General features: G+C 69.7%; 58 protein-coding genes (2 of these 58 cut by a window edge). 20 read left to right on the top strand and 38 right to left on the bottom strand.

The genetic code is table 11. The annotated features are described in order from the left end of the window. From rapZ to JX005_RS07695, 5 genes are all read right to left on the bottom strand, one after another. Window positions 1-161, bottom strand: the beginning of a protein-coding gene (gene rapZ, locus JX005_RS07715; protein WP_214466852.1) for an RNase adapter RapZ. It extends 718 nt beyond the left edge of the window; the window shows 161 of its 879 coding nt (coding positions 1-161); the start codon lies at window positions 159-161; the stop codon falls past the left edge of the window. A gap of 25 nt (window positions 162-186) precedes the next feature. Continuing rightward, window positions 187-2,094 carry an excinuclease ABC subunit UvrC gene (gene uvrC, locus JX005_RS07710; RefSeq protein WP_214466851.1) on the bottom strand — a complete coding sequence of 636 codons (1,908 nt, stop codon included), beginning with the start codon at window positions 2,092-2,094 and terminating at the stop codon, window positions 187-189. A 4-nt stretch (window positions 2,095-2,098) separates the two neighbouring features. Further along, window positions 2,099-4,999: an excinuclease ABC subunit UvrA gene (gene uvrA / locus JX005_RS07705; RefSeq protein ID WP_214466850.1), complete on the bottom strand. Its 2,901-nt coding sequence runs from the start codon at window positions 4,997-4,999 to the stop codon at window positions 2,099-2,101. Window positions 5,000-5,129: 130 nt separating this feature from the next. Further along, entirely contained in the window at window positions 5,130-7,127 is a 1,998-nt protein-coding gene (locus tag JX005_RS07700) for a bifunctional metallophosphatase/5'-nucleotidase (protein ID WP_214466849.1), read from the bottom strand. A 131-nt stretch (window positions 7,128-7,258) separates the two neighbouring features. After that, window positions 7,259-7,726 carry a MarR family winged helix-turn-helix transcriptional regulator gene (locus JX005_RS07695; protein WP_214466848.1) on the bottom strand — a complete coding sequence of 156 codons (468 nt, stop codon included), beginning with the start codon at window positions 7,724-7,726 and terminating at the stop codon, window positions 7,259-7,261. A 39-nt stretch (window positions 7,727-7,765) separates the two neighbouring features. Between JX005_RS07695 and JX005_RS07690 the strand changes: the two genes are divergently transcribed. Beyond that, a complete protein-coding gene (locus JX005_RS07690) occupies window positions 7,766-8,017 on the top strand; it encodes a hypothetical protein (RefSeq protein ID WP_214466847.1) in 252 nt (83 codons plus the stop codon). 21 nt (window positions 8,018-8,038) lie between these two features. Here the strand turns inward: JX005_RS07690 and uvrB are convergent, their stop codons facing one another. The 3 genes from uvrB to coaE all read right to left on the bottom strand — a co-directional run bounded on the left by uvrB (window position 8,039) and on the right by coaE (window position 11,460). Continuing rightward, entirely contained in the window at window positions 8,039-10,120 is a 2,082-nt protein-coding gene (gene uvrB, locus JX005_RS07685) for an excinuclease ABC subunit UvrB (RefSeq protein WP_214466846.1), read from the bottom strand. Window positions 10,121-10,181: 61 nt separating this feature from the next. Further along, window positions 10,182-10,829, bottom strand: coding sequence for a hypothetical protein (locus tag JX005_RS07680; protein WP_214466845.1), 648 nt, complete (start codon window positions 10,827-10,829; stop codon window positions 10,182-10,184). A 10-nt stretch (window positions 10,830-10,839) separates the two neighbouring features. Beyond that, entirely contained in the window at window positions 10,840-11,460 is a 621-nt protein-coding gene (gene coaE, locus JX005_RS07675) for a dephospho-CoA kinase (protein ID WP_214466844.1), read from the bottom strand. A gap of 305 nt (window positions 11,461-11,765) precedes the next feature. On the opposite strand from coaE, the gene JX005_RS07670 reads away from it, so the two are divergent. Continuing rightward, window positions 11,766-12,611, top strand: a complete 846-nt coding sequence (locus JX005_RS07670) for a response regulator transcription factor (RefSeq protein WP_214466843.1) — start codon at window positions 11,766-11,768, stop codon at window positions 12,609-12,611. Window positions 12,612-12,627: 16 nt separating this feature from the next. On the opposite strand, the gene JX005_RS07665 is transcribed toward JX005_RS07670, so the two are convergent. From JX005_RS07665 to JX005_RS07625, 9 genes are all read right to left on the bottom strand, one after another. Continuing rightward, window positions 12,628-13,794 (bottom strand): hypothetical protein, encoded by a 1,167-nt coding sequence (locus tag JX005_RS07665; RefSeq protein ID WP_214466842.1) that lies wholly within the window; start codon window positions 13,792-13,794, stop codon window positions 12,628-12,630. Continuing rightward, window positions 13,791-15,482: a sensor histidine kinase gene (locus tag JX005_RS07660; protein ID WP_214466841.1), complete on the bottom strand. Its 1,692-nt coding sequence runs from the start codon at window positions 15,480-15,482 to the stop codon at window positions 13,791-13,793. The genes JX005_RS07665 and JX005_RS07660 overlap by 4 nt, the downstream gene beginning before the upstream one ends. Window positions 15,483-15,587: 105 nt before the next feature. After that, window positions 15,588-16,121: a GIY-YIG nuclease family protein gene (locus JX005_RS07655; protein ID WP_214467158.1), complete on the bottom strand. Its 534-nt coding sequence runs from the start codon at window positions 16,119-16,121 to the stop codon at window positions 15,588-15,590. A gap of 143 nt (window positions 16,122-16,264) precedes the next feature. Further along, window positions 16,265-17,713: a 30S ribosomal protein S1 gene (rpsA, locus tag JX005_RS07650; RefSeq protein WP_214466840.1), complete on the bottom strand. Its 1,449-nt coding sequence runs from the start codon at window positions 17,711-17,713 to the stop codon at window positions 16,265-16,267. 250 nt (window positions 17,714-17,963) lie between these two features. Beyond that, window positions 17,964-18,737 carry a PH domain-containing protein gene (locus JX005_RS07645; RefSeq protein WP_214466839.1) on the bottom strand — a complete coding sequence of 258 codons (774 nt, stop codon included), beginning with the start codon at window positions 18,735-18,737 and terminating at the stop codon, window positions 17,964-17,966. Next, window positions 18,734-18,901, bottom strand: coding sequence for a hypothetical protein (locus JX005_RS07640; protein WP_214466838.1), 168 nt, complete (start codon window positions 18,899-18,901; stop codon window positions 18,734-18,736). Before JX005_RS07640 ends, JX005_RS07645 begins: the two co-directional genes overlap by 4 nt. 130 nt (window positions 18,902-19,031) lie before the next feature. Next, window positions 19,032-19,673, bottom strand: a complete 642-nt coding sequence (locus tag JX005_RS07635) for a TetR/AcrR family transcriptional regulator (protein ID WP_214466837.1) — start codon at window positions 19,671-19,673, stop codon at window positions 19,032-19,034. Then, window positions 19,670-20,410 carry a glucose 1-dehydrogenase gene (locus tag JX005_RS07630; RefSeq protein WP_214466836.1) on the bottom strand — a complete coding sequence of 247 codons (741 nt, stop codon included), beginning with the start codon at window positions 20,408-20,410 and terminating at the stop codon, window positions 19,670-19,672. Before JX005_RS07630 ends, JX005_RS07635 begins: the two co-directional genes overlap by 4 nt. Window positions 20,411-20,528: 118 nt before the next feature. Beyond that, the gene (locus tag JX005_RS07625; RefSeq protein WP_214466835.1) at window positions 20,529-21,578 is read right to left on the bottom strand and encodes a zinc-dependent alcohol dehydrogenase family protein; all 1,050 of its coding nucleotides are present in this window, start codon (window positions 21,576-21,578) and stop codon (window positions 20,529-20,531) included. A gap of 36 nt (window positions 21,579-21,614) precedes the next feature. Here JX005_RS07625 and JX005_RS07620 point away from each other — a divergent pair, with 36 nt between their 5' ends. Next, window positions 21,615-21,824, top strand: a complete 210-nt coding sequence (locus JX005_RS07620; RefSeq protein WP_214466834.1) for a DUF1653 domain-containing protein — start codon at window positions 21,615-21,617, stop codon at window positions 21,822-21,824. Between the two features lie 48 nt (window positions 21,825-21,872). After that, window positions 21,873-22,166 carry a DUF503 domain-containing protein gene (locus JX005_RS07615; protein WP_214466833.1) on the top strand — a complete coding sequence of 98 codons (294 nt, stop codon included), beginning with the start codon at window positions 21,873-21,875 and terminating at the stop codon, window positions 22,164-22,166. Window positions 22,167-22,170: 4 nt separating this feature from the next. On the opposite strand, the gene JX005_RS07610 is transcribed toward JX005_RS07615, so the two are convergent. After that, on the bottom strand, window positions 22,171-22,815 hold the full coding sequence (locus JX005_RS07610; RefSeq protein ID WP_214466832.1) for an SDR family oxidoreductase: 645 nt from the start codon (window positions 22,813-22,815) through the stop codon (window positions 22,171-22,173). Between the two features lie 31 nt (window positions 22,816-22,846). Further along, window positions 22,847-24,313 (bottom strand): APC family permease, encoded by a 1,467-nt coding sequence (locus tag JX005_RS07605; RefSeq protein ID WP_214466831.1) that lies wholly within the window; start codon window positions 24,311-24,313, stop codon window positions 22,847-22,849. Window positions 24,314-24,410: 97 nt separating this feature from the next. Between JX005_RS07605 and JX005_RS07600 the strand changes: the two genes are divergently transcribed. Continuing rightward, window positions 24,411-25,436, top strand: coding sequence for a serine hydrolase domain-containing protein (locus JX005_RS07600; protein WP_214466830.1), 1,026 nt, complete (start codon window positions 24,411-24,413; stop codon window positions 25,434-25,436). Between the two features lie 11 nt (window positions 25,437-25,447). Here the strand turns inward: JX005_RS07600 and JX005_RS07595 are convergent, their stop codons facing one another. Next, complete coding sequence (locus JX005_RS07595; RefSeq protein WP_214466829.1) at window positions 25,448-26,542, bottom strand: NAD(P)-binding domain-containing protein; 1,095 nt, start codon at window positions 26,540-26,542, stop codon at window positions 25,448-25,450. Window positions 26,543-26,666: 124 nt separating this feature from the next. On the opposite strand from JX005_RS07595, the gene JX005_RS07590 reads away from it, so the two are divergent. Beyond that, a complete protein-coding gene (locus JX005_RS07590; RefSeq protein ID WP_214466828.1) occupies window positions 26,667-28,277 on the top strand; it encodes a sodium-dependent transporter in 1,611 nt (536 codons plus the stop codon). Then, the gene (locus JX005_RS16260; RefSeq protein WP_214466827.1) at window positions 28,274-28,441 is read left to right on the top strand and encodes a methionine/alanine import family NSS transporter small subunit; all 168 of its coding nucleotides are present in this window, start codon (window positions 28,274-28,276) and stop codon (window positions 28,439-28,441) included. The genes JX005_RS07590 and JX005_RS16260 overlap by 4 nt, the downstream gene beginning before the upstream one ends. Window positions 28,442-28,447: 6 nt before the next feature. Here JX005_RS16260 and JX005_RS07580 read toward each other — a convergent pair whose 3' ends face one another. Genes JX005_RS07580 through JX005_RS07570 form a run of 3 tightly spaced genes read right to left on the bottom strand, consistent with a single transcriptional unit; the run spans window position 28,448 to window position 30,106 of the window. Beyond that, entirely contained in the window at window positions 28,448-29,224 is a 777-nt protein-coding gene (locus JX005_RS07580) for an isocitrate lyase/PEP mutase family protein (RefSeq protein ID WP_214466826.1), read from the bottom strand. Window positions 29,225-29,277: 53 nt separating this feature from the next. Next, a complete protein-coding gene (locus JX005_RS07575) occupies window positions 29,278-29,712 on the bottom strand; it encodes a YchJ family protein (RefSeq protein ID WP_214466825.1) in 435 nt (144 codons plus the stop codon). A 1-nt stretch (window position 29,713) separates the two neighbouring features. Then, on the bottom strand, window positions 29,714-30,106 hold the full coding sequence (locus JX005_RS07570; RefSeq protein WP_214466824.1) for a TraR/DksA family transcriptional regulator: 393 nt from the start codon (window positions 30,104-30,106) through the stop codon (window positions 29,714-29,716). Between the two features lie 345 nt (window positions 30,107-30,451). On the opposite strand from JX005_RS07570, the gene JX005_RS07565 reads away from it, so the two are divergent. The 6 genes from JX005_RS07565 (at window position 30,452) to JX005_RS07540 (ending at window position 35,100) form a co-directional block, all read left to right on the top strand. Beyond that, on the top strand, window positions 30,452-30,997 hold the full coding sequence (locus JX005_RS07565; protein WP_214466823.1) for a hypothetical protein: 546 nt from the start codon (window positions 30,452-30,454) through the stop codon (window positions 30,995-30,997). Beyond that, window positions 30,985-31,773, top strand: a complete 789-nt coding sequence (locus tag JX005_RS07560; protein WP_214466822.1) for a hypothetical protein — start codon at window positions 30,985-30,987, stop codon at window positions 31,771-31,773. The genes JX005_RS07565 and JX005_RS07560 overlap by 13 nt, the downstream gene beginning before the upstream one ends. Window positions 31,774-31,819: 46 nt before the next feature. Then, window positions 31,820-32,752, top strand: coding sequence for a 5'-3' exonuclease (locus JX005_RS07555; protein WP_214466821.1), 933 nt, complete (start codon window positions 31,820-31,822; stop codon window positions 32,750-32,752). Between the two features lie 86 nt (window positions 32,753-32,838). After that, window positions 32,839-34,005 carry a sensor histidine kinase gene (locus JX005_RS07550; RefSeq protein ID WP_214466820.1) on the top strand — a complete coding sequence of 389 codons (1,167 nt, stop codon included), beginning with the start codon at window positions 32,839-32,841 and terminating at the stop codon, window positions 34,003-34,005. After that, window positions 34,002-34,664, top strand: a complete 663-nt coding sequence (locus JX005_RS07545; protein WP_214466819.1) for a response regulator — start codon at window positions 34,002-34,004, stop codon at window positions 34,662-34,664. The genes JX005_RS07550 and JX005_RS07545 overlap by 4 nt, the downstream gene beginning before the upstream one ends. 139 nt (window positions 34,665-34,803) lie before the next feature. Further along, window positions 34,804-35,100: an SHOCT domain-containing protein gene (locus tag JX005_RS07540; RefSeq protein ID WP_214466818.1), complete on the top strand. Its 297-nt coding sequence runs from the start codon at window positions 34,804-34,806 to the stop codon at window positions 35,098-35,100. An 8-nt stretch (window positions 35,101-35,108) separates the two neighbouring features. On the opposite strand, the gene JX005_RS07535 is transcribed toward JX005_RS07540, so the two are convergent. The 4 genes from JX005_RS07535 to trpD all read right to left on the bottom strand — a co-directional run bounded on the left by JX005_RS07535 (window position 35,109) and on the right by trpD (window position 38,309). After that, window positions 35,109-35,615: a ClbS/DfsB family four-helix bundle protein gene (locus JX005_RS07535; protein ID WP_214466817.1), complete on the bottom strand. Its 507-nt coding sequence runs from the start codon at window positions 35,613-35,615 to the stop codon at window positions 35,109-35,111. A gap of 31 nt (window positions 35,616-35,646) precedes the next feature. Beyond that, window positions 35,647-36,642 (bottom strand): PHP domain-containing protein, encoded by a 996-nt coding sequence (locus tag JX005_RS07530; protein WP_214467157.1) that lies wholly within the window; start codon window positions 36,640-36,642, stop codon window positions 35,647-35,649. 25 nt (window positions 36,643-36,667) lie between these two features. Beyond that, window positions 36,668-37,162 carry an aromatic ring-opening dioxygenase LigA gene (locus tag JX005_RS07525; RefSeq protein WP_214466816.1) on the bottom strand — a complete coding sequence of 165 codons (495 nt, stop codon included), beginning with the start codon at window positions 37,160-37,162 and terminating at the stop codon, window positions 36,668-36,670. 85 nt (window positions 37,163-37,247) lie between these two features. After that, on the bottom strand, window positions 37,248-38,309 hold the full coding sequence (trpD, locus tag JX005_RS07520; protein WP_214466815.1) for an anthranilate phosphoribosyltransferase: 1,062 nt from the start codon (window positions 38,307-38,309) through the stop codon (window positions 37,248-37,250). Between the two features lie 186 nt (window positions 38,310-38,495). Between trpD and ctaE the strand changes: the two genes are divergently transcribed. From ctaE to JX005_RS07495, 5 genes are all read left to right on the top strand, one after another. Continuing rightward, entirely contained in the window at window positions 38,496-39,137 is a 642-nt protein-coding gene (ctaE, locus tag JX005_RS07515) for an aa3-type cytochrome oxidase subunit III (RefSeq protein WP_214466814.1), read from the top strand. Window positions 39,138-39,157: 20 nt separating this feature from the next. Continuing rightward, the gene (gene qcrC / locus JX005_RS07510; protein WP_214466813.1) at window positions 39,158-39,958 is read left to right on the top strand and encodes a cytochrome bc1 complex diheme cytochrome c subunit; all 801 of its coding nucleotides are present in this window, start codon (window positions 39,158-39,160) and stop codon (window positions 39,956-39,958) included. A gap of 34 nt (window positions 39,959-39,992) precedes the next feature. After that, a complete protein-coding gene (qcrA, locus tag JX005_RS07505; protein ID WP_214466812.1) occupies window positions 39,993-41,072 on the top strand; it encodes a cytochrome bc1 complex Rieske iron-sulfur subunit in 1,080 nt (359 codons plus the stop codon). Then, a complete protein-coding gene (gene qcrB, locus JX005_RS07500) occupies window positions 41,069-42,907 on the top strand; it encodes a cytochrome bc1 complex cytochrome b subunit (protein WP_214466811.1) in 1,839 nt (612 codons plus the stop codon). The genes qcrA and qcrB overlap by 4 nt, the downstream gene beginning before the upstream one ends. A gap of 138 nt (window positions 42,908-43,045) precedes the next feature. Then, window positions 43,046-43,465 carry a rhodanese-like domain-containing protein gene (locus tag JX005_RS07495; protein WP_214466810.1) on the top strand — a complete coding sequence of 140 codons (420 nt, stop codon included), beginning with the start codon at window positions 43,046-43,048 and terminating at the stop codon, window positions 43,463-43,465. Between the two features lie 19 nt (window positions 43,466-43,484). Here JX005_RS07495 and JX005_RS07490 read toward each other — a convergent pair whose 3' ends face one another. From JX005_RS07490 to JX005_RS07465, 6 genes are all read right to left on the bottom strand, one after another. Continuing rightward, window positions 43,485-44,279 (bottom strand): PP2C family protein-serine/threonine phosphatase, encoded by a 795-nt coding sequence (locus JX005_RS07490; RefSeq protein WP_307858529.1) that lies wholly within the window; start codon window positions 44,277-44,279, stop codon window positions 43,485-43,487. A 23-nt stretch (window positions 44,280-44,302) separates the two neighbouring features. Continuing rightward, complete coding sequence (locus JX005_RS07485) at window positions 44,303-44,737, bottom strand: cytochrome c oxidase subunit 4 (RefSeq protein ID WP_214466808.1); 435 nt, start codon at window positions 44,735-44,737, stop codon at window positions 44,303-44,305. After that, a complete protein-coding gene (ctaD, locus tag JX005_RS07480) occupies window positions 44,738-46,501 on the bottom strand; it encodes an aa3-type cytochrome oxidase subunit I (protein ID WP_214466807.1) in 1,764 nt (587 codons plus the stop codon). It lies immediately after the preceding gene. Window positions 46,502-46,503: 2 nt separating this feature from the next. Continuing rightward, on the bottom strand, window positions 46,504-47,388 hold the full coding sequence (gene ctaC / locus JX005_RS07475) for an aa3-type cytochrome oxidase subunit II (RefSeq protein ID WP_214466806.1): 885 nt from the start codon (window positions 47,386-47,388) through the stop codon (window positions 46,504-46,506). A 161-nt stretch (window positions 47,389-47,549) separates the two neighbouring features. Continuing rightward, complete coding sequence (erpA, locus tag JX005_RS07470; protein WP_214466805.1) at window positions 47,550-47,915, bottom strand: iron-sulfur cluster insertion protein ErpA; 366 nt, start codon at window positions 47,913-47,915, stop codon at window positions 47,550-47,552. 102 nt (window positions 47,916-48,017) lie between these two features. Beyond that, on the bottom strand, window positions 48,018-49,418 hold the full coding sequence (locus JX005_RS07465; RefSeq protein WP_214466804.1) for a dipeptidase: 1,401 nt from the start codon (window positions 49,416-49,418) through the stop codon (window positions 48,018-48,020). Between the two features lie 46 nt (window positions 49,419-49,464). Between JX005_RS07465 and JX005_RS07460 the strand changes: the two genes are divergently transcribed. Next, the gene (locus JX005_RS07460) at window positions 49,465-50,052 is read left to right on the top strand and encodes a DUF3043 domain-containing protein (protein ID WP_214466803.1); all 588 of its coding nucleotides are present in this window, start codon (window positions 49,465-49,467) and stop codon (window positions 50,050-50,052) included. A gap of 46 nt (window positions 50,053-50,098) precedes the next feature. Here the strand turns inward: JX005_RS07460 and JX005_RS07455 are convergent, their stop codons facing one another. Next, on the bottom strand, window positions 50,099-51,124 hold the full coding sequence (locus JX005_RS07455; protein ID WP_214466802.1) for a quinone-dependent dihydroorotate dehydrogenase: 1,026 nt from the start codon (window positions 51,122-51,124) through the stop codon (window positions 50,099-50,101). A gap of 166 nt (window positions 51,125-51,290) precedes the next feature. Between JX005_RS07455 and JX005_RS07450 the strand changes: the two genes are divergently transcribed. Beyond that, window positions 51,291-52,286, top strand: a complete 996-nt coding sequence (locus tag JX005_RS07450) for an IS481 family transposase (protein ID WP_214466801.1) — start codon at window positions 51,291-51,293, stop codon at window positions 52,284-52,286. Here JX005_RS07450 and nrdR read toward each other — a convergent pair. From nrdR to dnaE, 4 genes are all read right to left on the bottom strand, one after another. Beyond that, entirely contained in the window at window positions 52,283-52,759 is a 477-nt protein-coding gene (gene nrdR / locus JX005_RS07445; protein ID WP_214466800.1) for a transcriptional regulator NrdR, read from the bottom strand. The genes JX005_RS07450 and nrdR overlap by 4 nt on opposite strands. 21 nt (window positions 52,760-52,780) lie before the next feature. After that, window positions 52,781-54,091, bottom strand: a complete 1,311-nt coding sequence (gene hisD, locus JX005_RS07440; protein ID WP_214466799.1) for a histidinol dehydrogenase — start codon at window positions 54,089-54,091, stop codon at window positions 52,781-52,783. A gap of 76 nt (window positions 54,092-54,167) precedes the next feature. Further along, window positions 54,168-55,181, bottom strand: coding sequence for a hypothetical protein (locus JX005_RS16080; protein ID WP_307858528.1), 1,014 nt, complete (start codon window positions 55,179-55,181; stop codon window positions 54,168-54,170). Window positions 55,182-55,266: 85 nt separating this feature from the next. Continuing rightward, on the bottom strand, window positions 55,267-55,903 hold the 3' portion of the coding sequence (gene dnaE, locus JX005_RS07430) for a DNA polymerase III subunit alpha (protein WP_214466798.1). It continues 2,882 nt past the right edge of the window; the window shows 637 of its 3,519 coding nt (coding positions 2,883-3,519); its start codon lies off the right edge, out of view; it ends in the stop codon at window positions 55,267-55,269.

The raw sequence follows: 55,903 nt of genomic DNA, 5'->3' as shown, positions 1-55,903 counted from the left end.
AGCTCGGTGAGGTCGAGCAGGGGCTTGAGCATCTGCGGCGGCAGGTTGTCGACGACGTACCAGCCGAGGTCCTCGAGCGCGTTCGCGGCGGTCGACCGACCGGCTCCGGACATGCCGGTGACGATCAGCACCTCTCCGGCCTGGCGCGCTGCCTCCGTCATGACCACCCCCGTCGTCCTGACCACCCTACCGAGCGGAGAGGTGCGCATGGATCGACGCGGCCAGCTTCGGACCGACGCCGGGCAGCGCCTCGATCTGATCCGGTGTCGCCTCCTTGAGCGCGGCGACCGAGCCGAAGTGACGCAGCAGAGCCTTGATGCGCGCATCACCCAGGCCGGGCACCTCCGAGAGCACGCTCTGGATGTCGCGACGGCGCCGCCGGCGCTGATGACCGATGGCGAAGCGGTGCGCCTCGTCGCGCAGGCGCTGCAGCAGGTAGAGCGACTCGGACGTGCGAGGCAGGATCACCGGGTACTCCTCCCCCGGCAGCCAGACCTCCTCGAGCCGCTTCGCGATGCCGCAGAGGGCGATCTCCTCATGGCCGGCGTCGCGCAGCGCACGGGCGGCCGCCTCGACCTGCGGCTTGCCACCGTCGACGACGAGCAGCTGCGGCCGGTACGCGAAGCGCGCGCGGCGCCGCTCGGTGACGACCTCGCCGTCGGCGGTCGCGTCGGCGGGCGGCGGCACGTCGTCGTCGGGACGGTCGAGGTAGGCCAGCCGGCGTCGGAGCACCTGGTAGAGCGAGTCGGTGTCGTCGGTGGTCTCGGGCACGCCGAACGAGCGGTACTGGTCTTTGCGCGGCAGGCCGTCCTCGAAGACGACCATCGAGGCCACGACGTTCGTGCCGCCGAGATGCGAGACGTCGAAGCACTCGATGCGCAGCGGCGCCTCCGCCAGGTCGAGCGCCTCCTGGAGGTCGGTGAGCGCCTGCGTGCGGGCGACGTAGTCGCTCGTGCGGCGCGTCTTGTGCAGCATCAGCGCCTGCTGGGCGTTGAGGGTGGCCGTCTTCATGAGCTCGGCCTTGCGCCCGCGCTGCGCGACTTGGATCGTGACCGACTTGCCGCGGCGCTCGCGCAGCCACTCCTCGAGGTCGTCCGCGTCGTCGGGCATCGCGGGAACGAGCACCTGTCGCGGGATGTCCGCGCCCGCGGCGTTGCCGTAGGTGCGCTGCAGCACCTGGTCGACCAGATCGCCGCCGGTGATGTCGAGCTCCTTCTCGATCGTCGTCGCCCGGACCCCGCGCACGCGGCCGCCGCGGATCACGAAGTGCTGCACGGTCGCAGCCAGCTCGTCCTCCGCGATGCCGAACAGGTCGGCGTCCGTGTCGGGCGCCAGGACGAGCGCGCTCTTGTTGAGCACCGCATCGATCGCCTGGAGCCGGTCGCGGTACAGGGCTGCGGCCTCGTAGTCCATGGCCGCCGACGCCTCCTTCATGCGAGCGGTGAGCTCCTTGCGGAAGCGCTGGTCGCCGCCGGCCATGAACGCGACGAAGTCCTCGACGATCGCGCGGTGCTCCTCAATCGTGACCTTCATCGAGCAGGGTCCGCCGCACCGGCCGATCTGCCCGGGGAAGCACGGCCGTCCGGAGGCCATGGCCTTCTTGTACGAGGAGTCGCTGCACGTGCGGATCGGGAAGACCTTGATCATCAGGTCGATCGTGTCGTGGACGGCCCACACCTTCGGGTACGGACCGAAGTACTTCGCCCCCGGGATCCGGCGGTTGCGCGTGACGATCACGCGCGGCGCCTCGTCACCGAGGGTGATCGCCATGAACGGATACGACTTGTCGTCGCGGTATCGCACGTTGAAGGGCGGATCGAACTCCTTGATCCACATGTACTCCAGCTGCAGCGAGTCGACGTCGCTCGAGACGACCGTCCACTCGACGGACGCGGCCGTCGTCACCATGCGGCGCGTGCGCTCGTGCAGCGTGTGCAGCGGTGCGAAGTAGTTCGAGAGCCGCGCACGCAGGTTCTTGGCCTTGCCGACGTACAGCACACGCCCGTCGGCATCGCGGAAGCGGTAGACGCCCGGGTTCGTCGGGATCTCGCCCGGCTTCGGCTTGTAGGCGACCGTGGGTGCGGTGCGTGCCATCGGGTCAGCCGGCCTTGCGGACCGCCTGCGCCCCGCCCAGCACCTCGGCGAGGAACGCACCGGTGTGGCTGCCCTCGACGCGGGCGACCTGCTCGGGGGTGCCCGTGGCGACGACCTCGCCGCCGCCGGAGCCGCCCTCGGGCCCGAGATCGATGATCCAGTCGGCGCTCTTGATGACGTCGAGGTTGTGCTCGATCACGATGACGCTGTTGCCCTTGTCGACGAGTCCGCCGAGGACCTCGAGCAGTCGTCGCACGTCTTCGAAGTGGAGACCGGTGGTGGGCTCGTCGAGAACGTAGATCGAGCGCCCGTTGGAGCGCCGCTGCAGCTCGGTCGCGAGCTTGACGCGCTGCGCCTCGCCGCCCGACAGCGTGGTCGCGGACTGGCCGAGGCGAACGTACCCGAGGCCGACGTCGACCAGCGTGCGCAGGTACCGGTGGATCGCCTGGATCGGCTCGAAGAACTCGGCGGCATCGGAGATCGGCATCTCGAGCACCTCGGCGATGTTCTTGCCCTTGTAGTGCACGGCGAGCGTGTCGCGGTTGTACCGCTTGCCGTGGCACACCTCGCAGTCGACGTACACGTCGGGCAGGAAGTTCATCTCGATCTTGATCGTGCCGTCGCCGGAGCACGCCTCGCACCGGCCGCCCTTGACGTTGAAGCTGAACCTGCCGGGCTGGTAGCCGCGCGCCTTCGCCTCGGGCGTCTCGCTGAACAGCGTGCGGATCCGGTCGAAGACGCCGGTGTACGTGGCGGGGTTCGAGCGCGGTGTGCGGCCGATCGGCCCCTGGTCGACGTGCACGACCTTGTCGAGATCGTCGGTGCCGATCACGCGGGTGTGCTTGCCCGCGACGCGGCGCGCACCGTTCAGCCGGGTGGCGAGGACTTCGTAGAGGATGTCGTTCACCAGCGACGACTTGCCCGAGCCGCTCACGCCCGTCACCGCGGTGAGCACCCCCAGCGGGAAGTCGACGGTGACGTTCTTCAGGTTGTTCTCGCGCGCGCCGACGACCGTCACCTTCCGGTTCTTGTCGATCTTGCGTCGCTTCTTCGGCGTCGGGATCTCACGGCGGCCCGCGAGGTAGTCGCCGGTGATGGAGTCGCTCTCCTTGAGCAGCTGCTCGAGGGGTCCGGAGTGCACGACGTCACCGCCGTCGACGCCGGCGCGGGGGCCGATGTCGACGATCCAGTCGGCGGCGTGGATCGTCTCCTCGTCGTGCTCGACGACGATCAGCGTGTTGCCGAGGTCGCGGAGCGTGATGAGCGTCTCGATGAGGCGGCGGTTGTCGCGCTGGTGGAGGCCGATCGACGGCTCATCGAGCACGTAGAGCACGCCCGTGAGCCCAGAGCCGATCTGCGTGGCGAGCCGGATGCGCTGCGCCTCGCCGCCCGACAGCGACCCGGCGGAGCGGCTGAGGTTCAGGTAGGTGAGCCCGACCTGGATGAGGAAGTCGAGCCGCACACGGATCTCGCGCAGCACCTGCGCGCCGATCTTGGCCTCACGGTCGGTCAGCTGAAGGCCGGCGAAGAAGGCCTGCGCGTCGGCGAGGCTCAGGCGCGAGGCATCCGCGATCGAATGTCCGTGCACGAGGACCGCGAGCACCTCGGGCTTGAGACGCGCGCCGTCGCATACGGGACACGGGACCTCGCGCAGGAACTCGGCCCATCGCTGACGCTGGGTGTCGGTCTCGGCCTGCAGGTACTGCCGCTCGATGTAGGGAACGACGCCCTCGAAGCCCGAGGAGTAGCGCATCTCACGGCCGTAGCGGTTCTTCCACTTCACCGTCACCTTGTAGTTCTCGCCGCGCAGGACCGCCTCGCGGACCTCGGCACGCAGCATCCGCCACGGGGTGTCGAGCGAGAAGTCCAGATCGTTCGCGAGGCCCTCGAGCAGGCGCTCGTAGTACTGGAAGAGCCCCTTGCCCTGCGTGGTCCACGGGATCAGGACGCCCTCGCGGATCGAGAGGTCTTCGTCGCCGACCATGAGATCGACGTCGACCGACATGCGGGTGCCGAGCCCCGAGCAGGTCGGGCAGGCGCCGAAGGGAGCGTTGAACGAGAACGTGCGGGGCTCGATCTCAGTGAGCTGCAGCGGGTGCCCGTTCGGGCACGCCAGCTTCTCGGAGAACGACTGCCAGGCGTCGTCGCCCTCGGCGTCGACGAAGTTGACCTGCATCACGCCGCCGGCCAGACCCAGCGCCGTCTCGACGGAGTCGGTGACGCGGCTCAGGATGTCGGGGCTGGCCACGAGGCGGTCGACGACCACCGCGATGTCGTGCTTGTAGCTCTTCTTCAGGGTGGGCGGCTCGGCGAGCTGAATGAGCTCGCCGTCGACGACCGCACGGGCGTAGCCCTTGGCCGACAGCTCTTTGAAGAGGTCGACGAACTCGCCCTTCTTCTGGGTGACGACGGGCGCGACGATCTGATACCGGGTGCGCTCGGGCAGCTCCATGAGCTGGTCGGCGACCTGCTGCACCGTCTGGCGCTGGATGACCTCGCCGCACTCGGGGCAGTGCGGCACGCCGATGCGCGCCCACAGCAGACGCATGTAGTCGTGGATCTCGGTGATGGTGCCCACGGTCGAGCGGGGGTTGCGGTTGGTCGACTTCTGGTCGATCGACACCGCGGGGCTGAGGCCTTCGATGAAGTCGACGTCGGGACGATCGACCTGGCCGAGGAATTGGCGCGCGTAGGCGCTCAGCGACTCGACGTAGCGGCGCTGGCCCTCGGCGAAGATGGTGTCGAAAGCGAGGCTGGACTTGCCGGAGCCCGAGAGCCCCGTGAACACGACGAGCGAGTCACGCGGGATGTCGAGGTCGACGTTCTTGAGATTGTGGACGCGGGCACCGCGGACGCTGAGCTTTCCGCTGGTGTTTCCGGGCACGGCGACGGGGACGATGGGCACCAGACAAGTTTAGGCGGGGCCTCCGACATCGGACTCGGAGTCCCCGCCTTCACTGGCTTCTTCCAGACGAGCACCTGCCGATGCCGCGGGGTGCGAGCCCCCGCGGCATCCGCACGTCATGCGAAGAAGGTCAGAGCGCGCCCCCGAGCGTGAACGTGCTCACCGTTCCGGTCGGTGTCGTGATGACGAACTCCGACTCCGAGGTGGCGCCCGCCGGAAGGGTGAACGTCACCGTCGCCCGCCCGATCTCGTCGAACGTCGAAGGGTCGGGGAAGGTCGCGTCCACCGGAGCGCTCGCGAGCTGGACTCCGTCGAACGAGACGGCGACGGTTCCCGCCTTCGGCTCGGTCGTGCTGAAGTCGAGCGACGAGAGGTTGACGGTGACCTGGTCGCCGACGATGCTCACGAGGTCCACGCCCACTGCGCGCTGGGCGTAGTCGGGCTCCACGCTTCCGAACACGGTGAAGTAGTCGACCATCGCCTCGAGGTCGATCTTGCCGCTGTCGGCCTTGCCCGTGCCCTCGCGGAAGGTGAAGAAGCTGTCGCCGCCGCCTGCGAGGAAGGAGTTGGCCCCGACGGAGTATGTCGCCGCAGGGTCGAGCGGCACACCGTCGAGGTAGATGTCGAGGATGTGCGAGCCCTGCGGCGCGGTCGGGTCGTACGTGTAGGTGAGCGCCTCGTTCACGCCGAGCTTCAGGAACGGACGGCTTGCACCGGCCGGCTGCCACTGCTCCTCGAGGACTCCCTTGATCTGCGCCCCGGTCATGTTGAGCGTCACGAGGGTGTTCGCGAACGACTGCACGTTCGCCGTCTCGCGGTACGTCGTGTCGCCGGCGTTGATGTCGGCTCGGAGACCTCCGGGGTTCATGAAGGTGATGTCGACGCTGCGGGTGCCGTCCTCGTTCAGCGCCCAGAGCTGCACGTCGGCCACGAAGTTGCCGAGCGTCGACTCGCCGCCACGGTTCTCGACCGGGGCGGGTGCGCCGTTCACGGTGCCGGGTCGCTGCGCGCGGTTGAGTGCGGCGGAGGTGTCGCCGATGATCACGTTTCCGAGTTCATTGGCGACTTCGGTCGCCTCGGCCACGATGGGGACGATCGCCGGGTCGGGCTCGGTGAGCCACGCCGTCACCGTGCCGGCGGCGTTGACCTCGGTCGCCATCGTGTACAGCGTGTTCTCCATGGAGGTGATCGACTTCGACCTGCGGTCGTAGGTGATCTCCATGTTCGAGAATCGCTCCCCGTACTGGCCGCTCGAGATCACGGGCCGGCCGTCGATCACGTGGTTGTACGCGAGGTGGGTGTGGCCGGAGACGATCGCGTCGATGTTGTCGTTCGCGTTCAGCACGATGTCGCCGAACCGTGTCGTCGGATCGGTCGCGGACTCGACGGACGAGGTGGCGGCGCCCTCGTGCACCAGCATGATGACGATGTCGGCCTCGCCGTTGTTCGACCGGCCGTCGCTGAGCTGATCCGCGACGCGGTTCGCCGCGTCGACGGGGCTTCCGACGGTGATGTCCTCGATGCCGGTCGGGCTCACGAGCGACGGCAGCTCATCGGTGACCGCACCGACGAAGCCGACGCGGATGCCCTGGAACTTGGCGATCCAGTACTCCGGCAGAGCGGGGTCGCCCGACACCCTGTCGTAGACGTTCGCGCCGAGGTACTCCCAGTCGGCGAGGGGCATCACCCGGTCGGTCAGGTCGTCGAAGCCCTTGTCGAACTCGTGGTTGCCCACCGAGCTCACATCGAGGCCGGCGGCGTTCAGCGCCTCGATGGTCGGGACGTCCTCCTGGATGAAGGACGTGAAGGTCGATGCGCCGATCATGTCGCCTGCGGCGGCGAAGACGGTGTTCGGGTTCTCCGCCCGGAGCTGATTGACCGCCGTCGACAGCCGCGCGATCCCGGCGGCGGTGCCGGACTGCTCGATGCGGCCGTGGAAGTCGTTCACGGTGACGAGGTTGATCTCGACCGACGTCCCGTTGGCTTTGCCCTTGGGGGTGTCGGGGGCCTTGGGCGCCGCTGAGGCGGACGCGACCCCGGTGAGGGTGAGGGCGAGGGTGGCTGCGGTCGCCGCGAAGGCGAGACCGCGGCGCCGGGCCGGACGGTCTTGGTGGGACCTGATGTGCATGGATGGCTTCCTCTGTGCTGGATCGGAACGACGGTGTTGCCGGCATCGCGGCACGCAGGTTCACCGCGGTCGGGACGCCGTTCCGACCCTACGTTCAGGGGGGCCGCACGGCCAGAGGCATGAGAAGAAGTTCACGCACCTGTGATGTGGCCGCTCCTCGCGCCGGAGAACGGTGCGAGCGCGTCCCGCAGCGAGATCAGCGACGCGGCATCCGTTCCGACGCCCGCCATGACACGGCCGGGCACCTCGAGCGCGCGTTCGCGCAGGGCCGCACCCTCGACTGTCAGCCGGACGTCGAGCACGCGCTCGTCGTCATCGCGCCGTGCCTTCGACACGAGCCCCTGCACCTCGAGCCGCTTCACGAGCGGCGAGAGCGTCGCAGGTTCGAGCGCGAGCTCATCGGCCAGTTCCCGCAGCGACCGGGGCGATCGCTCCCAGAGCGCCAGCATCACCAGGTACTGCGGATGCGTGAGACCGAGGGGCTCGAGGATCGGGCGGTAGATCGCCACGACGTTGCGCGCCGCCGTCACCAGGGCGAAGCACACCTGATTGTCGAGCTTGAGCAGCTCGTCGGCGCTCGGGGCGGCGGACTGGCTCACGTGAGATCCTCTCGGGTCAATCGTTAGTACACTAATGATATGCGTGATGAGGATGCCCCCACCCACCGGCCGCCGCTGCGGGAGCGCGTGCGCGAAGCAGGCGGCTGGTACTCGTTCCTCAACACGAAGCTGATCCGGCTGGCAGGTCCTGCCGCGGTCGGACCCTACGAGACCGCTCCCCCGCCGTCGGCGTCGGAGCGCGCCGAACGGGCGTGCCCGCTGTGCGGCGCACCGATCACCCGGCACACGTTCGACCGCAGCGGCCCGAAGCCGCTCATGCACTGCCCCTGATCGCGCCGAGCACCCGGCCGCCTACGCGTGCCCCGCGCGCTCCATCGCCCGGAGCTCCTTCTTCATGTCCTGCACCTCATCGCGCAGGCGTGCGGCGAGTTCGAACTTGAGCTCCGCCGCCGCGGAGAGCATCTGACTGCTGAGGTCGGCGATGGTCGCCTCGAGCTGCTCGGCGCCCTCGGCTGCGATCCCCTCACGCCGCAGCTGAGGGGTCGGCGCCTTGCCCTTGCCCGACTTGAGCTTGGCCGAGGACTTGCGCGACAGCATGGCGTCGGTGTCGGAGGCCTCCCGAGCGAGAGCGTCGGTGATGTCGGCGATGCGCTTGCGGAGAGGCTGCGGGTCGATCCCGTGCTCGGTGTTGTAGGCGACCTGCTTCTCGCGCCGCCGATCGGTCTCCTCGATCGCATTGCGCATGGAATCGGTCACGGTGTCGGCGTACATGTGCACTTCGCCGGACACGTTGCGCGCCGCACGGCCGATGGTCTGGATGAGCGATGTTCCGCTGCGGAGGAACCCCTCTTTGTCGGCGTCGAGGATCGAGACGAGCGAGACTTCGGGAAGGTCGAGTCCCTCGCGCAGCAGGTTGATGCCCACGAGCACGTCGTAGACACCCGAGCGAAGCTCGCTCAGCAGCTCGACGCGGCGCAGCGTGTCGACGTCGGAGTGGAGGTAGCGCACCCGCACCCCGTGCTCTCCCAGGAAGTCGGTGAGCTCTTCGGCCATCTTCTTGGTCAGTGTCGTGACGAGCACGCGCTCGTCGCGTGACGCGCGCAGGCGGATCTCCTCGAGCAGGTCGTCGATCTGGCCCTTCGACGGCTTGACGACGATGTGCGGGTCGACGAGGCCGGTCGGGCGGATGATCTGCTCGACGACACCGTCGGCGATGCCCATCTCGTAGCGGCCGGGCGTCGCCGAGAGGTAGACGGTCTGGCCGACGCGCTCCTTGAACTCGTCGAACCGGAGCGGGCGGTTGTCGAGCGCGCTCGGCAGCCGGAACCCGTGCTCGACCAGGGTGCGCTTGCGCGAGGCATCCCCCTCGTACATCGCGCCGATCTGCGGGACGGTCACGTGCGACTCGTCGATGACCATGAGGAAGTCGTCGGGGAAGAAGTCGAGCAGCGTGTGCGGCGGCTCTCCCGGCAGCCGCCCGTCGAGGTGTCGCGAGTAGTTCTCGATGCCCGAGCAGAAGCCGAGCTGCTGCAGCATCTCGAGGTCGAAGGTGGTGCGCATGCGGAGCCTCTGCGCCTCGAGCAGCTTGTTCTGCGACTCGAGCTCCTTCAGACGCTGCTCGAGCTCGTGCTCGATGGTGCCGATCGCGCGCTGCACCGTCTCGGTGCCGGCCGCATAGTGCGTGGCCGGGAAGATCGGCACGGCGTCGAGGCGCTGCACGACGTCGCCCGTGAGCGGGTGCAGCATGTAGATCGCCTCGATCTCGTCGCCGAAGAGCTCGATGCGCACGGCGTACTCCTCGTACACCGGGATGATCTCGATCGTGTCGCCGCGCACGCGGAAGTTGCCGCGCGAGAAGTCGACGTCGTTGCGGTTGTACTGCATCGCGATGAACTTGCGGATGAGGGCGTCGCGGTCGTAGCGCTCGCCCACCTGCAGCGCCACCATCGCCCGCATGTACTCCTCGGGGGAACCGAGTCCGTAGATGCACGAGACCGTGCTCACCACCACGACGTCGCGACGGCTGAGCAGCGAGTTGGTCGTGGAGTGCCGCAGGCGCTCGACCTCGGCGTTGATCGACGAGTCCTTCTCGATGAAGGTGTCTGTCTGCGGGACGTAGGCCTCGGGCTGGTAGTAGTCGTAGTAGCTCACGAAGTACTCGACCGCATTGTTCGGCATGAGCTCGCGGAACTCGTTCGCCAGCTGCGCGGCCAGCGTCTTGTTGTGCGCGAGCACCAGGGTGGGCCGCTGCACCTGCTCGATGAGCCACGCCGTCGTTGCGGACTTTCCGGTGCCGGTCGCGCCGAGCAGCACGACGTCGGTCTCACCCGCGTTGATGCGGGCGGCGAGGTCGGCGATCGCCTGCGGCTGGTCTCCGGACGGCTCGTAATCGCTGATGACCTCGAACGGGCGCACGGAACGGGTGGCTTGCACTCCTCAAGCGTAGGCGGAGCCTCCGACACCGGGGCCGGCGTTCGCGGCCGGCGGACCCGCCTCAGCCGCCTCCGTCGCCGCCGCCGAAGCCCCCTCCGTCGAATCCCCCGCCGAAGCCGCCGCCGTCGAATCCTCCGCCGCCCCCGTAGTCGCCCGAGAACCCGCCGCCGTCGAAGGCCGCGGTCGCGCCGGGGTCGTAGGTCTCGCCGACCCACCCGGGCTCGGACGCGATGGCGAGCGATCCCGCTCCCGCGGAGAAGTACGTGATGACCACTGCGGACAGGAGGAAGTTCTGCGAGACGACGGCGGCCACGCCGGAGCTCGTCAGCAGCGCGCGCGGATCGACCTCGTCGCGCGCATCGCCTGCTTCCGCCTCGCCGGCGCGCTGGGCGCGCTCGGCCCGCCGCTCCTCCGCGCGGCGGACGAGTCGCGCCAGCACGGTCGGGTCGTCGGATGCTGCGTCCTGCTCCGCGTCGGAGAGGAAGGGGCGCAGCTGCTCGAACATCTCGCGGCGGCGCTCGGCCGGCACGTCGCTGAACGCCGAGGCATGCGCCTTCTCGATCACGGACGCCGGCAGCGTGTTGAGCAGGTACACGTACCTGCCGATCCGCTCCTCGTCGCTCAGCGCGGCGTAGCGCCGCTTGCGCCGGAACCTCGACAGCATGCCCATGAGCCACCTCCGCGTGTGGTGCCAGGGTACGCCGCGCACCCTTCTCGTCCTAGCGGTCCGTGCGTGCCGCCAGGAGCTCGGGCAGCGCCGCCCACAGGTCGTCGACCTGACGCCGCGTGTCGTCGAGGGAGCCGGTGGTATCGACCACGACGTCGGCGATCGCCAGGCGCGCCTCGTCGGGCACCTGCGATGCGATGCGCGCCGCGGCGTCGGCATCGGTCATGCCTCGCAGCTCGACGAGGCGCGTGCGACGGAGGTCGGCCGGCGCGTGTGCCACGACGACGAGGTCCCACGGGTCGTCGACGCGCGCCTCGACGAGCAGCGGCACGTCGTAGACCACCACGGCGGACGGATCGGCATCCAGTGCCTCCCCGAAGCGCCGTGCCGATTCGGCGCGCACGGCGGGGTGGACGATCGCGTTCAGCCGCTTCACCGCCGCGTCGTCGCCGAACACGCGGCCGCCGAGCACTGCACGGTCGAGCGAGCCGTCGGCTCGCAGCATCCCGTCGCCGAACTCGTCGGCGATCGCCGCGAGCACGGGCGACCCCGGCTGCTGCACGTCGCGGACCACTTGATCGGCGTCGACGACGATCGCGCCGTGCTCGGCGAGGCGCCGCCCGATCGTGGACTTCCCCGACGCGATTCCGCCGGTGAGGGCAATGAGAGGCATGCAACGAGGATGCCACGGGCGGCAACCTTTGGCCGCTCCTGAGGTAGCCCTGAGGGTGGCTTGAGCGCGCGCGAGTAGCGTCAGGACAACCCGAAAGAAGACCGACTTCGTGGGGGTCTCTGGGGAGGTTGGGACGTGGCCTACCGACGCGGCATTGCGACGCCGGCCACATGCCCAGCCACCCACCTGTCCGTCTCGGAGACGAGGCGGGGTGACGGGGTCGGGACTCGGTGCGGTGGGGTGGTGATCGTGGGGGCGATCGCCACCCCCATCCGCGTCGGCACGCGCGGAACACGGTGCAAGTCATGAGCGCCGACGCGCCGCGCCTGTTCCAGACGGTGTTCTGGGATATCCTGACCGACGTCCGCGAGACGGAGCTCGTCTCGCCGGCGCCGGAGGATGAATCGGTGGAAGAACAGCGCGTGGCCGTCGTCATCGAGGACGAGGAGGACATCCGCTCGCTCCTGTCCGCAGTGCTCGCGCAGGCCGGATTCGAGGTGCATGGCGCGGGCAACGGCCAGGACGGACTCGACCTGGTGGTCGAGCACCAGCCTCTCGTGACCACCCTCGACGTCAACATGCCGGGCATGGACGGGTTCGAGACCGCCAAGCGCATCCGCTCGGTGAGCACGACCTACATCGTCATGCTGAGTGCCCGCACCGAGGAGATCGACGCCCTCCAGGGCCTCGAGGCCGGCGCCGACGACTACGTCGCCAAGCCGTTCCGCCCGCGCGAGCTGCGCGCCCGCATCGACGCGATGCTGCGTCGGCCGCGGCATCACGTCGCCGCCGCGGTCCCCGCGGTCGAGGCATCAGACACCACCGGCGCCTGGCTCGAACACCAGGGACTCCGGCTCAACCCCGACATGCGCATCGTGACCGTCGACGGCGACGACCTCGAGCTCACCCGCAGCGAGTTCGACATCCTCGCCGACCTCCTGGCCGCCGGCAGGCGCGTGCGCGGCAAGTCCGACCTCGCGCTCATGCTGCGCGGCGAGCAGTTCACCGGCGTCGAGTTCGTCAGCGACAGCGACGCGCGGGCGATCGAGGTTCACGTGGCGAACCTGCGCCGCAAGCTGGGCGAGTCGCCCACGAACCCGCGATGGATCGAGACGGTGCGCGGCGTCGGCTACCGGCTGACGGCTTCCTGACGACGAGCGGATGCCGCTACTCGGCCTCCCCGACGAGGACCGACGACTCCACACTCGCGGCCGCGCGGCTCGCGGCCTCACGTGCGACGCGGTGGAGAACGGTGGAGTCGTAGCCGGCCACGTCGCTCAGGGCGACGCCGACGCCGACGACGGGGATCACTCCCCCGCCGACCTTGCCCAGGTCGTCGAACAGCCCGCGGTAGATCGCGCCCGCCTGCCGGCGCGCCTCGAGGTCGGTCTCGACCAGCACGGCCACGACGAGACCTGTCGCGCCGTCCTCGCCGACGAGGGCGTTGGACGGCGCGTGGCGCCGCACGCCGGTGCGCCACGTCTCGGTGACCGCCCGCGCGACCTCGCTGCCGAAGGCCGTCGAGATCTGGTCGAGATCCTCCACCCGCACGGCGATCACCCCGACCAGCTCGGAACGGGCACCCGCGCGCTCGCAGAGGCCGGCCAGCGCGACCTCGAACAGGTCGCGCGAGAGGATGCCGCCTTTCGTCGAGCCGAGCGCCCCCGGGCGCAGGTACCCGCGCATCGGCGCGCGCGTGGCGCGGAGCACCGACGTCGCGACCACAGCGACGATCGTGAGCACGATGGTGAGGAAGCTCGTCGACACCGTGCCGAACGCGTTCTCGAACAGCGCGCTGTCGGGCCCCGCGGTGAGGAACGCGGTCGTGCGGGAGACGTAGTACAGCGACTGGACGCCGAGCACGGCCGCCAGCACCCACGCGGTGCGCGACTCCAGCAGAGCGCCGCGCACGCACTCGGTCGCGCCGGCCGCCGCGAGGAGCAGCAGTGCGACGAACATCCACACGGCGCCCGCCCAGTCGCCGCCGTCGGGCCCCTCGAGGAGTACGGTGACGGCCGCACCGACGACCCCCAGGACGACGAGCCACGACGAGAATGCCATGCGCCGGCCGTTGAAGCGTCGGCAGCCGAGCCACATGCAGCCCGTGCCCGCGACGAAGGCGGCGTTGCCGACGGCGATCGCCCACCACCCCCCGGCGCCCTGGGCCCACACCATGTAGGAGAGCGTGGTCAGCATCGCCGCGAGGAAGCCGAGCGCCCAGATGCGGCCCGCGCCCTCGTCGCGACGGAGCAGCGTCTCGACGATGAACAGGATGCCGCTCACGTTGACGACGAGTGCCGTCATGATCACGACGCTGGCCAGTTGGAGAGTCATTCCGTGGTCCCTTCCGGTGGCGTGGCGGGGAGCTTCACGATGAAGGTCGACCCGACGCCGGGAGAGCTGTGGAGACCGAGCTCGCCGCCGTGGGCGCGCACGATGTCGCGGGTGATGGCGAGCCCGAGGCCGGTTCCGCTGCGACGCTCGGCGCCGGCCTTGTAGAAGCGCTGGAAAAGGCGCGCGCGGTCGGCCTCGCTGATGCCGACGCCGGTGTCGCGGACGAGGATCCACGTCGACGCGCCGTCGGTGGTGGTGCCCAGGAACACCGTCCCGCCGTCCTTGTTGTACGCGATCGCGTTCGAGACCAGGTTGTCCACGACCTGCCGCAGCCGCATCGGATCCGCCCACGCGCGGGCGCCCTCCAGCCCGGTCGTGTCGATCGTGATGGCGCGGCTCGCCGCCCGCGGCAGCAGCGCCTCGCCGGCGGCCCGCACGACGTCGCGCACGTCCAGCAGCTGAGCGGAGAGGGATGCCTCGACCGACGACGCCGACGAGCTCGACGCGGCGAGGATGTCGGCGACGATGCGCAGCAGACGCTCGGCGTTGCGCTCGGCGATGTCGAGGTTGGCGCGCACGTGGTCGGGCAGGCCGGGCTCCTCGATCGCGAGATCGAGGTAGCCGAGGATCGAGGTCAGCGGCGTGCGGAGCTCGTGCGAGACCGAGGCGACGAGCTCGTCGCGCGCGCGCAGCGCTTCGAGCTCCGAGGTCACATCGCGGGAGATGACCACCGCGCCGGTGTCGTCCCCGCTCGGGTCGATGAGCCGACGCGCACTGACGCTCAGCGCCTGGCGCGGGCCCGGCTCCTCGCCGAACCACACGACCTGGCCGTCGAAGGCCTCGCCGCGCAGCGCCCGCTCGACCGGCAGCTCGTCCGCCGGCAGCCGCGTCTCGCCGTCGTCGCGGAACACGGGCACGCCCTCGGCATCGTCGTCGCCCCAGATCGCCTGCTGCAGTCGCGCGTTCGCCTCGTTCGTCACGGTGATGCGGCCGTCGGAGTCGATGCGGATAACCCCGAAGTCGACGGTGTCGAGCACCTCGGTGACGACCTGCTCCTGCCGTCGCGACTGCTCCAGCACGCGCCGCAGAAGCTGCGACTGCTTCGCCAGCAGCGTCCGCTGCGCGTCGGACCGCCGTGCGGTCAGGTGGCTCGTGGCGGCGACCGCGACGAGCACGAGGGGAAGCAGCAGCGACGTGAAGGTGAGCTCGCGCGTGGTGAGGGCCGTCAGGACTCCGATGATGGCGGCGACCGCCACGATGACGGCGAAGAGGCCGAGCATGCCGAATCCGGCTGCGAGCCACATCGTCGGGAAGATCCACAGCAGGCCGAGCGCGGTGTCGGGCGCGGCGACGACCATGAGCGTGACGGCGATGATGTCGACCGCAGGGATGACGGCCACCCAGCCGAACGGCAGCCGGTTCCAGGGGACCACCAGCGTGGCCCCTGTCACCACGAAGACGATGACGACGCCGAGGAAGAACAGGGCGAGATCGACTTCCGGCGGCTCGAAGGCGATCATCACGGCGAGCACCAGCACCACGGACGACAGCAGGAGCTGGTTCAGCGTCGCCGTACGGTCGGCCGTGCGGTCGGCGAAGTCCGCGCGCAGCCAGGTGGTGCGGGCCCGGCCCGCCGCCGCTGAGTGATGCTGCGGCGCGCGGTGCCCCTCGCGACCCGTCGCATCCATACCGCGACGGTAACGGATGCCGCGCCCCGGCGTGAACGGGCTCGCGACGCGGAAGGCAAGTCGGTGCCGCGCAGACGTCGGTCGGCACGCCCACGACACGGCGCATCAGCCCACCCGCGCGACCGCCTCGCTGACCCACCGCGCGTGGAGCGCCCACGGGTCGCCGACACCGGCGGCGAGCCCGCCGATGTGCGCCTCGAGAGCGGACGACCGCCGGAACCACTCGGTGCGCGGATACCGGTCGGCGGCGAACTGCTCGTGACGGCGGCGCTCGACGGTGCGGTCGCCGCGCTCGAACGCCAGCAGCTCGTCGTGCCAGATCGCCGTCAGCCGCTGCCGTGGACGGGCTGACGTGCCGATCTTGATCCTGTCGTCGTAGCGGACGTAGTAGACCACGTCGACGCGCAGCGTGGGCAGCTCGTCGTCGACGAGGTCGCCATGACGCCACTCGCACACGGCGCACAGCCACCCGGACGGGTAGCTGACGCCCAGTCGCGAGCCGCAGAGCGCGCACGGCGACGGAAGGATGTCGGTGACTCCGTGCCGGCGGTGCTCCCACTCGGATGCCGCGGCCAGATGCCACTCGCACAGCGGGACGGGAGCGTCGGGCGGCACAGGGCCGCGGCATCCGCTCATCATGAGACACCGGCGGGGCACATCGAGAGTGTACGTGCGGTCGCCGACACCGCCCGGGCAACGCGAAAGGGCCGGAACCCGAAGGTCCCGACCCTTTCGACGGATCTCGCTGAGCGCTGCGCGCTAGTCGATCACCGCTGAGGTGATCAGCGGCCGGACAGCTTCTCGCGCAGAGCGGCGAGGGCCTCGTCGTCGGCCAGCGTGCCGCCGGCGTTGCTCTCGGAGGTGAAGCTCGACGAGCCGGTGTCGGCCGGCGCGTTGGCCTCGGCCTCCAGCGCCTTCGCGACGGCTGCCTTGTGCGCCTCCCAGCGACCCTGGGCAGCGGCGTACTCCTGCTCCCACTTCTCGCGCTGAGCGTCGAAGCCCTCGAGCCAGACGCCGTTGACGGAGTCGAAGCCCTCGGGGTACTTGTACTCGCCGTTCTCGTCGTACTCGGTGAGCATGCCGTAGAGGGCGGGGTCGAACTCGGTGCCGTTGGGGTCGACCGACTCGTTCGCCTGCTTCAGCGAGAGCGAGATGCGGCGACGCTCGAGGTCGATGTCGATGATCTTGACGAAGACCTCTTCGCCGACCGACACGACCTGCTCGGCGAGCTCGACGTGCTTGCCCGACAGCTCGGAGATGTGCACGAGGCCCTCGATGCCGTCCGCGACGCGAACGAACGCACCGAACGGAACGAGCTTGGTGACCTTGCCCGGCGCGACCTGGCCGATGGCGTGGGTGCGGGCGAAGACCTGCCACGGGTCCTCCTGCGTCGCCTTGAGCGAGAGCGACACGCGCTCGCGGTCCAGGTCGACCTCGAGGATCTCGACGGTGACCTCCTGGCCGACCTCGACGACCTCGGAGGCGTGCTCGATGTGCTTCCACGAGAGCTCGGAGACGTGCACGAGGCCGTCCACGCCGCCGAGGTCGACGAACGCGCCGAAGTTGACGATCGACGAGACGACGCCCTTGCGAACCTGACCCTTGTGCAGGTTGTTGAGGAACGTGGTGCGCGACTCGGACTGCGTCTGCTCGAGCAGCGCGCGGCGCGAGAGCACGACGTTGTTGCGGTTCTTGTCGAGCTCGAGGATCTTGGCCTCGATCTCCTGGCCGAGGTACGGCGTGAGGTCGCGGACGCGACGCAGCTCGATGAGCGAAGCCGGGAGGAAGCCGCGGAGGCCGATGTCGACGATGAGGCCACCCTTGACGACCTCGATCACGGAGCCGGTGACGACACCGTCGTTCTCCTTGATCTTCTCGACGTCGCCCCACGCGCGCTCGTACTGTGCGCGCTTCTTGGACAGGATGAGGCGGCCTTCCTTGTCCTCCTTCTGGAGAACGAGGGCCTCGACAGCGTCGCCGACCTTGACGACCTCGTTGGGGTCGACGTCGTGCTTGATCGAGAGCTCGCGCGAGGGGATGACGCCCTCGGTCTTGTAGCCGACGTCGAGGAGGACCTCGTCGCGGTCGATCTTCACGACGGTTCCTTCGATGAGGTCGCCGTCGTTGAAGAACTTGAGGGTCAATTCGACCGCTGCCAGGAAGTCCTCGGCAGATCCGATGTCGTTGATCGCGACCTGCTTGGTGGCCGGGGCGGTCGTTGCGGTAGTCATGTAGTGGGTTGTCCTTGTTGGGTTGGGGGTGTCGGGCCTGGCTCGAGTCGCGGCTCCCGATCGCGCGAGGGCGAGCGGATGCCTCGGGCCGAGGCGAAGCGGATTGTGTTGGTGCGATGTCACATCGCTGCCGGAGAACCGGCACCGAGGCGTGGCGATATAGCCACACGAGTGACACTCCAGGGTATCAGAACGCGGGCGGCGCCCGCGATGTTCCCCGGGCGGCGGATCCGGGCCTGTTCCTCGTGTTTCAGCGCGGCAGATCGAGGGGTGCGGTGCTGGTCCGGTCGGGGTCGAACACGGGCGGCGTCTCGGGCTCGGGATCGCATCTCAGCTGCGCGAGACGCTCCTGTTCGCGCCGCTGCGCGACGGCCAGCCAGTCCCAGCCGACGCCCGCGGTGGCAGCGTCGGGATCCGGGCTCGGCGGTGCAGGACGAGCCGCCGTGGGATCGGGCGGGAGCGGCGGCGGGGGTCCGGGCGGAAGTTGCGGCACCGCGACGTCGTGCGCGAACGATCGCTGTCCGGCGAACCCGCGAAGGCCCGACTGCTGGATGACGCGCTGAATCGTGTTGCCGCGACCGTCGGGGTCGCCGACGTAGCGGATCTCGCGCAGCCCCTGCTCCTGCGCCGCCGATTCGAACACGAAGTGGCCGTACCCGAAGATGCGACCGATGACCGGCTTGTGCACCGAGATGTCGAGGATGCGCGCGAGCGGCATGGTGGCGATGCTCTGCGACAGGATCCCGTGCACGCGGAAGACGCGCATGTTCGTGATGACGAACACGTCCATGCGCCGCTCCAGGATCCGCCACGCGGCGTGGAGCACGACCGCTCCCCCGACCAGGACCGGCACCCACCACGCCTTCGGCGGCACGAAGAAGACGAGCAGCAGCAGCACGATTCCGCCGAAGAGCTCGAGGGTGGCGCTCACGACGGCGGCCCAGTGCTTGTGCACCTCGTCGATCACCACCTCGCCCTGGTCGGAGATGAGGTGCTTCTCGATCCGAGGATCGAACAGGCTCATCCGTTCGCGAGAGCCACGAAGAAGTCGGTGACGGCGATCCCCGCTCCCCAGACGGCGCCGAACGCCCCCTGGACGGCGTTCGCGGCATCCTGCGGCCTCGTGACGAGGTAGAAGACGGCGAAGGCGATGACGAGCCCGATGACGATGCGCTTGACGAGCTTCACGGCGGAGGGGTCCCTTCGATCGACGACAGTGCGATCCCCCCGGAGCGCGAACTCCCCAGTTCTACCCCAGGACCGGCCGTTCGTGCGGGAGATGCGCGGGCGCGTCGCCACCGTGATGCTCCGAACCGTTTCAGTCGTGCAGCGGCCACCACGGCGGCATGAGGGCGAGGACTCGCTCACTCGCCGCGCGCGCATCGACGTCGTCGTCGCGGCTCCAGACCTCCACCACGCCCACGAGCGCGCCGGAGATGAAGGCCGCCGCCTCCTCCCGCGCCCGCGACCCCCGGGGCACGCCGGCGGCGCCGGCGGCGTCGAGAGCCACGATCGCCGACGCTGCGCGTGCGCGCAGCCGCTCCTCCAGCGCCGCGCGGAACGCTCCCCGAGACGACGAGGCGAACATCGCCCGGAAGACGGCGCGCTCCGACGCCACGTGGTCGAGCAGGGCACGCAGCGCGTCGAGATACTGTCCCGCGATCTCGCGGGGCGACCGGCCCGAGACCTCGACCGCGCTCAGCCGGTCGAGATCTCGGGTGAACCAGGCGACGGCGAAGGCGTCCACGCTGTCCGCGTGCCCGTAGAAGGTCGTGCGATGCACACCCGCCTCACGGCAGAGCCGCGCGACGCTCAGTGCGTCGAGCGGCACCGTCTCGAGCAGTCGCATGAGCGCACTGCCGAGCGCCTCCCGCGTCCGCACCTGTCGGGGATCGTCGGTCATGCGTCTCCGATCGAGCAGAGCGGATGCCTCGGCCGAGGCATCCGCTCCCATGATCACGACTCGTAGTGTGCCAGGCCGGCCGTCTCGCCGCCGTCCGCGATGAACTCCGCGCCGGTCGAGAAGCTCGACTCGTCGCTCGCGAGGAACAGCACGAGCTGCGACAGCTCGATGGGCTCGCCGACCCGGTGGAGGGCGACGTGGTTCTGCGGGGTCTCGAGGTCGTCGGTCATCGGCGTGCGGATCACGCCGGGGTGCACCGAGTTGACCCGGATGTTGTAGCGACCGAGGTCGAGGGCAGCGTTCTTCGACAGTCCGCGCACGCCGAACTTCGCCGCGTTGTAGCCGGGCAGTGCCTCGTAGCCCTGGATGCCCGCCGTCGATGAGATGTTGACGATGGAGCCCTTGCCGCTCTTCTTGAGCGGCTCGATCGCGGCCTTGATGCCGTAGAAGACGCCCGTCAGGTTGATGGCGATGATCTGGTCCCACTGATCGAGCGTGTACTCCTCGATCGATCCGAAGTTGGCGATGCCGGCGTTGTTGACGAGAACGTCGAGACGACCGAACTCGCTGACCGCGAGGTCCACGGCGTTCTGCCAGTCGTCGTAGCGCGTGACGTCGAGATGCACGTAGCGTGCGGCATCGCCCAGCTCGGCGGCCAGGGCCTCACCCTCCGCATCGAGAAGGTCGCCGATGACGACCTTCGCCCCCTCGTCGACGAACAGGCGCGCGTGCGATGCACCCATCCCGCGAGCTCCTCCGCTGATCAGCGCGACCTTTCCTGCAACGCGTGCCATGGCGGCACCCTCCTCCGTATCGAGTCCCGGGTCGCAACCCGGTGGCGCCGGCAGGTGTCGTCGACGCCCACCACTATTCTACAACTGTAGAATACCAACCGGGGCCGATACCGTGCGATCAGGGCCGAAGCATCACCTTGGTCGCGCGCCGCTCATCCATCGCCGCGTACGCCTCCGCCGCCTCGGTGAGCGGCAGAACCAGGTCGAACACGCGTCCGGGCCGGATCGCGCCCGACCGCACGTCGGGCAGCAGTTCCTCGATGTAGCCGCGCACGGGTGCGACCCCGCCGTTCACCCCCACATTGCGGCCGAACATCTGACGGATCGGAAGCTCGGGTCCGCCGTTGGGCACGCCGACGTAGCCGACCATGCCGCCGGGCCGCGTCGACCGCAGCGCCTGGTCCATCGACTCCTTGGTGCCCACGCACTCGAGCACGCGGTCCGCGCCGATGCCCCCGGTGAGCTCGCGCACGGCGGCGATCCCCTCGTCGCCGCGCTCCTCGACGATGTGGGTCGCTCCGAACTCGCGCGCCAGCGCCTGGCGCTGCGGATGACGCGACATCGCGATGATGGTCGTCGCGCCCAGGCGCTTCGCCGCGATGATCGCGCAGAGTCCGACGGCGCCGTCGCCCACGACGGCGACCGAGTCGCCGGGGCCGACGCCGGCCGAGACGGCGGCGTGATGCCCGGTCCCCATGACGTCGCTCAGGGTCAGCAGCCCCGGCACCTCGTCGTCGGAGACCGGACCGGGCACGACGGCGAGCGTGCCGTCGGCGAGCGGCACGCGCACGTACTCTCCCTGGCCCCCGTCGGCGAAGCCGCCGAAGCGGTCATCGCTCCCCCACCATCCGCCGGTGAGGCACGAGGTGCTCACTCCGTTGAGGCAGTTGGCGCACGTGCCGTCGCACACGTAGAAGGGCGCGATCACGAAGTCTCCCGGCCTCACCGTCTCGACATCCGCACCGACGGCCTCGACGACGCCGACGAACTCGTGGCCGATGCGGTGCGGCTCGTCGGTGGGCGTCACCCCACGGTAGGGCCACAGGTCGGAGCCGCAGACGCAGGCCGCCACGACGCGCACGAGGGCGTCGGCGCCTGTGGAGAGCACGGGATCGGGGACCTCTTCGACACGGATGTCACGGGCGGCATGGATCACGGTTGCAAGCATGCGACGAGCCTATTCCGGCGGGAATACCCTGAGGGCATGCCGATCGAACCCGGGACCTACCGCCACTTCAAGGGAGCCGAATACGAGGTGATCGGCGTCGCGCGCCACAGCGAGACCGAGGAGGAGCACGTCGTGTACCGCGCCCTCTACGGGGAGCAGGGGCTCTGGGTGCGGCCGGTGGAGATGTGGGACGAGCTGGTGGAGCGCGACGGGTACCGCGGACCGCGCTTCGTCCGCGTCGGCTGAGAGCCCCGTCGCGCCCTGCGCGCCCCCGGCTCCTGTCACCATGGAGCCATGTGGATCGGCTGGATCGAGTTCGACCTGCTGCTCGGCGACGTGCATTCCCTGAAGCAGAAGCGCAGCGTCCTGCGTCCGCTGATCGCCGAGCTCAGCCGCCGCACCGAGGTCGCCGTCGCCGAGGTCGGCGAGCACGACCTGCACCGCCGCGCGGTGATCGGGATCGCCGTCGTGGCGTCGGGATCGTCGCACGTGCGCGACGTGCTCGACCGCGCCGAGCGGCTCGTCGCCGATCACCCCGAGTTCACGCTCCTGTCGGCGCACCGGGGCCTGCACTCGAGCGAGGACTGAGTCGTCAGCGGCGGATCGCGTCGGCGATCGGCTGATCGCCGTTTCCGAAGCGGATGCTGCGCCCCGCGGTCCCGGGATCGTCGATCACCGCCGCCACGACGGCTGCGACATCCGCTCTGGAAACGGCGCCGCGCCCGTCGGGGTCGATCTGGATGCGGCCCGTCGGCGGATCGAGCGTCAGCGCGCCCGGTCCGAGGATCGTCCACTCCAGCTCCGATGAGTGGAGATGGTCGTCGGCGGCCCACTTGGCGTCGGCGTAGGCGAAGAAGGAGTCGTCGGGCGACACACCGTGGTCAGGGCCGGATCCGATCCACGACACCATGACGTAGCGGCGCACACCGGCCGCGGCGGCGGCGTCCATCGAGCGGATGGCGGCGTCGCGGTCGACGGCGTACGTGCGATCCGCGTCGCCCCCGCCCGCACCCGCAGACCAGACGACGACGTCGTTGCCCGCGACGAGATTCGTGAGCTGGTCGAGGTCGAACGTCTCGATGTCGGCGACGACCGGGGCCGCTCCGGTGGCGGCGACGTCGGCCTCGTGCGCCGGGTTGCGGATGACGGCCGTCACCGTGTGGCCGCGCTCGACCAGCAGGGGTTCGAGCAGGAGTGCGACCTTGCCGTGGCCGCCGAAGATCATGACGCGGGACATAGGGGTTCTTCCTCTCGTCGGTGCCCCCACGTTACGCGGTGGGGTCCGACCCGACCGGGGGGTTGCGGTCGGCCTCGGTCGAGGCATCCGCTTCCTGCGAAGCCCGCCCGAGCAGGCTGTGGCGGCGTCCCCACAGCAGGTAGAAGGCGAGCACCACGACGATCCACACGGCGAACCACGCGTACGTCGACCAGCCGAGGCCGGTGATGAGGTACAGGCACGCGATGATCGCCAGGATCGGGGTGACCGGATAGCCGGGCACACGGAATGCGCGGGGAAGATCGGGCCGCATGCGACGCAGGACGATGACTCCGAGCGACACGACGATGAAGGCGACCAGTGTGCCCATCGACACCAGATCCCACAGGCTCGAGAGTGGGATGAGCCCCGCGAGCAGGGCCACGGCGATGGCGACGACGATCGTCGAGAACACGGGGGTGTGCGTGCGGGGGTCGACGCGGGCGAACGCCGAGGGCAGCAGTCCGTCGCGACCGATCGAGTAGAGGATGCGCGTCTGCCCGAACAGGGTCACCAGCGTGACGGAGAAGATCGACACCACCGCCCCGGCCGCGAGCACCGTCGCGGGCCACGACGCGCCGAGCACATCGCCGAGGATCACCGCGAGGCCGGCGCTCTGCTGCGCGGGATCCTCGAAGTCCTGCCACGGCTGTGCGCCGACGGCCGCGATGGCGACGAACAGATAGACGACGACCACCACGGAGAGCGCGATGAGGATGGCGCGCGGCAGCGAGCGCTGCGGGTCGCGCACCTCGTCGCCTGCCGTCGACACCGCGTCGAGTCCGATGAACGTGAAGAAGATCGTGCCCGCGGCCGCCGTGACGCCGGCTGCTCCGTGCGGCGCGAACTCGGCGAAGTGGTCGGCGTTGAAGGCCGTGATGGCGATCGCGGCGAACATCACCAGCACGCCGATCTTGATGAGCACCATGATCGTGTTCACCGTCGCCGACTCGCGCGTGCCGCGGATGAGCAGCAGCGCGCACAGGGCCACGAGCACGACCGAGGGGAGGTTGATGATGCCGCCCTCGAGCGGCCCGACCGTCAGGGCGACGGGGATGCTCCAGCCGAAGAGGTCTCCCACAAGTCGGTCGAGGTAGCCGCTCCAGCCAGAGGAGACCGCTGCGGTCGACACCCCGTATTCGAGGGTGAGGCAGGCGGCGACGCCCATCGCCACGATCTCACCGAGGGTGGCGTACGCGTACGAGTAGGTGGAGCCCGACACCGGCACTGCCGACGCCATCTCGGCGTAGCAGACGGCCGACAGCCCCGCCGCGATCGCCGCGACGACGAACGCGACGATCACCGCCGGACCCGCGAGCGGGACGGCCTCGTGCATGACGAAGAAGACGCCGGTTCCGATCGTGGCACCCACGCCCAGCATGGCCAGCTGGAAGGTGCCGATTCCGCGAGTGAGGCCTCCCGGAGAGGCGACGGGAGCCGTCACGGGCTTGCGACGGAACAACTCGCGCGCGATGCTCATGCGACGACCTCCGGTGGGGCGGATGGGGCGGCGGTGCGAGACCGACCTCCACCGTACTCGCCTGGTGCGCCCCGGACCCAGGCCGTAGCGTGGCAGGATGCCTCAGCCCGAGCTCGACGCCATCGCCACCGCACTCGACGAGCGCGCCCGCGCCGACGCCATGAGCGGCGTCGTGTCGATCGACGTCGACGGCACCGTCCTCTTCGCTCGGGCGTACGGCCTCGCCGACCGGGCGCATGGCGTCCCCCTCACCGTGGACACGCGCTTCGGGATGGCCAGCGCGAGCAAGTCGTTCACGGCGCTCGCGGTGATGGCGCTGGTCGAGGACGGCTCGCTGCAGCTCGACACGCCCGTGCGCGGCATCCTGGACGGCGATCTGCCCACGATCGACGACGGCGTGACCGTCGAGCATCTGCTCTCGCACACGTCCGGCATCGGCGACTACCTCGACGAGGAGGCGGACTGGGAGGTGGACGACTACATCCTCACGGTTCCCGTACACGAGCTCGCCGAGACCGAGGCGTTCGTCCGCGCGGTCGCCGGCCACGCGCAGAAGACCGCACCCGGCGAGCGCTTCGCGTACAACAACGGCGGCTACATCGTGCTCGCGCTCGTCGCGGAGCGGGTGTCAGGCGTCGGGTTCCACGAGCTCGTCGGCGAGCGCGTCTTCGCTCCCGCCGGTCTGAAGGGCACCGCCTTCCTCCGCCTCGACGAGCTGCCCGGCGACGCCGCGATCGGCTACCTCTACGAGGAGCCCGAATCCCTGCGATCGAACGTGCTCCACCTGCCGGTGCGCGGCAACGGCGACGGCGGGGCGTTCACGACCGCGCCCGACCTGAGCCGGTTCTGGCGCGCACTCGCCGACGGGAAGGTGCTGCCCGCGTCGACGGTGGCGGAGCTGTGGAAGCCGCGCCGCACGGTCGAGTCGGAGGGCCTGCGATACGGGCTGGGGTTCTGGCTCGACCTGGACGGGCCGGGCATCGTCCTGGAGGGATACGACGCCGGGGTGTCGATCCGCTCGCGCTTCGATCCCGAGACGCGGACGACGGTCACCATCGTCGCGAACAGCTCCGAGGGCGCGTGGGGCGTCATCCGGGCGTATTCCGACGCACTCGCCGGCTGACCCGGCGTCGACTACGCCGCCGCTGCCGTGCGCTCGCCGACGATCGCGCGCACCGCGGCGCGACCGGCGCGGTTGGCGCCGACCGTCGACTGCGACGGTCCGTACCCGATGAGGAACAGGCGCGGCTCGTCGATGGAGCGTCCGTCGGCGACACGGATGCCGCCCTCCGGCGTCCGCAGCCGCAGCGGCGCGAGGTGGTCGATCGCGGCGCGGAAGCCCGTCGCCCACAGGATGACGTCGGCGGCGACGAACGTGCCGTCGGGCATCCGCACTCCGTCCTCCTCGATGGAGGCGAACATCGGATGCCGCACCAGCACCCCGCGAGCTTCGGCCGCCCGCGCCCACGGCGTCCAGTGCATGCCGGTCACCGAGATCACGCTTCCGGGAGGAAGACCGCGGCGCACCCGGTCCTCAACCCCCGCGATGGCCGCCACCCGCGCCGGGATGTCGAAGTCCTCCTCCACCCATTCGGGCTCACGACGCGTGACCCAGTACGTCTCGGCGACGTGCGAGATCTCATCGAGCAGCTGGATCGCCGAGATCCCCGCCCCGACGATGACGACTCTCTTACCGGCGAACTCGTCGCGCGACACGTAGTCCGCCACGTGCAGCTGTCGCCCGCGGAAGCGCTCCTGCCCCGGGTAGTGGGGCCAGAACGGGCGCGACCACGTGCCGGTGGCGTTGATCACGTAGCGTGCCGCCCAGGTGCCGCGATCGGTCTCGACCACGAGCCGTCCGGCGGGGTCGTCGTCCCCGCGCCGTACGGCGCGCACCGCGACCGGTCGCTGCACATCGAGCGCGTACCGCTCCTCGTACTCAGCGAAATACGCGGGAAGGATGTCGCGACTCGACGCCGACGGATCCGCCGGGGGAACCGCGAACCCGGGGAGCTCATGGATGCCGTTCACCGTCGCCATGCGCAGCGACTCCCAGCGGTGCTGCCAGGCACCTCCCGGCCGCACGGCGGCGTCGAGCACCACGAAGGTCTCGTCACCGGGCTGGGCTCGGCCGATGGGCTCGAAGCCGCGGCGATGGAGGTGGTAGGCCGCCGATAGACCCGCCTGCCCGGCGCCGATGACGACGACGTCGACGGCTGCGGGCTCCATGCTGCGCTTCAACAGCCGGCGCGCGCCGGTGATTCCCGCCGCGCCGCCGGGGGCCTTTCCCCTCCGGGTGGCCCGCTGATAGCGTCCCGAGAGCGGACTTGCCTTCGACGAAGGGGACGATGACGTGACGAATGTCCGAGACGACGCCGGCGCCCGCGCCGGGAACGGGCGGCCGAGGGAGCAGTGGACGGGCCAGGTCGGATTCATCCTGGCGGCGATCGGATCCGCCGTGGGCCTGGGCAATATCTGGCGCTTTCCCGGCGTGGCCTACGAGAACGGCGGTGGTGCGTTTCTCATCCCGTATCTTGTGGCGCTGATCACGGCGGGCATCCCGATCCTCTTCCTCGACTACGCGATCGGCCATCGCTTCCGCGGCGCCGCGCCGACGGCCTTCCGTCGCATGGGCGGCAAGGCGAAGCGGGCCGTCGAGTCGCTCGGCTGGTTCCAGGTCGCCATCGCGTTCGTGATCGGGCTGTACTACACCGCCGTCGTCGCCTGGGCGCTGAGCTACTTCGTCTTCTCCTTCGACCTGCGCTGGGGTGACGACCCCGCAGGCTTCCTCACCGGCGAATACCTCCAGGTCGGCGACCCCGGCTTCTCCCTCCAATTCGTCCCGGGTGTGCTCATCCCGCTCACGCTCGTCTGGCTCGCCGCGATCGTCGTCCTCTGGGCGGGCGTCGCCAAGGGCCTGCAGCGGGTGAACGTCATCTTCTTGCCTCTCCTCGTCGTCGCCTTCCTGATCCTGGTCGTGCGGGCGCTCTTCCTCGACGGCGCAGCCGAGGGGTTGAATGCGCTGTTCACCCCGAACTGGGAGGCACTGGCCGACCCGAGCGTGTGGATCGCTGCCTACAGCCAGATCTTCTTCTCACTGTCCATCGCGTTCGGCATCATGATCACCTACGCGTCCTACCGTCGGCGCCGGTCCAACCTGACCGCCCCGGGCCTCGTGGTCGCATTCGCCAACTCCTCGTTCGAGATCCTCGCCGGAATCGGCGTCTTCGCGACGCTCGGGTTCTTCGCCTTCCAGCAGGGCATCGCCGTGTCGGAGCTCGAGGGCCTCACCGGTGTGGGCCTGAGCTTCATCACCTTCCCCGCCATCGTGTCTCAGATGCCGGGCGGACCGATCTTCGGTGCGCTGTTCTTCGGCTCCCTGGTGATGGCGGGCTTCACCTCGCTGATCTCTGTGATTCAGGTCGTCTCGGCGGCGATCCAGGAGAAGTTCAGCATGACGCGGCGCACCGCCGCGGTGAGCGTGGGCGTGATCTCCGCGATCCTGTCCATCCTGCTGTTCTCGACGACGACGGGCCTCCTCGCGCTCGACGTCGCCGACCAGTGGGCGAACAACGTCGGGATCGTCGCCTCCGCGGTCCTCATGACGATCGTGGTCATCTGGGTGCTCCGCCGCGGCGCAGAGCTGCGGTTCCACCTCAACGCCGTCTCCACGTTCAAGGTCGGCCGGCTGTGGGTCCTCCTGGTGGGGGTGCTCGGCCCGATCGTGCTCGGCTACATGCTGATCCAGCGGATGGTCATTCTGATCATCGAGGGTTACGGCGGCATGCCCGGGTGGTATCTGCTGGTCGTCGGATGGGGAACCATCGCGTTCATCGTCGTGGCGGCGATCGTCATGGCGCTCATCCCCTGGCGTGCATCGCCTGACGCCTTCACCGCCTGGCCGGCCTACCAGCCACCGCCGCAGGCCAAGGCTGCGGCATCCGCGAAGGAGGTGTCGTCGTGACCGGCATCGCGATCACGTTCCTGATCCTCTCGATCATCCTCGTGTGGGGCGGGCTCATCGCCAGCACGCTGTACCTGCGGTCGCGCCCCGAGATCGCCGACTACCCGCCGGGCGCCGTGGACGACCACCGCGAGGACACCGCGCCCATCGAGCACGACACCTGACGCGCGTCAGTTCAGCGAACGCGTGCTCGCCGGGATGACGCCGCCGTCGTAGAGGTCGGCGGCCACATCCTGCAGCGCCGTCAACGCGACCCGCTGGGGCATCGGCCCGTACGAGATCCGCGCGACGCCGAGGTCCTCGTACTCGCTCGCGGTCAGCGATCCGGGCAGACCGATGACGCTGACCTTGCGCTCGCCGATGCCCTCGACGAGGCGACGGGTGACATCGGCGTCGAGGATGCCGGGCACGAACACGAGATCGGCACCGGCGCCGAGGTACGCGCGCCCGCGCTCGATGGCATCGGCGATGGACTCGTCGAGCGGACGGCCGCCCGCCCGCACGAAAGCGTCGGTGCGGGCGTTGAGGACGAACGGAACCCCTTCGGCCTCGCCGGCGGCGACGATGGCCTCGACGGCGGCGGCCGAGTCGGCGAGCGGCTGCAGCCGGTCCTCCACGTTCGCGCCGACCACGCCCTTGCCGATCGCACGGCGCACCGTCTCGCCCGCGTCGCCGTGACCGGCGTCGAGGTCGGCGGTGACGGGGAGGTCGCCCACCGCCGCGACGATGCGTCCGACCATGTCGAGCATCTCATCCAGCGGGATCTCGCCGTCGGCGTAGCCGTACGACGCGGCGATCGAGTGCCCCGCCGTGGCGATGGCCCGGGTCTCGGGCAGTGCGGCGATCGTCTTGGCGGACACGGCGTCCCACACGTTCACGAGCCGGAGGATCTCGGGCGCGGCGTGCAGGCGGGCAAGGGACTGGGCTTTGTCGACCGGAGTGCTCATGCGTCCACGCTAACGGGACCGGAGGGCCGCGGGACAGACCGTCTCGTCTTCGGCTATGACACCTCGCCGTCGAGGTACCACCAGCGGCCGCCCTGCCGCACGAACCTGCTCCGTTCCTGCAGAACGCCGCGCTCCCGCCCGAAGGACCACAGCGCGCGGAACTCGACGATCCCGCGCGCGTCCTGCTCGCCACCGTCCTCCGTCGCAACGATCTCGAGGCCTCTCCAGCGCTGTGCCGGATCGAGGTCCAGCGCGTCGGGTCGGGTGCCCGGATGCCACGTGCCGGAGAGGTGGCCGGCGTCACCCGCGACGAAAGCGGTGTATCGCGAGCGCATCAGACGTTCGGCCGTCGGCGCGGGATCTCCCGCCAGCAGCGGCCCGCAGCATCCGTCGAAACGCTCTCCGCTTCCGCACGGACACGGCCGATCCGCGACCGGGCGGCGGAAGCGGTCGTCGCGCGCAGCTGACGCGGCGGCGCCGAACGACACGTCAGCCTCCCGCGCGGGTGGCGCAGTCCACGCAGCGGGTCGCGGTGGGGCGCACCTCGAGTCTCTCCGGAGGGATGCCGCGGCCGCAGTCGACGCATACGCCGTCGGCGCCCGCCCGGCGTCGCGCGAGCACGTCGTCGATCTCCGCGATCTCGCGCGCGGCGGCGGTGCGCAGTCCTTCGAGGCGCGCCCACTCGCTCGAGAGCGTGACCCCCTCGGGGTCGTGCTCGTCGTCGGCGTTGTCGCTTCCGCGGTCGGAGCGCAGCTGCGCGATCGCCGCATCGAGACCCTCGAGCCGTGCGGATGCCGCGGCCCGCAGGGCGTTGAGCTCGGCGTCGCGCCCGCCGACGATGTCGGTGCCATCGGGCGGGACGGAGGCGGAGTGCGAGGACATCGCCTACGAGCGTACGCGCCGCCGTCAGATGACGGCTGAATCGTGACGGGAAGACAGTCCACTCCCAGGTGGGGGTGGGACTCTTAGGAGGTCTCCACGACGCCGGCCGTCGCCGGCCGCAAGCCCGGCGGACGCCGTGGAAACCCGACGGCGGCGATGCACTCCGGGACCCCGCCTCGTGCCCACCCCCAGGGGCACGAGGGGCGGCCTCTGAGAGTCGCCCAGAGCCGGCGGTCACGCCCCCCACGCGATCGCCGGCTCCTCCCCAGGCCGCCCGACCCGCCGCTCTGCGCCCGGTGTGGATAAGTCCGCCGGCCGCGATCCGGTCGTGGGTACCGTGGGGGCGTGACTTCGCGAAAGGCCCCGATGATCCTCGTCGCCGTGGCGCTCGCCGGCATCCTGGCCGGGTGCGCGCCCGCCTCCGAGCCGGCACCCACGCCCACGAGCGCGTTCACCGACGAAGCCGAGGCGTTCGCGGCGGCCGAGGAGACGTACCGCGCTTACGTCGATGCGCTCAACGCCGTCGACCTGAGCGATCCCGAGACGTTCGAGGACGTGTACGCCTGGACCACCGGGGATGCCAATGCTGGCGCTCGAGAATCCTTTTCCGAAATGCATGCGGATCAACTCACGGTCGACGGGACCACGAAAGTGAACGCAATAGCGCCGAGTCCAACTCAAGAGGGAAACCCAGAGCACATTGAGTTGGATGTCTGTCTGGACGTGTCAGACGTGACCCTCGTCAACAGGGAGGGAACATCGGTCGTCGCTGAGGACCGGCGGGACATTCAGACAATGCGGGTGACGGTGCAATTGGCATCTGAAGGCTCTCCGACATCACTGATATCGGAGATCGACGGGCGAGACGACGGTTTGACATGCTCCGAGTAGTCGCCAAGGGCGTGCTTCTGGGCGTAGCTGTGGTTCTGCTCACCTCCAATGCCAGTTTCGCTGCCGATTGCGACTCGGCTGGATGGGGTGGCAACTGCGACGTTGAGAACTCGGGTGAGCAGGTCGACGTCTCCGCGGGCACCACCCGCCCAGGCTCTTCTCGCCCCGACGACTCGGCGGACGGCGGCCACCCGCCGACGCAGCCGGGCGAGCCCGTCCCAGAGGCTCCTGACGAGACCGAGGACTGCGGGCCGCTCGGCTGCCGCGGCAACTATGAGGTGGCAGGGCTCCCCGAGGTGACTCTGGCCGATCTGGCGTCGTTCCGTCCGGCGGCGCCCGAACTGACCGGCGAGCCGGCCGGGTTCGGCGTCGTCGGCATGCCGACGAACCTCGTGGGCGCGGCATCCGAGCAGCGTCTCAGCGGAACCCTTCTCGGCTGGGACGTGACCGTCCGCTTCGTGCCGGCCGAGTTCGTCTTCGCGCACGGCGACGGCACGACGGCGACCACGGCGACGGGCGGAGCGAGCTGGGCGCGCCTCGCGCAGGCGCAGTTCACGCCGACCCCGACGAGTCATGTGTACGCCGATCGCGGCACGTATCCGGTCTCCGTCACCGTGCGGTACGCGGCATCCGTCGATTTCGGCACCGGCTACTGGCAGCCGGTCGAAGGCTTCGTGACCGCCACGAGCGGCGACTATCCCGTGCGCGTCGTCGAGGTGCGCACGGCGCTGGTCGACGAGACGTGCCGCGAGAACCCGTCCGGCCCCGGCTGCTGAGCGCAACCGTCGCAGCGCGTCGGACGCGCGTGCCAGGATGAAGCCCGTGACCGACCGCCTCATGCTCCTCGACTCCGCGTCGCTGTACTTCCGTGCGTTCTACGGCGTTCCCGACACGGTGCGCGCGCCCGACGGCACGCCCGTCAACGCGGTGCGCGGATTCCTCGACATCATCACGCGCCTGGTCACGACGTACCGCCCCACCCACCTCGTGGCCTGCTGGGACGACGACTGGCGACCCCAGTGGCGCGTCGACCTCATTCCGACGTACAAGACGCATCGCGTCGCCGAAGTCGTCGCCGTCGGTCCCGACGTCGAGGTCGTGCCCGACCCGCTCGAGGTGCAGGTGCCGGTCATCCGCAAGACGCTCGACGCCCTCGGCATCCGCATCGTGGGAGCAGCCGAGCATGAGGCCGACGACGTGATCGGCACGCTCGCCACCCGCGCGACCCTGCCCGTCGACGTCGTGACCGGCGACCGCGACCTGTTCCAGCTCGTCGACGACGCCCGCGACGTGCGGGTCATCTACACGGCCCGTGGCATGAGCAACCTCGAGGTGCTGACCGACGCGAGCGTGGTCGCGAAGTACGGGGTGCTGCCGAGCCAGTACGCCGACTTCGCCACCCTGCGCGGCGACTCCTCCGACGGGCTCCCCGGAGTGGCGGGCATCGGCGAGAAGACGGCCGCCGGCCTCCTGGCCGCCCACGGCGACCTTCCCGGCATCCTCGCCGCCGCCGAGTCCGGCGAGGGCATGTCGGCCGGCGTCCGGGCGAAGCTGGCCGCCGGCGCTCCGTACCTGGCGGTCGCGCCGAAGGTCGTGGCGGTTGTCCGCGACCTCGCCCTGCCCGAGGTCGACGCACGACTGCGCCCGCTCGACGAGCAGGCCAAGGCGGATGCTGCGGCCCTCGCCGAGCAGTGGGCGCTGGGTTCCGCGATGACCCGGATCATCGACGCACTCGATCGCGTCGACGCCGACTGAGCCGCCGGCGCCTACTCCCCCGGGAGTAGGCGGAGTGCTCCGGTGGTCGGACGACTCCCCCGTGGCCTCGGCGTACGATCGAGCGCATGCCGGGCCGAACGTGGGATGAGACCGGGCCGCGCTTCCGCCCGCCGCCCGCCGTGAGCCTGTACGTTCCCGTCGTCCTCGCGTTCCTCGTCCAGGTGCCCGCGACGATCGCGATGTCGTGGTGGACGCGCACCCCGCTGCCCCTCGCCGCGGCGAGCGTGGCACTGGCCGCGGCATCCGCTCTCGCCCTCCTCGCGGCACGCCGCTGGCCCGGCCCCACGGTCACCGTCGTCGCCGCCCTCACGGCGCTGGACCTGTTCATGCCGCCCGAGGGCGGGCCACCGGCCGTCGCTCTGGGGTTCGCCATCGTGGGCGCCGTCGTTCGCGGAGCTCGCCTCTGGGCCCTGATCGCCGTCGGGACCGCGTGGCTGGCGACGATCGTCGCGGCGGGACTGCTCGAGGTGTCCTGGCATCCGTTCCGCATCGCCCTCTCCACCCTCGGCCTTGCCCTGTGCTTCGCGATCGGCGAGGGGATCCGGGCGCGACTGCAGGGCACAGAACGGCGCCAGGCCCAGCTCGCCGAGCGGCGCCGCATCGCCGAGCAGGAGGAGCGCACCCGCATCGCACGGGAGCTCCATGACGTGCTCGCCCATTCGCTCAGCCAGATCGCGGTTCAGTCTGGCGTCGGGCTGCACCTCTTCGACCGCGAGCCCGAGCGCGCCCGCGAGGCGCTCGCGAACATCCGCACGCTGAGCGCCACCGGACTCGACGAGGTCCGCGGCGTCCTGTCGTTCCTCCGCGGCGACGACGGCGGCGCTCCGGTCACCGCGCCGCTCACCCCGCAGCCCCAGCTGACGCAGCTGGCCGCCCTCGTCGCCGGCCGGTCCGGACTCGGGCTGACCGTCGAGCTCGAGGACCGTCTCGGCGACGACCTGCCGCCCAGCGCCACGCAGACGACCGCCTACCGGATCGCGCAGGAGGCCCTCACGAACGTCGTGCGCCACTCTGCCGCGTCGAACGCGACCGTGACCCTCGAACGAAGCGGGTCCGATCTCGTCCTCACGATCGCCGACGACGGCGGAGGCATCCCAGCGGATGCCGTCGAACGCGGCGGCTTCCGCGGCATGCGCGAGCGCGCCGAGCTCGCCGGAGGCGCGCTCGACATCGAGACCGGTCCGCGCGGCACGAGCATCGTCGCCCGGCTGCCATGGGAGGGCGCTCGATGATTCGCGTCGCCCTCGCAGACGACCATCAGCTCGTCCGGGCGGGATTCCGGGCGCTGCTCGACTCCGAACCCGACATCGAGGTCGTCGCCGAGGCGTCCGGCGGGCAGGAGCTGCTGCGCGCACTCCGTGAGACGACGGTCGACGTCGCACTCCTCGACATCCGCATGCCCGACGGCGACGGACTCTGGACGACCGAGCAGATCGCCGACGACCCGGCTCTCGCCGACGTGCGGGTTGTGATCGTCACGACGTTCGAGCTGGACGAGTACGTGTCGCGCGCGATCCTCGCCGGCGCCAGCGGCTTCCTCGTCAAGGACACCGAGCCCGCCGACCTCATCCGTGCCGTGCGCGCCGTCGCGGCCGGCGACGCCCTCCTCTCCCCCGGCGTCACCCGGCGTCTGCTCGACCGCGCGGCGACCGGCATGCGCGACACCCCCGATCCGGCGCTGCTCGCGGCGCTCACCGAGCGGGAGGTCGATGTGCTTCGCCTCGTGGCGGAGGGGCTCACCAACGACGAGATCGGCGCCCGGCTGCATCTGTCGCCCCTCACGGCGAAGACCCACGTCTCGCGCATCATGCAGAAGCTGCACGCGCGCGACCGGGTGCGGCTCGTCGTGCTCGCGTACGAGTCCGGCGTCGCAACCCCCGGCTGGCGGTAGGAGCTCGCCGCTCGGGGCTACTCCCCGGGGAGCAGGTGAAGTGACTCCCGGGGGCAGATTCGCGGATGCCTCGCCCGGCGTTGACTCGGAGCATCCGGTCGCCGACCCGACGTCGCCGACCTCGACCGAGAGGAATCCGATGTCCGCAACACTCGCCACCGCACTCGTGGCCACCCATTTCACCGGCCCGGTGGGCTTCGGCTGGTGGTTCCTGCTGATTCCGCTGTTCTGGATCCTGCTGTTCGGCCTGCTGTTCGCGATCTTCGGACGCCGCTGGCGCCGCGCCGCCGCCGAGGGCGGCTACGGCCCCCACGGCCGGATGAGCCCCGCCCGCCAGGCCGAGGGCACCCTCGCGGAGCGCTTCGCGAAGGGCGACATCGACGAGACGGAGTACCGCGCCCGCCTCGAGGTGATCCGCGCGAACGCGTCGAGCTGACGCCGAGGCTAGGTCGCGGCCGGGAGCTCCAGCCCGGCCGCGATCACGCCGCGCGCCCAGGCGTAGTGGTTCCCTCCGCACTCCCATGCGAACTCGCCCAGGGGCGATCCCTGCGTCCACGCGTAGGCGTCGGCTGCGGCCAGCTCGGCATCGGTGTGGAGGGCGACCATGGCCTGCAGCGATTCGTGCGACGCGCGCAGCAGTGCCAGCAGCTCGGAGAGGCCGGTCTGCTGCCACTGCAGCCGCAGCTCCTCGTTGAGCGCGGCGAGTTCGCGCCACGTGTAGCCCTCGGCCGGGATCGCGGGCGATCCGCCTGCGGTGCCGTCGGAGTACCACCGCTCCAGCAGGATGTGCCACGCGTGCAGATGCGCGATCACGTCGCGCACGTTCCGGTCGCGGCCGTCGCCGGCGAACTCCTCGGTCAGGCGGCCCTCCGGGAGCCCGACGATCAGTGCCAGGAGCTCGGAGAACTCGGCGTCGTTGCGGGCGATCAGCTCTGCGTGCGTATAGACCACGACGCCACCGTAGCCCGGGAAACGCCTGGGGTCACCGGGTGCGACCCGTCCATTCGCGCAGGCGGTCCAGCGGCCACGTCGTGACGATCCGGTCCGCAGGGACGCCGAGACGCTCGGCGCGCTCCGCCCCGTGGTCGATCAGCGACAGCTGACCCGGCGCGTGAGCGTCGGAGTCGATCGAGAACAGGCATCCGATCTCCATCGCAAGAGCGATCAGCTCGTCGGGCGGGTCCTGCCGCTCGGGCCGGGAGTTGATCTCGACCGCGACGCCGTGCGCCGCGCACGCCTCGAAGACCGCCTTCGGGTCGAACGTCGACTGCGGCCGAGTCCCCCGCGACCCCTCGACCAGCCGGCCCGTGACGTGCCCGAGGACGTCGACGTGCGGGTCGGATGCCGCGGCCACGAGCCGCCGCGTCATCGGCGCCCGTTCCATCCGCAGCTTCGAGTGGGCCGACGCCACGACGATGTCGAGCTCCTCGAGCAGGTCGGGCTCCTGGTCGAGCGCACCCCCATCGAGGATGTCGACCTCGATCCCCGAGAGCAGGGTGATGCCGCCGCCGCTCATGCCGGAGACGACCTCGAGCTGGGCGCGGAGGCGCTCGGGCGAGAGTCCGTTGGCCACCCGCAGCCGCGGCGAGTGGTCGGTCAGCGCGAGGTACTCGTGCCCGAGCGACCGCGCTGCGTCCACCATCAGATCGATGGAGGTGAGTCCGTCCGACCAGTCGCTGTGCGCATGCAGGTCGCCGCGTAGGAGTCCGCGCAGGTGCGACGCGACCTGCACACCCGCGCGCTCGCGGAGGTCGGCGAGATAGGACGGCACACCGCCGCTCAGCGCCTCCTGGATGACGGCGAAGGTGGAGTCGCCGACCCCCTTGCGGCGGCGGAGGGATGCGGCATCCCGCAGCTCCTCGTCGGTCAGGCCGGCGATGGCGTCGGCCGCCGCGCGGAACGCCTTCGACTTGTACCGCGACGACCGCTCCCGTTCGAGAAGCGTGGCGATCTCGGTGAGCGCCTCGTGGGGGTTCATCACGCGTCGGCCCGCGGGCAGACGGTCACTCGCCGGCCAGGGCCGTTCGCTTCACGACGACGGGCACGCTCGCCAGCCGGTGGATCGCCCAGCCGAAGAGGATCGCGAGTACGCCCATTCCGGCCGCGAAGAGCGCGACGCCGTACGCCACCACCGAGGTGAACAGCGACGCCCGCAGGAAGGACGCCTGCATGACGGTGTTGCGGACCGGATCGTCCTGGTCGAGCTCGGCGTAGGTCTTGCCGCCCGATGCCTCCAGCGCGTGGTGGTTGATGATGTCGGCCTGAATGTACGCCGTCACCGGGCCGGTGACCTGCTGTCCTTGGAAGGCGGCGGCGTCGTCCGGGATCGTGATGTTCTCGGCCGTCAGCTGGGTCGTCACGGCGATCCAGGCGATGATGCCGACGAGGATGAGCAGGACGCCGCCGATGATGCCGATGATGCCCACGGCCTTCACCAGCCCCACCCGCTTTGCGGGCGGTTCGACGGTGTCGGCGGTGGTGGGAGCTTCCTCGCTCATGGCTGCCTCCTGATCAGGGATCTGAGGACACGCTATCGGCGGACGCGACCGCGAAGGAAGAGGCCGCGCGGTGCCGTCTCTCCGATCAGGAGGCGAGCGCGCGTGTGACGTCGACCCAGCGGTCGAGCGTGCCGAGGGCGGCGCCGCTGTCGATCGCCTCCGCGGACGCGTCACGCGCCTCGGCGAGCCGCTCGAGGATCGGGCGCTGCACCTGGGTGGCGTCCTGGAACAGGCGGTACGCCACGATGCCCGCGGCGGCGTTGAGCAGCACGATGTCGCGAACCGGTCCCTCCTCGCCGGCGAGCACCCGACGCACCACGGCGGCGTTGTGCGCCGGGTCGCCGCCGAGCAGGTCGTCGATGTCGGCGAGCGGGATTCCGAGGTCACGGGGGTCGAGGTCGTGCTCGTGGATGTCGCCCCGGCTGACCTCCCACAGGCGGCTGTGACCCGTGGTCGTCAGCTCGTCGAGTCCGTCGTCGCCGCGGAACACCAGGGCGGTCGCGCCGCGCGTGCGGAAGACGCCGGTGATGAGCGGCACCCGGTCGAGCTGCGCGACGCCCACAGCGTTCGCCTCGGCGCGCGCGGGGTTGCAGAGCGGTCCGAGGAAGTTGAAGACCGTCGGCACGCCCAGCTCGCTGCGGGTGGCACCGGCGTGCTTGAAGCCCGGGTGGAAGGCGGCGGCCCACGCGAACGTGATGCCGGCCTGCGGCAGAGCCGCCGCCACGGCCTCGGGCGGCAGCGAGAGGTCGACGCCCAGTGCGCCGAGCACGTCGGACGAGCCCGAGGCCGAGCTCGCCGCGCGGTTGCCGTGCTTCACGACGGGGACACCGGATGCCGCGGCCACGAGTGCCGCCATGGTCGAGACGTTCACCGTGCCGAAGCGGTCGCCGCCGGTGCCGACGATGTCGAGGACGGCCGGATCGACCGGCAGCGGGACGGCAGCCTCGAGGATCGCGTCGCGGAAGCCGACGATCTCGTCGACCGTCTCGCCCTTGGCGCGCAGGGCGACCAGGAAGGCGCCGAGCTGCGACGGGGTCGCGGAGCCGCTCATGATCTGCCGCATCGCCCACGTCGACTCCGAGACGCTCAGGTCGCGCCGCTCCAGCAGCGTGGTGAGGACGTTCGGCCAGGTGTACAGCTCCGCCATGACCACGAGCCTAGCCGTGGCCGAAGATCGGAATCGTTTCGTGACACGGCGTCCCGCTGCGCCCGGTTCTGCGTCTTCATCACGCCTTCACGGCAGACTCGCGGACTTCTCTTAGGCGGCCCTAAGTTCCGATGCAGGCAAATGCATGCCCGCCGATGCGAATATCGAGTCCCAGGATCGGCCATAATGGGGAGCGTGACGACCTCCTCAGCGACCTACGCCCAGGCCATGCGGTCCGTCAAGCGGCCCGACCCGGTCGCCGTCGGAACGATCGTGTGGCTCGGCAGCGAGGTGATGTTCTTCGCGGGCCTCTTCGCGATCTACTTCACCCTGCGCAACGCCTCCCCTGATCTGTGGGCGGAAGAGACGCAGCTGCTCAACATCCCCTACGCGACCGTGAACACGATCATCCTCGTGCTCTCGTCGGTCACCTGCCAGATGGGCGTCTTCGCCGCCGAGCGGTTCCAGCCGTACTCGACCCGCAAGCGCGGCTGGCTCGGCTGGGGCATGGTCGAGTGGTTCTGGCTGACCTTCGCCCTCGGCGCGATCTTCGTGTCCGGCCAGGTGTGGGAGTACGCCCAGCTCGTCGCAGAGGGCATGCCGATCAGCGCGAACTCGTACGCGTCGGCGTTCTACCTCACCACCGGCTTCCACGCGCTCCACGTCACCGGCGGCCTCATCGCCTTCCTCCTGGTGATCGGCCGCGCCTACGCCGTCAAGAACTTCGGGCGCAAAGAGATGACGTCCTCGATCGTCGTGTCGTACTACTGGCACTTCGTCGACGTCGTCTGGATCGCCCTGTTCCTCGTCATCTACTTCCTGAAATAAGAGCGGAGCTGATTCCCGACATGGCACGTGAGACCCCGCGCCGCTCGAAAGGCCGCCGCAGCCCCTGGGCTGCCGCCGCACTCATCGGCATCGGACTGCTGATCACCGGCGGCGTGTACGCCGGTGCGACCGCGGCCGTCGCCGCCACCGCCGAGACCACGGTCGCCAGCGCGTCCACCGTGCAGGACGGCGAGAGACTGTTCCAGGCGAACTGCGCCACCTGCCACGGCCTCGACGTGCAGGGCACCGATGACGGTCCTTCGCTCTACGGCGTGGGCGAGCTGTCGGTCCACTTCCAGATGAGCACCGGTCGCATGCCGCTGCAGATGCAGGGCCCGCAGGCTCCGCAGAAGCCGGTGCAGTTCACCGACGACCAGATCGCCGCGGTGGGCGCGTACATCCAGAGCATCGCCCCCGGACCGACCTACCCGTCCGACGAGGTGCTCGACGGCGAGGGCAACGCCGCCGAGGGCGGCGAGCTGTTCCGCATCAACTGCGCGATGTGCCACAACGTCGCCGGCGCCGGCGGTGCGCTCACCGAGGGCAAGTACGCCCCTGCTCTCTACAACACGACGCCGCTCAACATGTACGCGGCGATGGTGACGGGTCCGCAGAACATGCCCGTCTTCAACGACATGACGCTGACGACGGAGGAGAAGCGCGACGTCATCTCCTACCTGCTGTTCCTGCAGGACACCCAGTCGCCCGGCGGATTCACGCTCGGATCGCTCGGCCCCGTCTCCGAGGGCCTCTTCATCTGGATCTTCGGCATCGGCGCGCTGATCGCCATCACCGTGTGGATCACGGCGAAGTCCAACTGAACGTACTGACACGCAAGAACTGACGAGGAGCAGCATGGCACACGAGGACGACCCGCTCGAGCACGAGAGGGCTTCCTGGAAGCCCTCCCCCGGGCTCGCCGTCGCGGTCACCGACCCGGTGCGCGCCCCGGAGCTCCCTCCGCATCGCGAGCGGATGACCGACAAGGACCCGAAGGCCATGAAGGCCGCCGTCCGCACGGTGTACACGCTCTTCTACCTCTCGATCGCCGGAAGCATCTGGGCCATCGCGGCCTACATGCTCTTCCCGATCGAGAGCGGCCGGATGACCGACATCCGCAACAACAACCTCTTCATCGGCCTCGGCATCGCCTTCGCGCTGCTCGCCATCGGCGTTGCGGCGATCCATTGGTCGAAGGCCGTCATGTCCGACCGCGAGTACGTCGAGCCCCGTCACGCGACCCGCGGCCGCGATGCGACCCGCGAGGCGGCGATCCAGGCATTCGCCGACGCGAACGAAGACTCGGGCTTCGGCCGCCGCACCATGATCCGCAACTCGATGATCGCCGCGCTCGTCGCGTCGGTCGCGCCCGCGATCGTGCTGTTCCGCGGTCTCGCGCCGCAGGACACGCCGGAGCACCCTGAAGGCGGGAACCCCGTCGCTCTCCTCACCCACACCATGTGGAAAGAGGGCTCGCGCCTCGCACACGACCCGAGCGGTGAGCCGATCCGCGCCGCCGACGTGACGCTGGGCTCGGCCGTGCACGTCATCCCCGAGGAGCTCGCCGAACTCTCGCACAGCGACGGCTACCTCGAGGAGAAGGCGAAGGCGATCGTCCTCCTCATGCGCCTGCTCCCGGACGACCTGATCGAGACCCCGGAGCGCGCCGACTGGTCGTACGACGGCATCGTGGCGTACTCCAAGGTCTGCACGCACGTCGGCTGCCCGGTCGCCCTGTACGAGCAGCAGACCCACCATCTGCTGTGCCCGTGCCATCAGTCGCAGTTCGACGTGACCGACGCCGCGAAGGTCATCTTCGGGCCGGCCGCCCGTCCGCTGCCGCAGCTGCCGATCACGGTCGACGCCGAGGGCTACCTGGTCGCCCGCAGCGACTTCACCGAACCCGTCGGCCCGAGCTTCTGGGAGCGTCATTGAGCACCGCAACCGAAACCGAGAACCTCGTCGAGGCTCCCCCGGCCACGACGCCCCGCGATAAGCCGCTCGGCGGCCGCTTCATCGGCGCGGCGTCGAACTACATCGACGAGCGCACCAGCCTGTCGGGCTTCGTCAAGGAGCTCGGCCGCAAGATCTTCCCCGACCACTGGTCCTTCATGCTCGGCGAGATCGCGCTGTGGAGCTTCGTCGTCGTGCTGCTCACCGGCACGTTCCTGACGTTCTTCTTCCAGGCGTCGATGGTCGAAACCCACTACACCGGCGCCTACCTGCCGATGCGCGGCATCGAGATGTCGGCGGCCATGGCCTCCACGCTGGAGATCTCGTTCGATCTGCGCGGCGGGCTCCTGGTGCGTCAGATGCACCACTGGGCCGCGCTCGTGTTCATCGCGGGCATCGGCGTGCACATGCTGCGCGTGTTCTTCACCGGCGCCTTCCGCAAGCCGCGTGAGCTGAACTGGGTGATCGGCTTCATCCTCTTCATCCTCGCGCTGGGTGAGGGCTTCACCGGCTACTCGCTCCCCGACGACGTCCTGTCGGGCAACGGCCTGCGCATCATCGACGGCATGGTCAAGGGCATCCCGCTCATCGGCACGTGGACGTCGTTCCTGCTCTTCGGCGGCGAGTTCCCGGGCACCGCGATCGTCGGCCGCCTGTACTCGCTGCACATCCTCCTGCTGCCCGCGATCCTCGTCGGCCTGCTGGTGCTGCACCTCATGCTGATGGTGATCAACAAGCACACGCAGTTCGGCGGTCCCGGCCGCGCGAACAGCAACGTCGTCGGCTACCCGATGATGCCGGTCTACATGTCGAAGATGGGCGGCTTCCTGTTCATCACGTTCGGCGTGATCGCGCTCATCGCGGCGCTGTTCACGATCAACCCGATCTGGAACTACGGACCGTACGACCCGTCGCCCGTCTCCGCCGGCACGCAGCCCGACTGGTACATCGGCTTCGCCGACGGTGCCCTGCGCCTGGTGCCTCCGGGCTGGGAGTTCGTGTTCCTCGACCGCACCTGGTCGTTCAACATCCTGGTTCCGCTCGTCGGCCTCGGGCTGTTCATCGTCGTCGTGCTCATCTACCCCTTCATCGAGGCGTGGGTGACCGGAGACAAGCGCGAGCACCACATCGCTCAGCGCCCGCGAAACGCCCCGACCCGCACGGCCATCGGCGCAGCCGGTGTGACCTTCTACGCGGTGCTGTGGGCCGCGGCTGCGTCCGACATCATCGCGACCCACTTCTGGCTCACGATGGAGGGCGTCATCCACACCCTCCAGGCCCTGCTGGTCATCGGCCCGATCGTGGCGTACTTCGTCTCCAAGCGCATCGCCCTCGCGCTGCAGAAGAAGGATCGCGAGATCGCGCTTCACGGCTACGAGTCGGGCCGCATCGTCCGGCTCCCCGGTGGCGAGTACATCGAGGTGCACCAGCCCGTCGACGAGTACGAGCGCTACAAGCTGGTCGACTTCGAGACGTACGAGCCGCTCGTCGTGCGCCCGAACGCTCGCGGTCGTATCCCGTGGCACGAGAATCTCCGTGCCTCGATCTCGCGCTGGTTCTTCGAGGACCGCCTCTCCCCCGTCACGCAGGCGGAGCTCGACGAGGCTCTCTCGCACCAGCACCACACCCTCGACCACATCGCCGAGGAAGAGGATGCCGAGATCCAGGGTGCGCACGAGCGTGCCGGCGTGCCGGATGCCCCGCACGTGCCGCTCGACGACGGTCGCAACTCCGAGACCGCCGTCCGTCCCACGAATGTGATCATTCCCGACGACGGCGAAAAGAAGCGCAATCACGACAAGGGGAACGACCAGTAGGTCGAACTCCGCCTGAACGCCCCGGCACAACCCCTCGAGGGTTCGTCGCCGGGGCGTTCTGCGTCGCAGCCACGCCAACGGCAGGAAATCATCGGCCCGTGACCGCCCGCGCGCACGCGGCGGTCGTAACGTGGACGCATGACCACAGCTGTCGACTACTTCTCCGCCAAGCTCGCCCTCGAGACCGATTCTTCCGACGTGTACGCCGCGCAGAAGGCGGGCGAGTCGTTCGTCCTCGTCGACGTTCGAGGCGATGAGGCATGGACCCAGGGGCGGATCGCCGGAGCCGTGCACATGCCGTACCAGCAGATCGCGACGCGCGCGGCCGCCGAGCTCGACCGCGACGTCCCCGTCGTCGTGTACTGCTGGAGCCCCGGCTGCAACGCGGGCACGAAGGGCGCCCTGCAGTTCGCCAAGCTCGGGTACCAGGTGCGCGAGATGATCGGCGGGTACGAGTACTGGGTCCGCGAGGGCCAGCCCACCGAGAACGACGCGGGCGCACTCCCCCGCGTCTTCGACCCTCAGGTGATGGTCGTACGATCGCCCGTCGCGGGCTGAGCCCTCTCCTGAGCGCCCATCAGGCCGATTCCAGGCCCTCGGTGAACCGGGCTGCGGCCGCGCCGTAGAACGACGTCTGGCTGCTCACCGCGAGCGGCTCCGGGTGCCCGACCTCGACGTCGCAGACCACGACGGTCACGTTGTCGCGGGTTCCGGCCGTCAGCCCCAGCGCCACCGCGGCACCGGCTGCCTCGGCAGCACTGTCGCAGCGGGCGACGACCGCGGCGATGTCGCTCTGCGGCACGTAGTCGGTGAGTCCGTCGCTGCACAGCAGCCAGCGGTCCCCCGGTCGCGCCTCATGCTCGGCCACCGTCACGCGATCACGCTCGCCGCCGCTCAGCGAGGCGGTGATGAGGTTGCGGCGCGGGTGGGACGCGGCATCCGCTTCAGCGACCAGCCCGCGCTCGACCAGCACCTGCACGTACGAGTCGTCACGCGTCTGCTGCGTCAGCACACCATCGCGCATCAGGTACGCGCGGGAGTCTCCGGTGTGGGCGAGCAGCAGCGTGTCGTTCTCCGACACGAAGACACCGGTGAACGTCGTCGCCATACCGTTCAGCGCAGGATCGCGTTCGACGTGCGCTCGCAGGTCCCAGTTCGCCGCACGCACGCTCACGGTGAGGGCCTCAGCGTCGACGGATCCGATCCGGCCTGCGGCCAGACGATGGACGAACGCCGCCGAGGCGAGATCGCCCGCCGGCCCGCCGCCCACGCCGTCTGCGACCGCGCCGCCCCAGGGCGCCGTGAAGGCGGCGTCCTGGTTGACGGAGCGATACGCTCCGGTGTCGGAGACGGCGGCGGCACGCAGCCGCACGCGAGAAGGCCGAAACGGCACGATCAGCGCGCGAAGTACCCGCGGTAGTACTCGTACACCCAGCCGACGATCGCCACGACGAACACGCCCACGCCGATCGGCACCATCCAGGCGCCGACGGCCAGTCCGATCATCGCGAGGGCTGCCGAGAAGGCGAGGACGATGGGCCACCACGACCACGGGCTGAATTCGCCGAGCTCGGGATCGCCGTCATCGATGTCGGCCGTCAGGATGTCTTCGGGAAGCTCGCCGCCCTGGGCGTTGTGCACGCGACCGATGTAGAACGCGATCAGCGCGCCCATCAGCGCCGTGAAGATCAGGGCGACGGAGCCGACCCACTCGATGCCGTTGTACCACGGCACGTCGGGGTGGGCGAGGATGTTCCAGATCGTGTAGATGACGCCCACGAGGGCGAAGAACGCGGCGAGGAGCCACCACAGTCCGGTGTTGGTGCGCACTTACTTCACCTCTCCGTCGGCCACGTCGACAACCGGGGCTTCGGGCGCGTCCTTCGCGGGGCCGACGCCGACGGGGATGCCCGCCTCGGGGTGGTTCAGGTCGAACGCCGGACGCTCGCTGCGGATGCGCGGGATCGACGTGAAGTTGTGGCGCGGCGGCGGGCACGAGGTCGCCCATTCGAGCGATGCGCCGTAGCCCCACGGATCGTTCACGGTCACACGCGGCGCCTTGCGTGCGGTGACCCACACGTTGAACAGGAAGGGGATCATCGACGCGCCGAGGAGGATCGCGCCGACCGTCGAGACCTGGTTCTGCCAGGTCCAGCCGTCAGCTGCCGAGTAGTCCGCGTAGCGACGCACCATGCCGTCGACGCCCAGCCAGTGCTGGATCAGGAAGGTCATGTGGAAGCCGATGAACAGCATCCAGAAGTGCACCATGCCGAGGCGCTCGTTGAGCATCTTCCCGGTCCACTTGGGCCACCAGAAGTAGAAGCCGGCGAACATCGCGAACACCACCGTGCCGAACACGACGTAGTGGAAGTGCGCGACCACGAAGTACGTGTCGGAGAGCACGAAGTCGAGCGGCGGCGACGCGAGGATCACGCCGGTGAGACCGCCGAACACGAACGACACCAGGAAGCCGAGCGCGAAGACCATCGGCGTCTCGAACGTGACGGACCCTCGCCAGAGCGTTCCGATCCAGTTGAAGATCTTCACGCCGGTCGGGACGGCGATCAGCATGGTCATCAGCGCGAAGAATGGCAGCAGCACCGCACCGGTCACGTACATGTGGTGCGCCCACACCGCGACCGACAGCGCGGCGATCGCGATGGTGGCGTAGACGAGCGTCTTGTATCCGAAGATCGGCTTGCGGCTGAAGACCGGGAAGACCTCCGAGACGATGCCGAAGAACGGCAGCGCGATGATGTACACCTCTGGGTGCCCGAAGAACCAGAACAGGTGCTGCCAGAGCAGGACTCCGCCGTTGGCAGGGTCGTAGATGTGGGCGCCGAGCACGCGGTCTGCGGCTGCGGCGAGGATCGCGGCGGCCAGCACCGGGAAGGCCATGAGAATCAGGATGCTGGTGATCAGCGTGTTCCACGAGAAGATCGGCATCCGCCACATCGTCATGCCGGGAGCGCGCATGGTGATGATCGTGGTGATGAAGTTCACGGCGCCGAGGATCGTGCCGAAACCGCTCATGCCGAGGCCGAGCATCCAGAGATTGCCGCCCACACCTGGCGAGAAGCTGGCATTCGCGAGCGGCTGATACGCGAACCAGCCGAACGCCGCCGCACCCTGCGGGGTGAGGAAGCCGGCGACGGCGATGGTCGAGCCGAACAGGAACAGCCAGAAGGCGAAGGCATTCAGTCGCGGGAAGGCGACGTCGGGCGCACCGATCTGCAGAGGCAGGATCGCGTTCGCGAAGCCCGCGAAGAGCGGCGTCGCGAACATGAGCAGCATGATCGTGCCGTGCATCGTGAACAGCTGGTTGTACTGCTCCTTCGTCGGGAGGATCTGCATTCCCGGCTCGAAGAGCTCAGCACGGATGATCAGCGCCATCACTCCACCGAGGAGGAAGAACAGCACCGATGAGATGAGGTAGAGGTAGCCGATCGTCTTGTGGTCGGTGGAGGTGATCCACTTGACGATGATGTTGCCCTTCTGCTCGACGCGCGAAGCGCTGAGCAGTGCGGCCTGACGGGGCGGCAGGGTGGTCGGGCGACCGTGCGCCGTCTCCTGAAGCGGAAGCGTCGTCGCCATGATCAGTTGTCTCCCTCGGAGCTCGCACCCGTGCCGGGCAGATTCTGGAGTCGGTCGTACTGGTCGTTGATGTCACCGGTCTGGCCGGCCTCGCGCAGCGAGTCGAGGTAGTCCTCGTACTCCGCCTCGCTGACGACCTCGACGTTGAACAGCATCATCGAGTGGTACTGGCCGCACAGCTCGGCGCACTTGCCGGCGTACTCCCCCTCGCGGGTGGGCGTGAACGACCAGTAGTTGTCCTTCCCGATGTACATATCCTTCTTGTACAGGAAGTCGATGATCCAGAACGAGTGGATGACGTCGCGGGACTGCAGCTTGATCTTGACCGTCTTGTCGACCGGCAGCACGAGGGTCGGCAGCTCGGTGACGATGTTGCCCTGCTCGTCGGTCTGCGCCTGGACGCCCATGGTCCACACGGTGTCGTCTTCGGTCTCGCCGTCGTACTGGAAGTCCCAGGCCCACTGCTTGCCGATCGCGACGATCGACACGTCGGGGTCTTCGTACTGCGTCTCGAGGATCGTCTGATCGCGCGCGGTGAAGGCGAAGAACCCGATCACGAGGATCAGGGGCACGATCGTGTAGAAGATCTCGATCGGCATGTTGTAGCGCAGCTGGACGGGAAGCCCGACCTGGCCGCGCCGACGGCGGTACGCGATCGCAGCCCAGCCCATGAGGCCCCACGTGATGACGCCGACGGCCAGAAGAACGATCCACGAGTTGACCCACAGACCGGCGACCATGTCGGTGCGGTTCGTGGCGGGCTGGCCGCTCTCGACGAAGCCGGGCAAGAAGCCGTGCAGCTCGGTCGGGGTGCATCCGGCGAGTACTGCGGCCGTTGCGATCCCGACGGGGAGAACGGCCCAGCGGATACGGCGTTTCGAGGGCACGGTGCACCTTTCCGGGTCGCGAACAGGACTCTCCTCAGTCTAGGGCAAGCATGCAGGCGATTCAGGCCATCCGCCCAGGTTCGACCGTGTTCCTCGAACGGAAAACCGCAGGCCCGGCGCCCTCCGAAGGGGGCGCCGGGCCTGAGGAAATTCTGCTCGGATCAGTGGAAGCTGTCGCCGCAGGCGCAGCTGCCTGCCGCGTTGGGGTTGTCGATCGTGAACCCCTGCTCGGAGATCGTGTCCTTGAAGTCGATCTTCGCGCCGTCGAGGTACGGGACGCTCATGTCGTCGACGATGACCTCGACGCCGTCGAAGTCGACCGTCTTGTCTCCGTCGAGATATCGCTCGTCGAAGTACAGCTGGTAGATGAGCCCGCTGCATCCGCCCGGCTGCACGGCGACGCGCAGACGCAGGTCATCGCGGCCTTCCTGCGACAGGAGGCTCTTCACCTTGAGCGAGGCGGCATCGGTCAGCTCGACGCCGTGTTCGCGAACGGACTGGTCGGTCGACAGCGCAGTGTCGGTCATGGCACTCCTCCGGACGGCCGCCTGTTTCGGTGATCTTCACCGGGCGGCGGGATGCTGCGATTCTACGCCCGTAGTCCGAGAACCGGCTCCGAGCGCGGCGTGTCAGCCCCGGTCGTCGCGCGCGTCGAGCTTCTCGAGCAGCAGCGCCTCGGAGAGCACGGCATTGCGGAACGTCTCGAGGTGCAGCGACTCGTTCGGGCTGTGCGCACGGGCGTGCGGGTCCTCGACGCCGGTCACGAGGATCTGGGCGCCGGGGAACTCGCGCACCAGATCGGCGATGAACGGGATCGACCCGCCGACGCCGATGTCGACCGACTCGACGCCGTAGCCCTCGTGGAGCGCCTCGCGCGCGGCCGCGACCGCCCAGCCGGACGTGTCGACGAGGAACGCGTCGCCGAAGTCCTGATCGGTGAACGTCAGCTCCGCCCCGAACGGTGCATGCTCCCGCAGGTGAGCCTCGATCGCGGCGTACGCCTCGCGGGCCGGCTGACCCGGTGCGATGCGCGCGCTGATCACGACGGTGACCTCGGGGCTCAGGGTGTTGGACGCGTTGGCGACGCTGGGCGCGTCGATGCCGGTGACGGTGATGGAGGGCTTGTTCCAGATCCGGCTGAGGATCGTGCCCCGGCCGACGGGTGAGACGCCAGCGGGCAGCCCGGCCTCGTCGCGCAGCGTCTCCTCGCTGTACTCGGGAGTTTCCGCGTCGCGCTCGGTGAGGCCCTCCACGTCGACCGCGCCGTCGGCGTCCCAGAGGGTCGCGAGCAGCTTCACCGTCGCCATCATGGCGTCGGGCACCGCTCCCCCGAACATGCCGGAGTGCGAGGCGTGGTCGAGGGTCTTCACGCGCAGGGTGAAGCGCGTGTTGCCGCGCAGCGACACGGTCAGCGCCGGCGTCTTGTCGTCCCAGTTGCCCGAGTCCGCGACCACGATGACATCGGCGCGCAGGGCGTCGGCGTTGTCGGACAGGAACTGCGCGAAGGAGCGCGAGCCCGCCTCCTCCTCGCCCTCGAAGAACAGCGCGACACCCAGGTCGAAGTCGTCGCCGAGCGCCTCCTTCAGCGCACGCAGGGCGGCGATGTGCGCCATCACGCCCGCCTTGTCGTCGGCCGCGCCGCGACCGTAGAGTCGGCCGCCGCGCACGGTGGGCTCGAAGGGCGGCGACTCCCAGAGGGCCTCGTCGCCGACGGGCTGCACGTCGTGGTGGGCGTACAGCAGGATCGTCGGACGCCCGTTGCGCGCCGGACGGCTCGCCAGGACGGCAGGCTTGCCCTGCTCGTCGGTGCCGGGGATGGCGGCGCTGCGGATCTCAACGGTCTCGAACAGCCCGGTGGCCCGCACGAGGTCGGCGACCGCCTCCGCGCTGCGCTGCATCGGGGCGGCGTCGAAACCGGGGAAGGCGATCGACGGGATGCGCACGAGCGCTCCGAGATCGGCGAGGGCAGAGGGGATGCCGGAGGCCGCGGCGTCGCGCACAGCATCCTGTCGGGAGAGCTCACTGGTCATGCGGGTAATCTTAAGTGCACCCCCGCACACGCACCCGAGGATCATCGTGGCCAAGAACTCCGCAGCACCTGCGTCCAACGACGCCCCCTCCGACGGAACGGTGCTCAACGGCGTGCCCGTGAGCGGGAAGGGACGCGCGACGCCCACCCGGGCCGAGCGGGAGGCCGCGCGCAAGCGGCCCCTCGTCCCCGACACCAAAGAGGCCAAGGCCCGCGCACGCGCCGAGCTCCAGACGCAGCGCGACAAGGCGCGCGTCGGCATGGCCGCCGGCGACCCGCGCTACCTCCCCGCCCGCGATCAGGGCCCGCAGCGCAAGTTCGTGCGCGACTACGTCGACGCCGGCTGGCACCTCGGCGAGGCCGTGATGCCCGCGATGGTCGTCGTGATCCTCGCCACCTTCATCCCGGTGCCCGAGGTGCAGTACTACTCGTTCGTCGCGCTGTGGATCTTCATCCTGTTCGTCATCGGCGACATGGTGCTCACCTCGATCAACGCCAAGCGCGCAGTCAAGGCGAAGTTCGGCGTCGACAAGGTCGAAAAGGGCCTCGGCTGGTACGCCGCCATGCGCACCGTCCAGATGCGCTTCCTGCGCCTGCCCAAGCCGCAGGTCAAGCGCGGCCAGCGCCCCGTGTGAATCCTGTCGCCGCCGCCACGATGGCGGTGGTCCGGGATGCCGCGGCTCAGCGGCCCCTGACGAGGCCGCGGTTGATCTGCCGGGCCCAGAGCGGGCCGCGGTAGAGGAACGCCGAGTAGCCCTGTACGAGCGTGGCTCCGGCATCCAATCGCTCACGCACATCCCCCGACGTCTCGACGCCGCCGACCGAGATGACGCAGAAGTCGTCGGGCACAGCCGTGCGGACCAGTCGGAGCACCTCGAGCGCACGCGCCTTGAGCGGAGCACCGGACAGTCCCCCGGCACCCGCCCTCTCGACGATGGCGGGGTCGGTCACGAGCCCCTCGCGCGAGATCGTGGTGTTCGTCGCGATGAGTCCTGCCAGATCGAGATCGACGGCGAGCTGGGCAACAGCGACCACTTCGTCGTCCGGAAGGTCGGGGGCGATTTTGACGAGCAGGGGGGTCGCGCCGGCGGCGACGTGCACGGCCTCCAGCAGCGGGCGGAGCGTCTCGACCGCCTGCAGTCCGCGCAGCCCCGGCGTGTTGGGCGACGACACGTTGACGACCAGGTAGTCCGCGAGCGGCGCGACCAGGGTGGCGCTGCGGACGTAGTCCGCGGTCGCGTCGTCGACGTCGACCACGCGGCTCTTGCCGATGTTGACGCCGATGACGCCGCGGCGCCGCCGACGGCGCAGCCTCTCGAGGCGCCGCGCGGCGGCCTCGGCGCCGTGGTTGTTGAACCCCATCCGGTTCACGACCGCGCGGTCGGGGATCAGCCGGAACAGTCGCGGCCGCGGGTTGCCCTCCTGCGGAATGGCCGTGAGCGTGCCCACCTCGACGTGGCCGAAGCCGAGGGCGAACAGCCCCTCCGCGCCCGTGACGTCCTTGTCGAAGCCGGCTGCCACGCCGAACGGCGAGTCGAAGGCGAGACCGAGCGCCGACGTCGCGAGCCGCCGGTCGGGACGGGTCAGCGCGCGCGCCGCCCATGAAAAGGGCCGGACGCCGAGGATTCGGATGACGACCATCGCCGCGTGGTGCGCGGTCTCGGGATCCATGCGCGACAGAACGGTCCGGAAGAGGAGGGGATACATCCCGTCCAGGCTATCCGGTCGGTCCGGCGACCTCCGACGCCGGCTAGTTGTACTGCCCAGGGACGTTGGTTGATTTGCGACGACTCGCTGTAGTCGTTCGGGCGTGAGAGGACCTCCTGCGTTGGAGTGGAGCTGCTTAGGTTCCGTTCCGACGAGGAGGCCCTCGATGTCCCACGCTAATGCTGCTCTGACTCCGATCCAACGGTTGCGGATCGGGAAACTGATTGTCGACGATGGGTGGTCCATCGCGCACGCGGCGGTGTTCTTCCATGTGTCGTGGCCGACTGCGAAGCGGTGGGCTGAGAGATACGCGGCGATGGGCGAGTCGGGGATGCAGGACAGGTCCTCCCGTCCGCATCGGTCGCCGAACAGGACGCCGGAGGACGTGGTGCGGCGGATTGTGCATCTGCGATGGAAGAAGCGGCTCGGTCCGGTCGGAATCGGCGGGAGGCTGGCCATGCCTGCTTCGACTGTTCATGCCGTCCTCGTGCGCTGCCGGTTGCACCGACTGCGGCACGTCGATGTCCGAACGGGTGAGCCGGTTCGCCGTTATGAGCATGCCTACCCGGGCGCGATGATCCATGTCGACGTGAAGAAGCTCGGCAACATCCCCAACGGCGGCGGCTGGCGGATGGTCGGCAAGCAGCAAGGAGATCGGAACAGATCAGCAACGCCGGGCAAGGAACGCAGCAGCCGACACAGTGGCGTGCTGATGCGGCACGCGTTCGTGCACACCGTCATCGACGACAACTCCCGCGTCGCCTATGCCGAGATCCATGATGACGAGACCGCGGTAACGGCGATCGGGGTGCTCCGCCGGGCGACCTCGTGGTTCGCAGCGCGTGGTGTGATCGTCGAACGAGTGCTCTCCGACAACGGCTCCGCCTACAAGTCCCACGCCTGGCGCGACGCCTGCGCCGAGCTCGGCATCCGGCCGAAGAAAACCCGCCCCTACCGGCCGCAAACCAACGGGAAGATCGAACGATTCCACCGCACCCTCGCCGACGGATGGGCGTTCAGCCGGCACTACAACTCCGAGTCAGCCCGCCGCGGCGCACTGCCCGCATGGCTGCATCACTACAATCACCACCGGCCCCACACCGCCATCGGCAAGGTCCCACCGATCACCCGGTTAACCAACCTCCCTGGGCAGTACAGCTAGTCGGCGACGCTGCGCGCGCGGCGGTCCTGGTGATCGGCCCGGAGCTGGTCGATCGCCGACTCGAAGTCCTCGAGCGAGTCGAACGCCTGGTACACGCTCGCGAACCGCAGGTACGCCACCTCATCCAGCTCGCGCAGCGGGCCGAGGATCGCCAGCCCGATCTCGTTGGTGTCGAGCTGCGAGGCGCCGGTCTGGCGCACCGTCTCCTCCACCGTCTGCGCGAGGACGGCGAGGTCGGCCTCGGTCACCGGGCGGCCCTGACAGGCCTTGCGCACACCGGACATGACCTTCTCGCGGCTGAAGGGCTCGATCACGCCGGAGCGCTTGATCACGTTGAGACTGGCGGTCTCGATCGTCGTGAAGCGGCCTCCGCACTCCGGGCACTGACGACGGCGACGGATGCTGAGACCGTCGTCGCTGGTGCGGGAGTCGATGACGCGCGAATCGGAGTGGCGGCAGAACGGACAGTGCATAGCAGAGACAGACTACGCGGGTCAGCCCGCCGGCGGCTCGAAACGCGCGACGACGGCCTCCCCGTGCGCCGGCAGCGCCTCGGCCTCGGCCAGGACCACGATCGCCTCGCGCACCGATTCGAGCGCGGAGTGGTCGTACTCGATGACCTGCTGCGGGCGCAGGAAGGTCGCCGCCGAGAGCCCCGCGGAATAGCGGGCCTGCCCCCCGGTCGGCAGCACGTGGTTGCTGCCGGCGAGGTAGTCGCCGAGGCTCACCGGCGAGTCAGCGCCGACGAACACGGCACCGGCGTGCACGAACCGCTCGGGCCGCGGGTCGCGCAGGTGCAGTTCGAGGTGCTCGGGGGCGTAGGCGTTGCTGAACGCGGTCGCCGCGTCGAGATCGTCGACGAGGACGATGGCGGACTGCGGTCCTGCCAGGGCCGCCGCAATGCGGGAGGAGTGACGGGTGGCTGCGGCGCGCGGCGCGACTTCGGCGGCCACGGCCTCGGCCAGACTCTCCGAGTCCGTCACGAGCACCGCCGACGCCTGCTCGTCGTGCTCGGCCTGGCTGATCAGGTCGACGGCCACGAGCCGGGGGTCGGCGCTGTCGTCGGCCACGATGAGGATCTCGGTGGCGCCGGCTTCGGCATCCGTCCCCACCAGTCCGGCCACCGCGCGCTTGGCAGCCGCGACGAAGTTGTTGCCGGGACCGGTCACGACATCGACCGGATCGAGGCCGAGCACGGCGACGCCGTGTGCGAGGGCGCCGATCGCTCCGGCACCGCCCATCGCGTAGACCTCGTCGACCCCGAGCAGCTTGGCCGCCCCGAGGATCACAGGGTGAACGCGGCCGCCGTGCTCGCGCTGCGGCGGGGAGGCGAGCGCGATCTCGGTCACGCCGGCCACCTGCGCCGGGACGACGTTCATGACGACGCTCGACGGGTACACCGCCTTGCCGCCGGGGACGTACAGCCCGACGCGCCGCACCGGCTGCCAGCGCTGCATCACCCGCGCGCCGGGGGCGAGCTGCGTGGTGCTCGGCGCGGGCACCTGAGCCGCGGACGCCTCACGCACGCGCTGGATCGCCTGCTCGAGGGCATCGCGCACGGCCGGGTCGAGCGACTCCAGCGCCTCGTCGAGGTGCGACGCGGGAACACGGATGTCGTGGCCGGTCACCCCGTCGAACTTCTCCGCCTGGTCGCGCAGCGCCGTCTCGCCGTGCGAGGCGACGTCGGCGACGATGCGCGCCGCCGTCGCGAGGGCCTCTTCACGTGCGGCGGTCGCCCGCGGCACCGTTCCGAGGAGTTCGGCGGGAGACAGCGTGCGCCCCCGAAGATCGATCGTCCGGAGCATACTTCTACGCTAGCGCGTGCCTTTCATGCTCTTCGCCGGGTCGCGGACGACCCGGCGAAGAGCGACGTGCGGGAGATCAGCCGCGGGTGACGCCGGAGACGTCGCGCAGGTAGCCGATGCGGCCGTCCTCGTGGCGCACCACGAACGTGTCGCCGCGGTCTTCGATCACGAGCGCCCACGCGGTCGGGCCGATGCGGAACACCGGAATGCCGATCTCGTCGACGACGTCGCGCTCCTCGGGCACGAGGGCCCAGAACGCCTGATGGCGCGGGGCCGGCTCGGCCACCGGCTCGGACGCGGCCTCCGCAACGGGCTCAGCTGTCGCGGGCTGAGCCGTGGCGGACTCGGCGCCGGCCTGGGCCTCGACGGGTTCGAAGGTGTCGCGCGTCTGCGCCGGCTCGAAGACGGTCGTCGCGGTCGCGGGCTCGTGAGCGTCGTAGCCAGCCGCGCCGGGAGCGGACGCCGGCTGGGCCGCCGGAGGTGCGTAGTCGCCGAACCCGGCGCTCTCGGGCGCCTGGGCCCGCGGCGCGGCGGGGCGCGGCGAGATCGGGCGGATCTGACGGGCGTTGCGGTGGGCGGGGATCTCGGGGCGGCCGCGGAAGTCCTGGCCGATCGACGGCAGGAGCGGCGCGAACACCGTCAGCACGACGCCGATGAGCATGAGGACGAGCTCGACCCAGATGACCCACGTGCGCACCCAGCGGCCGCTGTCCATGGCGAACGCGACGGTCTCCCAGACGAGCTGCAGCCACACGATCGACGCCACCGAGAATGCCACGGAGGCGAACTGGTCGATGCCCAACGAACCGACGCGACGGATGCCGGTCGGCGAGAGACGGCGCAGGACGATGAGGAACACGGCGACAGTAGGCACGCCGATCGAGAGGATCCAGAGGATGCTCGCCGTCCAGACCGAGTTGAATCGTCCTTCATCGATCGAGAAGAACGAGACGACGAACGCGATCAGCCACACCCCGACGAGCGCGACCTCGCGGATCGAGAACGGACCGACCCCGTACTGGGGCGGCTCCTCGTGGTGGTTCTGCTCTGCATCGGCGTGGAATTCCCCAGCCAGCTGATCGTCGGTCACGATGTTCCCTTCCGGCCGCACACGGCGGCATACGTCGATTTCATGCTACTCACGCCTCATGAGACGGAAATGAGATGGGATGCCGTCACCCCAGGCACTGCGGGCCGAGGAGGCCCTTCAGCTCGCCGTAGAGATCGGCCGTGAGGCGAACCTGGTGCGGGATCTCGAACACCTTCGCGACCGATCCCGCGTGCAGCTTGATCGACACCTCGGTCTCGCCCGGGTGACGCTCGAGCATCCGCGCGAGCTCGCCGATCGTCGTCTCGCTCGCGCGCCGCTCGGGCAGCACGAGCACGAGCGGGCCCGAGGCATCCATCGACCCGAGGTCGGGCGCGAACGCCGACTGCGCGTGCAGGTTGAGCCCGTCGTCGCGACGCGACACTCGGCCGCGGACGACCAGGATGGAGTCGGCCACGAGCATGGAGCTGAACTCGGTGTAGGTCTTCCCCATGAACATCACGGTGACCTCGCCGTTGAAGTCCTCGACGGTGATCATGCCGTACGGGTTGCCGCTGGCCTTGGCCACGCGGTGCTGCACGCTCGTCACCAGCCCGGCGACCGTCACCTGGTCGCCATCGGAGACGTCGTCGGACGACAGCAGGTCGTGGATGCTCGTGGACGCGTGCTTGGCGAGCGGGATCTCGAGCCCCGCGAGGGGGTGATCGGACACGTAGAGGCCGAGCATCTCCCGCTCGAAGGCGAGCTTGTCCTTCTTGGTCCAC

Source organism: Microbacterium flavescens (assembly GCF_018588945.1).
GTDB classification, from domain to species: Bacteria; Actinomycetota; Actinomycetes; order Actinomycetales; family Microbacteriaceae; genus Microbacterium; species Microbacterium flavescens.
The sequence above is the reverse complement of the archived record's forward strand: the minus strand, read 5'-3'. Positions and strand labels throughout refer to the sequence as shown.

What these genes read in the sequence shown, in the direction of transcription:
- uvrC (WP_214466851.1), bottom strand. Translation starts at nt 2,094, where the DNA reads ATGGCACGCACCGCACCCACGGTCGCCTACAAGCCGAAGCCGGGCGAG.
- JX005_RS07700 (WP_214466849.1), bottom strand. Translation starts at nt 7,127, where the DNA reads ATGCACATCAGGTCCCACCAAGACCGTCCGGCCCGGCGCCGCGGTCTC.
- JX005_RS07690 (WP_214466847.1), top strand. Translation starts at nt 7,766, where the DNA reads ATGCGTGATGAGGATGCCCCCACCCACCGGCCGCCGCTGCGGGAGCGC.
- coaE (WP_214466844.1), bottom strand. Translation starts at nt 11,460, where the DNA reads ATGCCTCTCATTGCCCTCACCGGCGGAATCGCGTCGGGGAAGTCCACG.
- JX005_RS07670 (WP_214466843.1), top strand. Translation starts at nt 11,766, where the DNA reads ATGAGCGCCGACGCGCCGCGCCTGTTCCAGACGGTGTTCTGGGATATC.
- JX005_RS07665 (WP_214466842.1), bottom strand. Translation starts at nt 13,794, where the DNA reads ATGACTCTCCAACTGGCCAGCGTCGTGATCATGACGGCACTCGTCGTC.
- JX005_RS07660 (WP_214466841.1), bottom strand. Translation starts at nt 15,482, where the DNA reads ATGGATGCGACGGGTCGCGAGGGGCACCGCGCGCCGCAGCATCACTCA.
- JX005_RS07655 (WP_214467158.1), bottom strand. Translation starts at nt 16,121, where the DNA reads ATGATGAGCGGATGCCGCGGCCCTGTGCCGCCCGACGCTCCCGTCCCG.
- rpsA (WP_214466840.1), bottom strand. Translation starts at nt 17,713, where the DNA reads ATGACTACCGCAACGACCGCCCCGGCCACCAAGCAGGTCGCGATCAAC.
- JX005_RS07645 (WP_214466839.1), bottom strand. Translation starts at nt 18,737, where the DNA reads ATGAGCCTGTTCGATCCTCGGATCGAGAAGCACCTCATCTCCGACCAG.
- JX005_RS07630 (WP_214466836.1), bottom strand. Translation starts at nt 20,410, where the DNA reads ATGGCACGCGTTGCAGGAAAGGTCGCGCTGATCAGCGGAGGAGCTCGC.
- JX005_RS07625 (WP_214466835.1), bottom strand. Translation starts at nt 21,578, where the DNA reads ATGCTTGCAACCGTGATCCATGCCGCCCGTGACATCCGTGTCGAAGAG.
- JX005_RS07620 (WP_214466834.1), top strand. Translation starts at nt 21,615, where the DNA reads ATGCCGATCGAACCCGGGACCTACCGCCACTTCAAGGGAGCCGAATAC.
- JX005_RS07615 (WP_214466833.1), top strand. Translation starts at nt 21,873, where the DNA reads ATGTGGATCGGCTGGATCGAGTTCGACCTGCTGCTCGGCGACGTGCAT.
- JX005_RS07610 (WP_214466832.1), bottom strand. Translation starts at nt 22,815, where the DNA reads ATGTCCCGCGTCATGATCTTCGGCGGCCACGGCAAGGTCGCACTCCTG.
- JX005_RS07605 (WP_214466831.1), bottom strand. Translation starts at nt 24,313, where the DNA reads ATGAGCATCGCGCGCGAGTTGTTCCGTCGCAAGCCCGTGACGGCTCCC.
- JX005_RS07600 (WP_214466830.1), top strand. Translation starts at nt 24,411, where the DNA reads ATGCCTCAGCCCGAGCTCGACGCCATCGCCACCGCACTCGACGAGCGC.
- JX005_RS07595 (WP_214466829.1), bottom strand. Translation starts at nt 26,542, where the DNA reads ATGGAGCCCGCAGCCGTCGACGTCGTCGTCATCGGCGCCGGGCAGGCG.
- JX005_RS07580 (WP_214466826.1), bottom strand. Translation starts at nt 29,224, where the DNA reads ATGAGCACTCCGGTCGACAAAGCCCAGTCCCTTGCCCGCCTGCACGCC.
- JX005_RS07570 (WP_214466824.1), bottom strand. Translation starts at nt 30,106, where the DNA reads ATGTCCTCGCACTCCGCCTCCGTCCCGCCCGATGGCACCGACATCGTC.
- JX005_RS07560 (WP_214466822.1), top strand. Translation starts at nt 30,985, where the DNA reads ATGCTCCGAGTAGTCGCCAAGGGCGTGCTTCTGGGCGTAGCTGTGGTT.
- JX005_RS07550 (WP_214466820.1), top strand. Translation starts at nt 32,839, where the DNA reads ATGCCGGGCCGAACGTGGGATGAGACCGGGCCGCGCTTCCGCCCGCCG.
- JX005_RS07545 (WP_214466819.1), top strand. Translation starts at nt 34,002, where the DNA reads ATGATTCGCGTCGCCCTCGCAGACGACCATCAGCTCGTCCGGGCGGGA.
- JX005_RS07540 (WP_214466818.1), top strand. Translation starts at nt 34,804, where the DNA reads ATGTCCGCAACACTCGCCACCGCACTCGTGGCCACCCATTTCACCGGC.
- JX005_RS07530 (WP_214467157.1), bottom strand. Translation starts at nt 36,642, where the DNA reads ATGAACCCCCACGAGGCGCTCACCGAGATCGCCACGCTTCTCGAACGG.
- JX005_RS07525 (WP_214466816.1), bottom strand. Translation starts at nt 37,162, where the DNA reads ATGAGCGAGGAAGCTCCCACCACCGCCGACACCGTCGAACCGCCCGCA.
- trpD (WP_214466815.1), bottom strand. Translation starts at nt 38,309, where the DNA reads ATGGCGGAGCTGTACACCTGGCCGAACGTCCTCACCACGCTGCTGGAG.
- ctaE (WP_214466814.1), top strand. Translation starts at nt 38,496, where the DNA reads ATGGGGAGCGTGACGACCTCCTCAGCGACCTACGCCCAGGCCATGCGG.
- qcrC (WP_214466813.1), top strand. Translation starts at nt 39,158, where the DNA reads ATGGCACGTGAGACCCCGCGCCGCTCGAAAGGCCGCCGCAGCCCCTGG.
- qcrA (WP_214466812.1), top strand. Translation starts at nt 39,993, where the DNA reads ATGGCACACGAGGACGACCCGCTCGAGCACGAGAGGGCTTCCTGGAAG.
- JX005_RS07495 (WP_214466810.1), top strand. Translation starts at nt 43,046, where the DNA reads ATGACCACAGCTGTCGACTACTTCTCCGCCAAGCTCGCCCTCGAGACC.
- ctaD (WP_214466807.1), bottom strand. Translation starts at nt 46,501, where the DNA reads ATGGCGACGACGCTTCCGCTTCAGGAGACGGCGCACGGTCGCCCGACC.
- erpA (WP_214466805.1), bottom strand. Translation starts at nt 47,915, where the DNA reads ATGACCGACACTGCGCTGTCGACCGACCAGTCCGTTCGCGAACACGGC.
- JX005_RS07465 (WP_214466804.1), bottom strand. Translation starts at nt 49,418, where the DNA reads ATGACCAGTGAGCTCTCCCGACAGGATGCTGTGCGCGACGCCGCGGCC.
- JX005_RS07455 (WP_214466802.1), bottom strand. Translation starts at nt 51,124, where the DNA reads ATGTATCCCCTCCTCTTCCGGACCGTTCTGTCGCGCATGGATCCCGAG.
- JX005_RS07450 (WP_214466801.1), top strand. Translation starts at nt 51,291, where the DNA reads ATGTCCCACGCTAATGCTGCTCTGACTCCGATCCAACGGTTGCGGATC.
- nrdR (WP_214466800.1), bottom strand. Translation starts at nt 52,759, where the DNA reads ATGCACTGTCCGTTCTGCCGCCACTCCGATTCGCGCGTCATCGACTCC.
- hisD (WP_214466799.1), bottom strand. Translation starts at nt 54,091, where the DNA reads ATGCTCCGGACGATCGATCTTCGGGGGCGCACGCTGTCTCCCGCCGAA.